This is a genomic window from Paraburkholderia metrosideri (assembly GCF_904848625.1).
In the GTDB taxonomy this organism is placed as follows: domain Bacteria; phylum Pseudomonadota; class Gammaproteobacteria; order Burkholderiales; family Burkholderiaceae; genus Paraburkholderia; species Paraburkholderia metrosideri.
In genome coordinates this window covers 228,688-279,487 of sequence record NZ_CAJHCP010000011.1, presented here as the reverse complement: position 1 = coordinate 279,487, position 50,800 = coordinate 228,688, and the positions used below count along the sequence as shown (strand labels likewise).

Here is a 50,800-nt window from a genome sequence, read left to right as displayed (position 1 = left end):
GCCCGCGGGCCGCTGCCTGAGAAGCGACAGTGCGTTTCTTCTTCATGATTGGCATATCCATGATCTTCATCCTTCATGATATGCCTCGCCCACGAAATTACGGATAGGCCCGCTTGGAGGGGGCAGTGGTGCGATCAACGAACGATCCCTCGCACAGCAAACGGCAGTGACCAGGCAGTCATCCGCTCCCACTCCGCACTGCGTGCGTCGCGGTTGGGTCCGCCTCGGAAACCGGCGGTTCGTTCAGCCGCGGAAATCAGCGGTTCGTTTAATGAGTGGGAGCCACCTGCTTCGGCCCGGCGCCGGCAACGCTAGAGCGCGTATAGGTTAATAACCGATTGAGGGTTCGAATCCGCTTCTTTCCCTCGAATATCCAGAATGCGTGGCCCTAACGAGCCACCTGCCCAGGCCCCTACAGCGGTTGCCGCACAAAAACTCCTGCGAGTTGCGGAACCGACCCGGCCCAGCAAGGCTGGCGGGTCGGTGCCCGACCGCATCGGGGCGCGCAGCGCCGCCGGAAGAATGACTGCCTTGTCACGAACGCGGAGTGTGCGGAAGCACTGATTCCAGATGCACCACTGCCCCCTCCAAGCCAGGGGACCCACTTAAGAGCTGGCGGTGTGAGCCCGCTTTCTTTGCTTACTTTCTTTGCGGCGGCAAAGAAAGTGAGTGCCGCCCCGCACAGGGGCAGTGCTAATAGACCACCGTGAACACAAGGAAAGGCCAACGCCCAAAGAACACACCCAAGGCGGCTCCTAGCCAAAGCATCCAGCCATCAGGCAACTTGTCACCAACGCGGAGTGCGCGGAAGCACTGATTCCAGATGCACCACTACCCCCTCCAAGCCAGGGAACCCACTTAAGAGCCGGCGGTGTGAGCCCGCTTTCTTTGCTTACTTTCTTTGCGGCGGCAAAGAAAGTGAGTGCCGCCCCGCACAGGGGCAACACCAATAGACCACCGTGATCACAAGGAAAGGCCAACACCCAAAGACCACACCCCAAAAAGCACAACCCATCCCCGCTCCCACACCTCAAAAAAACCAAAACCCACCCCACAAACCCCCAAAACCCACAACCCGCCAAAAAATCCCCCAGCGCCACGCGCCGCTTATAATCAACCATTCCTTGCATTCACCAGCCGAATCGACACACATGAGCGAGACCCCGAGCGACACCACCTCCACGCTTGCCAAAAGCTTCGAGCCCCACACCATCGAAGCCCACTGGGGCCCCGAATGGGAAAAGCGCGCGTACGCCGCGCCGTCCTTCGAAGAGAACAAAAAAGACTTCTCGATCCAGCTGCCACCGCCGAACGTCACGGGCACCCTGCACATGGGCCATGCGTTCAACCAGACCATCATGGACGGCCTCACCCGCTATCACCGCATGCTCGGCGAAAACACGCTGTGGGTGCCGGGTACCGACCACGCGGGTATCGCCACGCAAATCGTCGTCGAACGTCAACTGGACGCCAAAGGCGTATCGCGCCATGACCTCGGCCGCGAGAAATTCGTCGAACGTGTGTGGGAATGGAAACAGCAGTCCGGCTCGACCATCACGAATCAGGTGCGCCGTTTGGGCGCGTCGATCGACTGGTCGCGCGAATACTTCACGATGGACGACAAAATGTCGGCCGCCGTGCGCGACGTTTTCGTGCGCCTGTATGAACAGGGCCTGATCTATCGCGGCAAACGCCTCGTCAACTGGGACCCGGTACTGCTCACCGCCGTGTCCGATCTCGAAGTGGTCAGCGAGGAAGAAAACGGCTCGCTGTGGCACATCCAGTACCCGCTCACCGACGGCTCGGGCCACCTGACAGTCGCCACCACGCGTCCCGAAACCATGCTCGGCGACACCGCCGTGATGGTCCACCCGGAAGACGAGCGTTACGCGCATCTGATCGGCAAGACGGTCACGCTGCCGCTGTCGGGCCGCGAAGTGCCGATCATCGCCGACGACTACGTCGACCGCGAGTTCGGTACGGGCGTCGTCAAGGTCACGCCCGCGCACGACTTCAACGACTATCAGGTCGGCCTGCGCCACAAGCTGCCGCAAATCGAAATCCTCACGCTCGACGCGAAGATCAACGACAACGCGCCGGAAAAATATCGCGGCCTCGACCGTTTCGAAGCGCGCAAGCAGGTGGTCGCCGACCTCGAAGCGCTCGGCGCGCTCGAATCGGTCAAGCCGCACAAGCTGATGGTGCCGCGCGGCGACCGCACCGGCGTCGTGATCGAGCCGATGCTGACGGACCAATGGTTCGTCGCGATGAGCAAGCCGGCGCCGGAAGGCACGTTCAACCCGGGCAAATCGATTGCTGAAACCGCGCTCGACGTGGTCCGCAGCGGCGAAATCAAATTCGTGCCGGAAAACTGGTCGACCACCTACTACCAGTGGCTCGAAAACATCCAGGACTGGTGTATCTCACGCCAGCTCTGGTGGGGTCATCAGATTCCGGCCTGGTACGGCGACAACGGCGAAATCTTCGTCGCGAAGACTGAAGAAGACGCACGTGCGAAGGCGCAGGCAGCTGGTTACACGGGCTCGCTGAAACGCGACGAAGACGTGCTCGACACGTGGTTCTCGTCCGCGCTGGTGCCGTTTTCGTCGCTCGGCTGGCCGAACGAAACGCCGGAACTGAAGCACTTCATGCCGTCGTCGGTGCTCGTTACCGGCTTCGACATCATTTTCTTCTGGGTCGCGCGCATGGTCATGATGACCACGCATTTCACCGGCAAAGTGCCGTTCGACACCGTTTATGTGCACGGCCTGGTGCGCGACGCCGAAGGCCAGAAGATGTCGAAGAGCAAGGGCAATACGCTCGACCCAATCGATATCGTCGACGGTATCGACCTCGACACGCTGGTCGCCAAGCGTACCACCGGCCTGATGAACCCGAAGCAGGCTGCGTCGATCGAAAAGAAAACCCGCAAGGAATTCCCGGAGGGTATCCCCGCATTCGGCACCGACGCGCTGCGCTTCACGATGGCCTCAATGGCCACGCTCGGGCGCAACGTCAACTTCGATCTGGCACGCTGCGAAGGCTATCGCAACTTCTGCAACAAGCTGTGGAACGCCACCCGCTTCGTGCTGATGAACTGCGAAGGTCACGATTGCGGTTTCGGCAAGCCGGAACAGTGCGGCGAATGCGGCCCGGACGGACACCTGAATTTCTCGGCGGCAGACCGCTGGATCGTGTCGCGTCTGCAGCGTGTGGAAGCAGAAATCGGTAAGGGTTTTGCCGACTATCGCTTTGACAATGTGGCCAACGCCCTATACAAGTTCGTATGGGACGAATACTGTGACTGGTATCTCGAACTCGCAAAAGTGCAGATCCAGACGGGTCAGCCGAACCAGCAACGCGCTACACGCCGTACGTTGCTGCGCGTGCTCGAGACGGTGCTGCGCCTTGCGCATCCGGTCATTCCTTTCATTACCGAAGCGTTGTGGCAGAAAGTGGCGCCGTTGGCCGGACGTTATCCCGAAGGCAAGGCCGAGGGTGAAGCGTCCATCATGGTGCAGCCGTACCCCCTCGCCGAGCCGTCGAAGATCGACGAAGACGCGGAGCAATGGGCGGCCGACCTGAAGGCGGTGATCGATGCGTGCCGGAATCTGCGTGGCGAAATGAATCTGTCGCCCGCGGTCAAGGTGCCGTTGCTCGCCACCGGCAACGCGGAACGTCTGCGCACTTTCGCTCCGTACGCTCAGGCGCTGGCCCGTTTGTCCGACGTGCAGATCATCGCCGACGAAGCAACGCTCGACGCGCAGGCAGATGGCGCGCCAATTGCTATCGTTGGAAATGACAAGCTCGTGCTGAAGGTCGAAATCGACGTGGCTGTCGAACGCGAGCGGTTGTCGAAGGAGATTGCGCGGTTAAGTAATGAGATCACCAAATGCAATGCCAAATTGCAAAATGAAAGTTTCGTTGCAAAGGCGCCACCGGCAGTCGTTGAGCAGGAACAGAAAAGGCTGACCGAATTCGAGGCGACAGTAGGCAAACTGAAGGCGCAACTTGCGCGCTTGCCGGTCTGAACGACGCTACGTGCCCGCCCTGTTTATCGGGCGGGCAGCACTGAATGCTAAACCAGAGGACTCAGGGTAATCACATGCTAAAAGTTACAAAGGCGGTTTTTCCAGTCGCAGGTCTTGGCACCCGATTCCTCCCTGCTACGAAGGCAAGCCCGAAGGAAATGTTGCCGATCGTCGACAAGCCACTGATCCAGTACGCGGTGGAAGAGGCAATGGCGGCCGGCATCACCGAAATGATCTTCGTCACGGGCCGCAGCAAGCGCGCGATCGAAGACCATTTCGACAAATCGTATGAAATCGAGCACGAACTGGAAGCGCGGGGCAAGGACAAGCTGCTGGAACTGGTTCGCAGCATCAAGCCGAGCCATGTCGACTGCTTCTACGTGCGTCAGCCGGAAGCGCTCGGCCTCGGCCACGCGGTGCTGTGCGCGGAAAAGCTGGTGGGCGACAACCCGTTCGCCGTGATCCTCGCGGACGACTTGCTGTACGGCAAGCCGCCCGTCATGACGCAAATGATCGAGGTGTTCGACCACTATCACAGCTCGGTGATCGGCGTCGAAGAAATCCCGCACTCCGAAACCAAGTCGTACGGGATCGTCGACGGCAAGGAATGGGAAGATTCAATCATCAAGATGTCGGGCATCGTCGAAAAGCCGGAGCCGGACGTGGCGCCGTCTAACCTCGGCGTGGTGGGCCGTTATGTGCTCAAGCCGCGCATCTTCGATCACATCCGTTCGATCAAGCCGGGTGCAGGCGGTGAACTGCAACTGACTGATGCAATCCAGTCGCTGCTCGCCGACGAACAGGTTCTCGCGTACAAGTACCACGGCACGCGTTTCGACTGCGGCAGCAAGCTGGGATATCTGAAGGCGACGGTCGAGTTCGCTCTGCGTCACCCGGAAGTGGCCGCCGATTTCGAAGAATATCTGCGCACCCGCTCGCCGGTGCTGGAAGGCTAAAACGCCTCTCGTTGCAGCCCTCGATTAAAGTGGGCTGGCATAAAAAAATCGCTGTGACCCGCATCTGCGGGCGCAGCGATTTTTCTTTTCAAACGACGCGCGACCCGCTGGCGCACGCGACCTGAAGCTAAACGGAGCGCAACCCGGTCAGTGTCCCGGCGCGCGGCCGGTTACGTAACAATCGGCCCGTGTTCCAGGACCGCCCCCCACACGCGCTCAGCGCCGCTTCATCAGAAACGTGAACACCTTGTCTTGCGCCGAGCTTTCGACGATCTCATTGCCGGTTTGCTTCGCAAACGCCGCGAAATCGCGCTGCGAGCCGGGGTCGGTGGCCAGCACCTTGAGAATCTGGCCGCTTTCCATATCGGCGAGCGCCTTCTTGGCGCGCAAAATGGGCAGCGGGCACATCAGCCCGCGCGCATCGACTTCCTTGTGAATCTGAATTTGCATCGACGATGACCTTCGGGACGAGGCGTCGTGAGCGACGCCGGACAGAGGCCAAATTCTACCGCAGGCGGCGTTTAGCCGCCCGTGGTGCCGCTGTGATGTCGACCGTGATGCTGCCGTTAGCGCCGGCTACAACGTCACCGCATCGCCCGTTTGCAGCGACCGCCGCAACGCGATGCCGATGCGTGTCGCTTCGAGCGCATCGGCAAGCGTGGCGCCAGCTTGCGCGCCCGCCCCAGCCCCGGACGAGGTTGCGCCGCGCTGCACCGCTGCCACGAACGCCCGCGCCTCGTACAGAAACGCCTCTTCGAAGCGGTCGAAAAAATTCGGCGTGCATTCGTTGCGAATACCGTTCGCGTCGTATATTTCCACGCGATTCGCCCGCGGATTGTGACCAATCGCCAGCGCCCCAGCCGTGCCGATCACCTCGCTATGGGTGTCGTTGCCGTGAGCCTGCGTGCGCGATGCATAGAACATCGCCAGCTTGCCGTCTTCGAACTCGCAGATCGCCACGCCATTGTCGACATCGCCGGATTCGCGCAAGCCTTCGTGCAGCGCAATCGCGCCCGCCGCGAACACGCGTTTGGCGCGCGGCTTGCCGAGCAGCCAGCGCGCGACGTCGATATCGTGCACGGTGCAATCGAGAAAAATGCCGCCGGACGTGCCCGCAAAACGCACGAAGAAACCGTCGGTGTCGTTCTTGTCGGTGGTCTGCGAGCGCACGAGGAACGGCCGGCCGATGGTGCCCGCTTCGATCTTGTCGAACGCGTCCTTGTAACTCGGATCGAAGCGTCGCATGAAACCGATCGTTGCCTGTAGATGCGGATAGCGCGCGGCCTCGGCCAGCACGCGCTCGCATTCGGCCAGATCCAGCGACAACGGCTTCTCGCAGAACACATGTTTGCCCGCGCGCAACGCGTCGACGATCTGCTTCGCGTGCAGCGACGACGGCGTGACGAGCCACACCGCGTCCACGTCGGAATCGGCGAGCAGGTCCGCGTAATCGTCGTAAAGACGCGGTGCGGGCAGCGCTTCGCGCGCCCACGCCCGCTCCTCTTCCACCGGACTGCACGCCGCGACCAGCGTCGCGCCAGGCACGCGATACGCCAGATTCTCCGCATGCCGCTTGCCCAGACGCCCAAGGCCGACCACGCCCAGCCGAAGCTTTCCAGAAGCCGAAGCCGCGGCCATCACACCGTCTCGCCGAGTTTGATCGCCCGGCCCTCGCGCCAGGAGCGCGTCGCCGCTTCAGCGAGTTCGAGCGCTTTCAGCCCGTCGGCGACGGTGGTGCGGACCGGCTTGCCGTGGGTGATCGCGTCGAAGAAATGCGCGATTTCAAGCGCATACGCCGCGCGATAGCGCTCGAGGAAAAACGCTTCGGGCACGTCGCTCGACACTTCGGTTTTCGAATACGCGGTGACTTCCGTGGGCCGCACATTCCCCGCCTGCAGCATGCCGGTACTGCCGAGTACTTCGAAACGCTGGTCATAACCGTACGCGGCACGCCGTGCGGTATTGATCTGGCACAGTCGGCCACGCTTCGTGCGGATCGTTACCGCAGTCGAATCGATATCGCCCGCGTCGGCAATTGCCGGGTCGCTCAGACAACTGCCGGTCGCGTGCAGCGTGTCGGCTTCGTCATCGAGAATCCAGCGGAAAATGTCGAAATCGTGAATCAGCATGTCCTTGAAGATGCCGCCCGAATGCTTGATGTACTCGACCGGCGGCGCACCCGGATCGCGGCTCGTCACGACCAGCATTTCCGGCGAGCCGATCTCGCCCCCGTCAATGCGCGCCTTCAACGCGGAGAAGGTCGGATCGAAGCGCCGCTGAAACCCGATCATGCAGACCACCCCCGCGCGCTGCACCGCGTCGGCGCACAGCGTGGCGCGTTCCAGTGTCAAATCGACCGGCTTCTCGCAGAACACATGTTTTTTCTGCGCGGCCGATTTGACGATCAGATCGGCGTGCGTATCCGTGCTCGAACAGATCACGGTAGCGCCGATCGCGGCATCGCCCATCGCGCCGTCGATATCCGCGACTTGCGCGCCGTGCTCGGCTGCCAGCGCCGCCGCCGCTTCGCGGTTCACGTCGATCACATACTTGAGCCGGACACCCTTTTGCCGCGCGAGATTGGCCGCATGAATCCTGCCGATGCGCCCGGCGCCGAATACCGCTACGTCGATCGTCTTTACCGCGTCAGTCATCGTATCCTCCTGTGTCCTGGGATTCTTCAACATTCAATTCGAGCTTGTACGCGAGCGCGATGAACAACGCCTGGCACAAACAGATCGTGCTGGTCAGCGAGCGGAATGCAAACGCGCTGCCCTCTTTCACATACAGTTGCGTGGTCGCGTAACGGGCGAGCGGCGATAGTTGGCTATCCGTAATAACCAGCGTTTTCGCCTGATGGTGATGCGCGACGCGCAGGCAATACTGCGTTTCCTTGCCGTAAGGCGCGAAGCTGATCGCGATCACCACGTCGCCCTTTTTCACGCTGCGAATCTGTTCGCGGTACATGCCGCCAAAACCCGACACCAGATGCACGCGTTTGGGCGTGTGCTGCAATGCGTACACGATGTAACTCGCCACCGGAAACGACCGCCGCACGCCGATCACGTAGATGTTTTCGGCGTGCTGGAGCATCTTGACGGCAGCGTCGAACTGCCTGTCGTCGAGCCCTGCTTCCAGTTCCTCGAGCGCGCCGCGCGACGCGGAGATGAATTCGCGCGCCACCGACCCGCCGGACAACGCACCGGGCTTCTCGTCGATCAGCTTGCGAATCCTCTGCTGATAGCTCGGCGATGAACTTCCCTGCCCCGTGTAAGCCTGTTTGAACACCGCCTGCAAATCGGAGAAACCGGAAAATCCGAAACGTTGTGCAAAGCGCACCACCGCCGACGGATGCACGCCGCAACTCGCCGCGATGTCGCTGGTGCGATCCACCATGACGCTGGAGCGGTTCTGTTCGATATAGGTCGCGACGTTCTTCAACTGACGCGGCAACGCTTCGTAGTTATCTGCGATGCGCTGCATCAATTCGTCGACGCTCGGCAATGCTTCGGTGCTCTCTTCCGCCATGACTCTCTCTCGTTCGCTTTATTGCGGTGCGGCAAGACCACCTGAAAAGGTCCGCAAAGCCCGCTGCACAACCTTCTGACGCTGCCGATTATAGGCAGCCTCCCGGTCAAATGGAACGTATTTTCCATTTTTCTTTGTCATGAAATTTTCATTGCAACACGTTGGAAGATGACCTACTCTTGGTCGTGAGCGATGGTGAATCGGCGACGTATGCCGCGTTGTATGTGGATAGAAAGCCGCCGGCCATACGTTCCCTTTAATAACGACAGACCGAGAAAGGTGGAGACAAATGAGACTTTCCAAGGGCAAGGCTACGCTCAGGGTTCTGGTGGCGGCATTGACGTTGGCGACGGGATTTGGCGCAGCATCGGCCGCCCGCGCGGCCGATGCCCACTTCGTGCTGATCAGCCACGCGCCGGATTCGGACTCGTGGTGGAACACCATCAAGAACGCGATCAAACAGGCCGACGAGGACTTCAACGTCGAGACCGATTACCGCAATCCGCCGAACGGCGACATCGCCGATATGGCGCGTCTGGTCGAACAGGCTGCCGCGCGCAATTACGACGGCGTGATCGTCACCATCGCCGATTTCGACGTGCTGAAGAGTTCGATTAACAAAGTGACCGCGAAGAAGATCCCGCTGGTCACGATCAACTCCGGCACCGAGGAACAGAGCGCGCAACTCGGCGCGATCATGCATGTGGGTCAACCCGAATATGTGGCGGGCAAAGCGGCCGGCGAGAAGGCCAAAGCGGCGGGCGTTAAGTCGTTTCTGTGCGTGAACCACCTGGCCACCAACACGGTGTCGTTCGACCGTTGCCGTGGTTTTGCCGAGGCGATCGGCGTCGACTACAAGAGCTCGACGATCGACTCCGGTCAGGACCCGACCGAGATTCAATCGAAGGTCAGCGCGTATCTGCGCAATCATCCGAACACTGGTGCGATCCTGACGCTTGGACCGACCCCGGCTTCGGCCACGCTGAAAGCGGTTGAACAGATGGGTCTCGCGGGCAAGATCTACTTCTGCACGTTCGACTTCTCCGACGACATCGCCAAAGCCATTCAAAACGGCACCATCCAGTTCGCAATCGATCAGCAGCCGTATTTGCAGGGCTATATTCCGGTCGCCGTACTGGCCATCGTGAAGAAAGAACACACGACGGACCCCGTGAAGATCCGCCAGATTCTCGAAGCGAATCCGAAATTCAAGGCACGTCTCGCGACTTACGGTCTTGCGCCTTCGTATGGGCCGAAGAACATCCGTTCGGGTCCGGGCTTCATCACCAAGGAAAACCTCGACAAGGTTATCAAGTACGCAGGGCAGTATCGCTGATTCCTTTCTCTAGCTAGTTAGTCACGCGCACGGCGGGCCACGCTGCGAGTCAACACGATTCGCAGCGGGACGTCTGCCGCCCGCGCGCTTTTCACCGGCTGTCGTTCCCGCAACGCAACTCCGCTTAGCTACGAACACGGTCCGGCACCAAGGAGACATCATGGGTGTAGCCGGCAAACACTTCCCACCGCACGTCAAAACGAATCCTGCTGCGCAGCGCGATAACGACGCAACGTCGCTGCCGGATGCCGACGAGCGCGTGCGCAAGGAATCCAGGTTCGGTCATTTGTTGAATCGCCCCGAATTCGCCGCGATTTCCGGCGCGGTGCTGGTGTTTCTCGTCTTTGCGTTGAGCGCGGGCGGCTCCGGCATGTTCAATCTCGACGGCGTGATGAACTGGTCGCAGGTGTCGGCGTATCTCGGCATTCTGTCGGTCGGTGCATGTCTGCTGATGATCGCCGGCGAGTTCGATCTTTCCATTGGTTCGATGATCGGCTTCGCCGGGATGATGGTGGCGATTCCGTCGGTCTATTTTCACTGGCCGATCTCGCTCGCCATCCTGTTCGCGTTTGCCGGTTCGATGCTGCTCGGCGCGTTGAACGGTTACCTCGTGATGCGCACGCGCTTGCCGTCGTTCATCGTGACGCTCGCGTTCCTGTTCATTCTGCGCGGCCTCACGCTGGCGCTGTCGATCATGTTCGCGGATCGCACCATCGTCTCCGGGGTCGGCGATCTCGCGCAGCAGGACTGGCTCGCGAACACGCTGTTTCATGGCGTCGCGCTCAGCGGCCTGTTCCTGACGCTCGCGCACCACGGCATCGGCACCCTGCTCGATAACGGCCATGCGCTCGTGCCCGGCATTCCGAAAGTGATTCTGTGGTGGCTCGCCCTCGCGGCAGTGTGCGCTTTCGTGCTCGCTAAGACACGCGCTGGCAACTGGATTCTTGCGGTAGGCGGTGATGCGAACGCGGCGAAGAACGTCGGCGTGCCAGTGCGTCGCGTGAAGATTCTGTTGTTCGTGCTGACCGCCTTCTGCTCGTGCCTGTTCGCGGTGCTGCAGGTGTGCGACATCGGTTCGGCTGCGGCCGACCGTGGTCTGCAAAAAGAATTCGAAGCGATCATTGCCGCGGTGATCGGCGGCACGTTGCTGACGGGCGGCTATGGCTCGGTAATCGGTGCGTGTTTCGGCGCGCTGATCTTCGGTGTCGTGCAGATCGGCATTACATACACCAACGTCAGCTCGGACTGGTTCCGCGTGTTCCTCGGCGTGATGCTGCTGATCGCCGTGCTGTTCAATCACTATGTGCGCCGCCGCGTCGCGCAGTCGTAACGAGGAGACGAACATGTCCGACACGAACTCTGTGAACCCCGTCCAGAATGAGGCCGCCCTCGCCGATGCGTCTGGCGATGACGTGATCCTCGCATTAGAAAACGTCTACAAGTACTTCGGCAAGGTCATCGCGTTAAGCGGCGTGACGTTGCGCCTGAAGCGCGGCGAAGTGCATTGCCTGCTCGGCGATAACGGCGCGGGCAAGTCAACCTTGATCAAGACCCTCGCCGGCGTGCACCAGCCCTCTTCCGGCCAGTATCTGGTGGACGGCCAGCCGGTGTTGTTCGAATCGCCGAAAGACGCGCTCGATCTCGGCATCGCCACCGTCTATCAGGATCTCGCGCTGGTGCCGCTGTTATCCGTCGCTCGCAACTTCTTCATGGGCCGCGAGCCGGAGAAGAAGCTATTCGGCTTCCTCAAAGTGATGGATCTCGAAACCAGCGCGATCACCGCCCGCGACAAGCTCGCCGAAATGGGCATCAACGTGCGCGATCCGCATCAGCCTATTGGCACGATGTCGGGCGGTGAGAAGCAGTGTCTGGCGATTGCGCGCGCGATCCACTTCGGCGCACGTGTGCTGATTCTCGACGAGCCGACTGCGGCGCTCGGCGTCAAGCAAAGCTTCAACGTGCTGAAGCTGATCCACAAGGCACGCGCGAAAGGCATCTCGGTGATCTTCATCACACACAACGTGCACCACGCGTATCCGATCGGCGATTCGTTCACGATTCTCAATCGCGGCAGATCGCTCGGCACCTTCACGAAGGAAACCATCAGCAAGGACGAAGTGCTCGACATGATGGCCGGCGGCGCCGAAATGCAGAAGATGATCGGCGAACTCGAAGGCGCGACGATCTGATCGATTCGCGTGACCTGGCCCGACGCCTGGTGCCGGGGAATCACGCTCAGCTATTCAGGAATATTCATGGATCACTCCAGCACATCCAGCGGGACCGCGTCGGTATCGGCGTCCGCCAGTCGCTTCGCGCCGGGCCGTAGCCGCGATATCGTCTGCCTCGGCCGCCTTGCTGTCGATCTGTACGCGCAGCAGGTCGGCGCACGGCTCGAAGACGTGTCGAGCTTCGCGAAGTATCTCGGCGGGTCGTCGGCGAATATTGCATTCGGTTGCGCACGGCTCGGACTTGCTTCGGCAATGCTCGCGCGCGTCGGCAACGATCATATGGGCCGCTTTCTCACCGAGACGCTAACTAAAGAGGGGTGTGACGTTAGCCACGTCCGTGTCGATCAGGAACGTCTGACTGCTCTGGTCCTACTCGGTCTGAAAGATCGCGATACCTTTCCGCTGATCTTCTACCGCGAAAACTGCGCAGACATGGCCGTGGATGAAGCCGATTTCGACGAAGCGTACATTGCGTCGTCGAAAGCGCTGTTGATTACCGGCACGCACTTCTCGACCGAACAGGTGAACCGCACGAGCCGCCGCGCACTCGACTATGCGCGCCGCAATCAGGTTCGCACCGTGCTCGATATCGACTATCGGCCGGTGTTGTGGGGTCTCACGGGCAAAGCGGATGGCGAGACCCGCTTTGTCGCGAGCGAAGGCGTGACCGCGCATTTGCATAGCATGCTGCCCTGGTTCGATCTGGTCATCGGCACCGAAGAAGAGTTTCGTATTGCGGGCGGCAAGCCGGAATTAGTCGATGCACTCGCTGCCGTGCGCGCCGTCACGCCCGCCACGCTCGTGCTCAAACGCGGGCCGTTGGGCTGCCAGATTATCGACGGCGACGTGCCCGCGTCACTCGATGACATACCGGTACAAGGTGGCGTCGAAGTCGAAGTACTCAACGTACTCGGCGCAGGCGATGCATTTGCGTCAGGCTTTCTGTCCGGCTGGCTGCGCGACCAGTCGCTCGAAGCTTGCGCGCGGACCGCGAATGCGAGTGGTGCACTGGTCGTGTCGCGCCACGGTTGCGCGCCGGCCATGCCGACACCCGCCGAACTCGACTACTTCCTGCGCGAAGCAAAAGCCGATCCGCAGCGTATGCGCCGCCCGGATCGCGACGCCACGCTCGCGCGACTGCATCGCGTTTCACCGGCACGCAAGCAATGGAACGAAGTACTCGGTTTCGCATTCGATCATCGCAACCAGTTCTTCGAACTCGCGCAGCAAACCGGCGCAGATGACGCACGTATCGCGCGTTTGAAGGGGCTGTTTGTCGAAGCCGTTGCGCAGACCGAAAGCGCGTTGAATCTGCAAGACCGTATCGGCGTACTGATCGACGACCGTTATGGCCAGGATGCGTTGAATGCGGCGACGGGCCGTGGCTGGTGGATCGGCCGCCCGGTTGAACTGCCGGGCTCGGTGCCGCTGGTGTTCGATCACGGGCGCTCGATCGGCACGACGTTGATCGCATGGCCGCAAGAGCATATTGCCAAATGCCTCGTGCAATTTCACCCTGACGAACCCATCGAGCAGCGCCTCGAACAGGAAGCGCAATTGCGTACGCTCTACGACGCGACGCAGGCAAGCGGACATGAATTACTGCTGGAAGTCATCCCGCCGAAACATGCTCATTTGCCGCAGGCGCCCGACATCGTTTATCGCGCGTTGAAGCGGTTGTACAACATCGGCATCTATCCCGAGTGGTGGAAGCTCGAACCGATGGAAGCCGCACAGTGGCAAGCGATCGACGCACTGATCGCCGAGCGTGATCCGTATTGCCGGGGCGTGGTGCTACTGGGTTTGTCGGCAGGCGTCGAGCAGTTGAACGACGGCTTTCGCGCGGCGGCGCAGTCGGCGACCTGCCGTGGCTTCACCGTGGGCCGCACGATCTTCCACGAGCCCAGTCATGCGTGGCTCGCCGGTGACATCAACGACGACGAACTGATTGCCCGCGTGCGGCGCACGTTCGAAACGCTGATCGCGTCATGGCGCGCAACCCGTGGCACGAGCGCGCAGGCAGGCGCACCGAGTCATGTTCATCAGGAGCAGGCGGCATGAACCAGCGCGTAATGCATCACGATGCGGCGTCCGCCAACGACGCGAGCGACGCTCATCCCCCCAGCGGCGGCACCGTACGCCTGACCACGGCTCAGGCACTCGTGCGCTATCTCGCCGCGCAGCGTGTCACGACCGAAGATGGCAAGAGCACCGAGTCGCTCTTCGGCGGTGTGTTTGCGATCTTCGGCCACGGCAATGTCGCGGGCATGGGCGAAGCGTTGTATCAGCATCGCGAAGAACTGCCCACGCTGCGCGCTCACAATGAACAGGCGATGGCGCACAGTGCGATCGCGTACGCGAAGGCAAATTTCCGCAGGCGCATGATGGCGGTGACCACGTCTATCGGACCCGGTGCGACGAACCTGCTGACCGCCGCCGCGCTCGCGCATGTGAACCGCTTGCCGGTATTGCTGCTGCCCGGCGATATTTTCGTGTCGCGTGCGCCCGATCCGGTGTTGCAGCAAGTCGAGGACTTCAACGATGGCGGCGTCTCCGCGAATGACGCATTCAAACCGGTGTCGCGCTATTTCGACCGCATCGTGCACCCGGCGCAACTGCTGAGCGCGCTGCCGCGCGCGTTGCGCATCCTCACCGACGCCGCGATGTGCGGGCCCGTCACGCTCGCGCTGCCGCAAGACGTGCAAGCTCAGGCGTACGACTTTCCCGCCGACTTCTTTGCGCCGCGCGTCGTCAGATTTCATGCGCCGGCGCCACGGGTCGACGAAATCGATGCTGCGTTCGCGCGTCTGCGACATGCCAAACGTCCGTTGATCGTCGCGGGCGGCGGTGTGCTCTACGGTCGCGCGACCGAAGCGCTGCATCGCTTCGCGACGGCGCACGGCGTACCGGTTGCCGAGACCCAGGCAGGCAAAGGTGCGCTCGCGTGGAACGATCCGTTGAATGCGGGTGCGTTAGGCGTCACCGGTTCGCCGGCCGCGAATGCGCTCGCGAACGACGCCGATTGCGTGCTGGCAATCGGCACCCGCTTGCAGGACTTCACCACCGGCTCCAATACCTTGTTCACCCAGGCCGATGTGATCGCGATCAATGCGAATGCATTCGACGGTCTCAAACATCGCGCACTCATCGTCGAAGCCGACGCGCGGCTCGCGCTCGATGCGCTCGCCGATCCGCTGCAGGGATGGCATGCAGACCGCACGTGGACCGCCCGTGCGCACAAGCTCGCAGCCGGCTGGCGGGATACGGTGAGCACGCTCACGCACGCGCCGCAACGCGAATCCGTGCTGCCCTATGAAGGCGATGTGATCGGCGCAGTGCAGCGTTCGAGCGCGCGCTCCGCCACGGACGACATCGTCGTGTGCGCAGCGGGCACGTTACCCGCCGAATTGCACAAACTATGGCGCGCGGGAAAACCTGGCGCGTATCACGTCGAATACGGCTATTCGTGCATGGGATACGAGATTGCGGGCGGACTCGGCGCGAAACTCGCGCGGCCTTCGCGCGAAGTGATCGTGATGCTCGGCGACGGCAGCTATCTGATGATGAACAGCGAAATCGCGACCTCGGTGATGCTCGGCGCCAAGCTGATTGTCGTGGTGCTCGACAATCGCGGCTATGCCTGCATCAACCGTTTGCAGCAGGCCTGCGGTGGCGCGCCGTTCAACAATCTGCTCGACGATTGCCGGCAAGGGCCGCTCGGCGCCCCGAAGATCGATTTCGCCGCGCATGCGCGAGCGTTGGGGGCGCAAGCCGAGCATGTCGCGAATATCGCTGAACTCGAAGCTGCGATGCAACGCGCGCGCGCGGCCGATCGCAGCTACGTGATCAGCATCGATACCGACCCCGCCCGCACCACCGACGACGGCGGCTGGTGGTGGGAGGTCGCGGTACCGGAAGTCTCGTCGCGCAATGCGGTGCGCGATGCGCGCGCGAAATACGATGCGCAACTCGCGGCACGCGCCGATCCGGCTGCGCTAAACGATGACGCCACCCCTACCGATCATGAATGAGGACGCTCGCATGACTGCTTTCGACGTACGTATCGGTATCAATCCGCTATCGTGGATGAACGACGACCTGCCCTCGCTAGGCGGTGAAACGCCGCTCGACGTCGCATTGACGGAAGGCCGCAAAATCGGCTATCAGGGCTTCGAACTCGGCAACAAGTTTCCGCGCGAGCCGCAGGCATTGAAAACACTGCTTGCGCAATACGATCTCGCGCTGGTGTCCGGCTGGTATTCAGGACAACTCGCGCGACGCAGCGTGGAAGAGGAAATCGCGGCCGTCGGGCCGCATCTCGAACTGCTCGCGCAGAATGGCGCGACGGCGATGGTGTATGGCGAAGTTGCCGATTCGATCCAGGGCGCACCGCAGCCGCTTTATCAACGGCCGCGCTTTTTTAGCGACGCGCAGTGGGCCGGCTACGCCGCACGTGTCGATGAATTCGCGCGCTATACGCTGAGCCGAGGTGTGCGGCTCGCGTACCATCATCATATGGGCGCCTATGTGGAGACACCCGCCGACGTCGATCAATTGATGGCGCGCACGAGCGATGCCGTCGGCCTGCTGTTCGACGCCGGGCACATTACGTTTGCCGGCGGCGATCCGTTGGTGATGCTCGACAAACATATCGCGCGGGTCTGCCATGTGCATTGCAAGGACGTACGTCCCGCTGTGATGAAACTGGCGCGCAATCGCAACTGGAGTTTTCTCGACGCGGTGATCGCAGGTGCGTTCACGGTGCCTGGCGACGGCGCGGTGAATTTCCCGGCAATCATCGACCGGCTCAAGCGACACGGTTATCGCGGCTGGCTGGTGGTCGAAGCGGAACAGGACCCGATTGTCGCGCCATCGTATGAATATGCGCTAAAAGGCTTCAGGACTTTACGGACACTGGTCGATGCGCCACTCGGCGCAGCCGACACTACGCGGCAGGAGGCAGCATGAGTTTATTGGTCAAGGCGCAGCGCGAAGGCCAGACGATCGCGCGAGTGACACCGCAATCGGCTTGCTGGCGTTATGTGGGATTCGCGGCATACCGGTTGGAGACCAGCGAAGTGGTGCATGTGTTCGAACCGTCGCGCGAGGTGTGCATTGTCGTGCTAACCGGCGCCGTGGATATCGAAACGCCTGACACCAAGTGGACCTCGCTCGGTTCGCGTGACAGCGTCTTCGAGGACGCCGCGCCCTATGCGGTGTATCTTCCGCCGAACGTGCAGGTCACCGTGCGCGCCTGTCGCGATGCGGAGATCGGCGTCGCCAGTGCGCCGGCGAAAGGCGAATATCCTGCGAGGCTGATCGAGCCCGCTTCAATGAAACGCTCGGCCCGCGGCAAAGGCCTGAATACGCGATACGTGTGCGATATTCTTCCGCAAACGGAGCCTGCGGAGTCGCTGCTCGTGGTCGAAGTGAGAACGCCGGGCGGCCACGCTTCGAGTTATCCGCCGCATAAGCACGACACCGACAACGTGCCTCACGAGAGCTCGCTCGAAGAGACTTACTATCATCGGCTCGATCCACCGCAAGGGTTTGCGTTTCAGCGCGTGTACACCGATATGCGCGATATCGACGAATCCATGGCCGTCGAGAACCACGATGTCGTGATGGTGCCGCGCGGCTATCATCCGGTCGTCGTGCCTTATGGGTACGACTCGTACTACCTGAACGTGATGGCCGGTGGACAGCGGGTCTGGCATTTTCACAACGATCCGGCGCACGAATGGATCATTAATAAGGATGGTTGACGGTACGGCCTGCGCGGTGCGTTCAACGCTCGATGTTCGACGTTTGACCTTCGACGTCCGCAAGCACCGCGCAGGAGCCCTCTACTTTCTCGTCGCCAGATCGACATTCAGGCCGCCGTCCGCACCCATTCGCACCGTCCCCTTCGATACGTCGCGGCGATATCCGTACAGATCGAACTTCATCACGCCCGGGTTCGAACTGTCCCTGATATAAGTGCGCGTATTGGTGACCAGCGAGTTGAACATCTTCACGTCGCCGGATTCGATCCATACGAAGCTTTTTCCCGCATTGGCCGGTGGCCGCGCGGTGGCAATCGCGGCATCGCGCTTGAACTTCAACACGAGCCCTTCGTCAGTCACCGTCGCGCCTGCCAGGCGCCCTTGCAATACCGGCGGTGGGAAAACCGTGTACTGGTCGAACACCAGCGCGTTGCCCTTTAGCGCGACACCCTTGCGCGTGAAAGGCGTCAGCGACGCCAACGGAATATCCAACGCGCGCAGCAGACCCGCCTGGGGCACGCCGAGCACCTTGACCGAAGTCGGCTCATACACGAGATGCCGCTCGTCTGCAGCGACGATCGTGCCGCTCATCGTGGTCGGCAGCCAGACGCCGGGGAAGTGATTCCACAGTTTGATTCCCCCGGTCACTTCCAGTTTGCCGTCCACCGGTTTCAACTGCAGGTCGTTCAGTGAGCGCGGCTCGTAATCGAGCAGATAGTCGTTAAATAACGCCGCCATGGCAGGCCACGGTTCCACCACCTCGCCGCCGATGATGTGTATATCGAACTGATCGGGGTCGTCGAAATCGACCGGTTGACCCGGCCGCTTCGGAACCATCTGCGCGTCCAGTGAGCGTACGTGAAAACCTATGCGCCCCGCGACGTAGAAGTCCACGTTCTCGACGTGAATCAACGGCGCTGCCGTTGAAACATGACGTTCATCGGTCAGCGCCGAACCTGGTATTGCGGCGCTCTGCCCGGAAAACGCCGCCCGCGTACCGACCGGAATGGCATGTGCCACCGACGCCGTGCGCATCGTCTGCGGCACGTGTTGCCAGACCAGCCGTGCCTGCGCGAGCGCCGCCTGTTGTTCGCGGATAAAGCTGTCGTTAAAGCGCGCGCTGGCGCTGCCCGTTTGCAACGATGCGTCCTTCGATCCACCGGCACTCGCGCTAGCCAGCGTGGGATACGACGGCAGATGCACATCGAGCGCGCCGGCTTCGTCGAACGTGAAATAGCCGGCCGCCATCTGATCGCGATAGTGGTACAGGTCCAGCACGAACGGCGTGGCGTTATCGATCGGCGTGAGCGCCATGTCGATGTTCATCGGCATCGAGCGCATGAATTTGACGTCGCCGCCCTGCACCAGCATCCCGCGTGCGGGCATCGTTGCAGGCCAGTCGATCTTCGGCACCGTGTGATCGTCGAGTGTGAAGCGCACGCCCGCGGCGCTCGTGTCGATCATCGTGATGGTCATGCGCAACGCGGGCGGCGGCGTGAGTTTCGCCACCTGCATCACGACATCGTCGCCGTCGAGCCGCGCAATCGGTGTGTCCACTTTCAGCAGATCGGCCATTTTCACGTGTGCGGCCTGCATCAGCTTGTCCGCCCCCACGCCTGCCACTTCGACATGATCGGCGTGAAACACGAGTTCGTCGGCATTGCGCATCGACAGTGAACCGGCCAGCACGATCGGCACCCACGTGTCGCGATGCATTTCCCCGGTGATGCGCAACGTGCCGCCGTCCTGCGGCACGACCCGCATGTTGCGCAGCGGCGAGCCCTGATACTGGAACAGATAGCGATCGAAAATCGCCGTGAGTTTCGCGCTGTCGAGTGTGACTTCGCCTCGGTGTACGTTGATCGTCACGCTGGTCGGATCGTCGAATACGACCGGCTGGCCGGGATGCGACGGTGTCAGCGTCGCGGCCATGTCGTGAATCAGGAAGCCGATGTCGCCGGTCACGCGAAAATCGACGTCGCGCGCGAACATCAGCGAACCGTCGATGCCGGAATCGCGCAGCGTCAGCGGACGATCGCGCTTTTCGGTCATGCCGCTAGCGGATGGCACACGTGCGGCGACATTGTGTTCGGCGGCGAGTTGCCGGGCTTTGGCGGCTTCCAGCGCGGGGCGCTGTGACGAAGGGGTGCTAGTCGCCACGTCGCTGTTCGCCACCGCGGCTGTGGCCCCTGACGATGCCGATGCCGATGTCGATGTCGACGAAGCTGCGGTTGCATCCGCCGTGGTCGAACTTGCGTCGGCGCAAGCGGACATCAGCAGCGCGGCCATCAGCAGTGCAGCACCGACACCAGATCGCGACCGCCAGTCATCGCGCGCATACGCCGCATCGTCGTTCGAGCCATGCAAGTGGGACCACGCGTCAAGCCGGTCCACCGCCCTTTCACCGAACCTCGCCCTTCGTTTCATGATGTCTCCTCCTGAAGCCGCGACGCGTCTTGCGCGCGCCAGACACGGCAGGGTTCGTCACGCAGACGAGGGCTTGAAACATCAAGCCACCATTGCGCGCCTTTGCCCTGATTGTGTTGATTTGTCAGCGCGTTGCCGACAAGATTTCTGGAGGGCGCTCACCAAACGATCAAGCGTTTGAATCGTTTGGCCGGGTAGTCGGCAAGCCGCATGTATCGGGCTTGAGCGCGTGGCCGGGAGATGAGATTCAAACGGTAGGGGAAACGCGTTGGCGACGCGGCACGGCGTCTTGCGAGGAACGCGGGCCGCGCTGCGGCTCACCGTCGGCATGCGGCAATGCAATAAAAGCGCGCACGCCCACCACGCTGATCAACCTACGCCGAGCCATTCGTTCAGCACGTCAGTGCGTGCCCGGAACGACGCGAGGTCGCCTTCATACACGATCTCGCCGTGACCCATGACGGCGACGCGACTGGCAATCGCCTGCGCGATCACGAGGCGCTGTTCGATCAGCAGAATCGCGCCGCCGCGCTCACGCAGCACCCGCAGACAGCCGGCGACCTGTTCCATCACCTGACTCGCGAGGCCTTCACCAGGTTCGTCGATCACCAACAGATCGGGATCGCCGAGCAGCGCGCGCGCCAGCGTCAACATCTGCTGCTCGCCGCCCGACAGCACTCCGGCACGGGTGCGCTTGCGCTCGCCGAGTACCGGAAACAGCGCATAGGCGTCGTCGATCGTGAAGCGAGGGATGCGGCCGCGCGTTCGCGGCGCCAGCCCGAGCTGCAGATTTTCGTAGACGCTCAGCGCCGGAAATACATCGCGATGCTCAGGGACGTAGCCAAGCCCAAGACGGGCGATCTCGAAGGTACGCAGACCCGCCAGCGAACGGCCCGCGAAGCGCAGGCTGCCATCGCTGCGCACGAGGCCCATGATCGCGCGCGCCAGCGTCGAGCGGCCGGAGCCGTTACGCCCGACCAGCGCCAGCGCTTCGCCAGCGTCGATATGCAGCGTCAACCCATGCAGCACCTGGCTCGCGCCATACCATGCGTTCAGTTCGCGGATGTCGAGCAACGCGGTCATGTGCTGAACCCTTTGGCGGGTGGCTTGCCTGGTGCACTGGCTGATGGATTGGCGGGTGCTGCGCCAAAGCCATCGCCAAGATACGCGGCGCGCACCGCCGCATCGGCACGAATCGCGGCCGGTGTCCCGGTTGCGATGATGCGCCCTTGCACCAGCACCGAAATGCGATCGGCGATGGAGAACACCGCGTCCATGTCGTGCTCGACCATCAGCAGCGTACGGCCCGCAGTGGCCTCGCGAATCAGCTCGATGGCATGCGCCGCTTCCGCGCGATTCATGCCGGCGGTCGGTTCGTCCAGTAGCAACGTGTGTGCGCCGCCCGCCAGCGCGATGCCGAGGTCGAGCGCGCGTTGCCCGGCATAGCTGAGCGTGCCCGCCAGAACGTCGCGCCGTGCGCTCAGGCCCACCGCGTCGAGCACCTGTTCGGCGCGTGCGTCGACCGGGCGCGATCCGCTGAAGCGCTGCCACCAGCGCAGGCGGTCGCGCTCGGCCAGCATCGCCGCACAGCGCAGGTTGTCGAACACGCTCAAGCGCGCGAATACGCTGGTGCTCTGGAAACTGCGCGCGAGACCGCGACGGGTGATCGCAGCGGGCGGCAGGCGCGTGATTTCAGCACCGAACAGATCGATGCGTCCCGCGTTGGGACGCGCGGCGCCGGCGATCAGATTGAAGATCGTCGACTTGCCCGCGCCGTTCGGTCCGATCAGCGCGTGGCGCTCGCCGGGTTCGATCGACAGAGTGACGCCACGCAGAATCTGCGTGGCGCCGAAGCGCTTTTCGACGCCGTAGAGGGCGAGCGCGGGGATCATGGCGCAGCTCCTCCGGTGGATGCCGCGGAGTCGACGTGGTGAGTGCGATTCGCGAGCTTCGCCCGCGCACGCACGGCGGCATGCGCGCAGAGTGCGCCCAAGGCTGCCAGCGCCGTCAGCGCAACGCCCAGCCAAAGTGGCGAGGTGGCCATGGCCAGCGGCACACCCGTCACGTTCAAACCCGTGCCGTCGTCCGCGCCGAATTGCGCGGCGTAGGCCCATTGCACCGCCAGCACGACGGCCGCGATCCACAGCGAGGTGGCCGCCGCGCCCCATAGATAAGCGGCGCGGCATCTGCGCCAGCCGTGGGTTGCAAGCTGGGCCGTATGACGCTGTATGAAACCGGCCAGTCCATCCGGCGATGCCACCACGACCACCACGAAGAACAGGCCCAGATAGAACAGCCAGGCCCGTGTCACGCTCGCCACCGCGACGCTGAAAAACGTCAGCACGACCGCACCCGCCACCGGCCCGAAAAACGCGCCCGTCCCGCCGATGACTGTCGCGATCAGCACCGAGCCCGAGCGCATCATGCTGACACTTTCCGTCGATACCAGTTCGAGATTGATCAACCCCAGCGTCCCCGCGACGCCCGCAAAAAACGCCGACAACACCACCACGCCATAACGGACGCGCCGCGGATAGCAGCCAATTGCCGCCGCTCGCACCGGGTTGTCGCGCACGGCATTGGCAACGCGCATGAACGGCGTGCGCGATAGACCGAACATCGCCACGCTGGCCAGCAGACACCAGCAAGCGATGAGCGCATAAGCCTCGCGCGCCGGGCCGAAGCTCCAGCTTCCTGACCACCCACCCCTCGCGCGATCGATCGCGACCCCCGCTTCGCCGCCGAACCAGTCGGGCAGCGCCCACGAAGCCGCCACCACGAGTTCGCCCAGGCCGAGCGTGATCATCGCGAAAGCGGTACCGGCGCGCCGCGTCGAGATGAAACCGAACGGCACGCCGCACAGCGCGCCGCCGATTCCACCGATCAACGGTAGCCACACGAGCGGCACGCCGATCCGGTTGAACACCTGCGCGGCGATCAGCGCGCCGAGTCCGGCATACATCGCATGTCCGAACGACAGCAAACCCGTTTCGCCGAGCAGCAGGTTGTACGACAGCGCGAACACGATCATCGTCGCGCTCTGCGCGAGATAGGCGAGCAGCCAGCTTTGCGGCCAGATAAACGGCGGCAGGACGAGGAAGATCGTCAGCGCGAGCCACGGGATGAGCGCACGCGCTCCAGACGCCCCGCGCCCCTTAAACAGGTTCATCGCGCCGCCCAAAGAGACCGCGCGGACGTAACGCCAGCATTCCCACCAGCAGCAGATACGGAATCAGCGGCGCGACTTGCGCGAGCGTCAGCGCGTCCCACTCGGGCGGCGCCGTTGCGCCGGCCGCCGACAGCACGTCGCCCAGCGACACATCGCTCGCCACCGCGAGGGTCTGCACACAGCCGACCAGCAACGACGCGACGAGCGCCCCGCTCAGCGAACCCAGCCCGCCAATCACGACCACCACGAATACGATCGAGCCGAGCGACTCCGCCATTGACGGCTCGATGACGAACAGCGGCGCGCCGATCACGCCGGCGAGCGCGGCGAGCGCCGTGCCCGCCGCGAAGACGCCGGTAAAAACACGCGGCACGTTGTGCCCGAGTGCTTCGACGGCGCTCGCGTGCGTCAGCGCGGCCCGCACGATCAAGCCCGCTTTCGACACCCGCAACACCGCGTACAACACCACCAGCATCGCCAGTGACACCGCCATCATGAACGCCCGGTAGCGGGCAAAAGCCGCACCGTAGAGCGTGAACAGCGGCCCGTCGAGCACCGGCGGGATGCTCGCGGAAAGCGGGTTCAAGCCCCAGCCGAGCTTGACCAGTTCGCCTAACAGATAAGCCGCGCCGAAGGTCAGCAGCAACTCCGGCAAATGGCCGTGCACGCGCACGCGACGTAACAGCCAGCGCTCGAGCGCCGCGCCGATCAGGCCGACGACGAGCGGCGCGATCACCAGCGCACTCCAGAATCCCGCATGCGCGGCAACCGAGAAACCGACGTAAGCGCCGAGCATGTAGAAACTCGCATGCGCGAAATTCAGCACGCCGAGCATGCTGAAAATCAGCGTCAATCCCGCCGACAGCATGAACAGCAGCAGCCCGTAGCTGACACCGTTCAGCAGATTGATGACGAACGACTGCACGCGCTTATTCCGTCCACATGTCGACGGCGAGCGGCTGTAGCGCCGCGCGCAGATTGTCCGGCAGACTCACGGGACGCCGCGTCGCGCGATCGACGTACACGTGCACAAAATGCCCTTGCGCAGCGGGTTGGTCGCTGCCCTCCCTGAATAGCCCGACTTCGTAACGCACGCTCGTCGTGCCGAGCCGCACCACCCGCAAGCCCGCTTCGATCCGGTCGGGAAAGACGAGCGGTGCGAAGTAGTTGCAATGCGTCTCGACGACGAGCCCGATCGTCGCCCCGTGCTCGAAATCCAGCACGCCCGCGCGGACCAGATACTCGTTCACCACGGTGTCGAAATAGCTGTAGTAGATGACGTTGTTCACGTGACCGTAGACATCGTTGTCCATCCAGCGGGTCGTGATGGGCAGGAAATGCGGATACGCGCTGCGCTCGGCGGGGGCGGGTTTGCTCATCGTGGCAGGGTGTGAGGTTAGGTTGAGATTGAGGTTGCCGTGCGCGGACATCGTGACCGGGTGCAGCGCTTTGCCGATGGTCCGGCTGCCGTACTCGCCGTAACAATGCCCGGCATGCGTGCTTCGCTGCGACACGGTCGGCAGACGGAAAAATTCGCCGTGGCGCGCTCCATTCCGAGGACGGCGAAGGCAACAGCGTATCGACGCATTTGCTGATCGCCGATGCGCCTACTGCCCGGGCCTCTCGACGAATTCAAACGGCAAGCCGCGCCGCCGCATCCATTCCCCAAGCGCCTGACCGGTGCCCGCGCGCCATGGACGCAAGCTGGCCGGCTCGACCAGCCGGTATTCGAGCAATTCCGGCGACAGCGCAATCGTGCCGTTCGCTTTCACGTGATACGCGATGATCAGTTCGTTCTTGCGGATAAATTCGTACACGCCGATCAACTCGACCGATTCCGCGTGCAGTGACGTTTCCTCGCGCACCTCGCGAGCGATGCCCTCTTCCGGCGTCTCGCCATTTTCGAGGAAGCCGGTAATCAGCGCGAACATGCCTTCAGGCCACGCGGCGTTACGCGCCAGCAGAATCTTGCCCTCGTATTCGACGATCGCTGCCACCACCGGCAGCGGATTGTCCCAGTGGACATAACCGCAGGCGGGATCGGGACAACTCTGGCGAATCCGTCCGCCTTCGTGTTCGGGGTCGGCGCGTTGGGTCAGCGGCGTAGCGCAACGGGGACAAAATCGGTAGTCGGTCATGGGGTGAGGATGTCTCTTTTATCTTGTGTGGGAAGGGGCATCTGCGGGTCGGGATCGAGTTGAGCGAGGAAGGCAGCGGAGCCTTGCGGGGTTGGGGCTCGGGATGTCGGCGAGCGTCCTGCCGGTCACCGCGTCCTGCGCGCTATTCGCTATTGCCTTTGCGTTCAACCGTTAGGTCATCGCGCGCATTGCTCGTTGCTGTCCCGTTACAGCCGTATCACGCCGCGCACAACTCGCGCACGTCGGCTGCAAAACGCTCGACTGTCGCCGGCTGCGTGTCCCATGCGCACATCAGCCGGCAACCGCCTGCACCAATGAACTCGTAAAACTTCCAGCCCCGCGCGCGCATCGCGCTGGCCGCTGGCGCGGGCAACTGCGCAAAGACCGCGTTCGACTCGCGCGGAAACATGATGCTGACGCCGGGAATTTCCTGCAACCGCGTTTGCAACAATTCGGCCATGGCGTTCGCATGACGCGCGTTGCGCAGCCACACGTCGTTATCGAGCAGACCCAGCCACGGTGCGGAAATGAAGCGCATTTTCGACGCCAGTTGACCGGCCTGCTTCAGACGGTACGCGAAATCGTCCGCGAGTGAGCGGTCGAAAAACACCACGGCTTCGCCGACTGGCAAACCGTTCTTGGTGCCGCCGAAGCACAGCACGTCAACGCCCGCGCGCCACGTGATTTCGGACGGATGCACGTCTAGCGCGGCAACCGCATTCGCGAAACGCGCGCCGTCCATATGCACTTTCAGATGACGTCGCCTGGCAATCGCCGCGATCGCCCGCACTTCCTCGACGCTGTAGACCGTGCCGACTTCCGTCGATTGCGTCAGCGTGACGACTTTGGGTTTCGGGTAATGGATATCGGCGCGGCGCGTGACGACGGCTTCGATCGCGTCCGGCGTGAGTTTGCCGCCGATGCCAGGCGCGGTCAGCAGTTTCGAACCGCCGGAGAAGAATTCGGGGCCGCCGCATTCGTCGGTTTCGATATGGGCGAGTTCGTGGCAGATGACCGAGTGATACGACTGACACAGCGACGCGAGCGCCAGCGAGTTCGCCGCCGTGCCGTTGAATACGAAGAACACTTCGCAGTCGGTCTGAAACAGATCGCGCAGACGGTCGCACACCTGATTGGTCCACGAGTCGTCGCCATAGGCTGGCTCGTGGCCGCTGTTATTGGCGGCGATCAGCGCCTGGAGCGCTTCGGGGCAGATGCCGGCGTAGTTGTCGGACGCGAAGTGTTGCATGGCGGGCGGCGCGTTGGACGATGGACGCGCTGTGGTGACGGGAAGCGGCTATTTTAGTGCGGCTGCGGGGGATTTGGGTTGGGGGCTTTGGGTTAAGGGCTTTGGGTTGAGGGCTTTGGGTTGGGGGCTTTGGGTTGGGGGCGTCGGGTTGAGGCTTCGGGTTGGGGGCTTCGGGTTGGGGGCTTCGGGTTGGGGGCGTCGGGTTGGGGGCGTCGGGTTGAGGCTTCGGGTGCAGGCTTCGGGTGCAGGCTTCGGGTGCAGGCTTCGGGTGGAGGCTTCCGCTTGAGGCTTCGGGTTAAGGCTTCGGGTTGAGGCCTTCGGGTTCAGGCTTCCGCTTGAGGCTTCGCCGGGGACCGCCCTATATTGACGGTCCCAGCGAAGCCTTTATCGACCGAGCCGCCCTTTAGCCCAAGCTCGCGGCACCGTCCGCCAAGGGCGGTTAGTTGCAGCCGCAATCGGGCATCCGGCTACGTCCTCGACCGCGCGGCGCCATGGCCACCACGACCAAACCCGCTGCCCCCAGCACCAGCGCTCCCGCCGCAAGCCACAATGCCGGCGAAAACGACCCGGTATGTTCAGCGATCGGCGCAGCGACGAGTGGCCCCACAATCTGACCCACGCCATAGGCTGCCGTCGCGAAACCCATCAACCCAGCGGCATTGTCGCCACGCAGACGCCGTGCCTCGCGCATGGCGAACAGCGTGATCGCGGTAAAAGGCAAACCGATCAGGACGCTGCCGATCGAAAACCCGCCCGCCGTCGGCCAGATAATCCCGGATGCGATGCCACACGCTTGCAGCACGTAGCAGCCAGCGAGCAGCGTCCGGTTGTCCCAATGTCCTGGCAGCCGCGCCGCCAGCAATGCGCCGACTATCAGCGCCGCGCCGAACATCGGCCAGAACAGGTCGGGCCACGCCGAGCCCGGCAGCGCGTGGCGCGCGATGACCGGCAGGAACGTCGCGGTAATGATGTAGCCGAAGCCCGGAATGCCGTAGAGCAGGACGAGCCAGAACGCGTCGACGCGCTGGGCAGCGGGATTCTGTGCTTGAACGTGGATCCGCGCGTCGGCGTCGCCGGTCGTAGAGGCGTGGGCCGCCGACTGCGCGTTCGAGCGCACGCTGTCACCGGACTCACTCCCGGCACGCACGCCGACCGGCGCCGCGGAATGTCCGACGCCCACACGACGGGCCGGTCGCCCCGGGTCAGCGGCAGGCAAGTCCCTGAAGATCGGCCAGACTACGGCCGACAGAACCAGCGCTATCAGCCCAAAGCCGATCCACCCCATCGTCGCACCATATCCGCCCGCGACGCTCACCAGCAACCCGGTTCCCACGATGCCCACCCCTGGCCCCGTATAAATCACACCGCCCCACCCATGCGCGCCAAGTTCGGCGAGCCGCCGCAACCCCCACTGCGACGCAAACACGAAGGTCCACGCACTGGCCGCGCCGGCGACGAAACGCACGGCCGCCCACACCCAGAACTGGTTCGTGACGCCCATTGCCAGCGTCAACAAAACCGTCGCGACCAGCCCGGCGCGCACCATCCGCGCCGGGTCGATCCGCAACGCAGCACATCCGACCGCGCCGACAAAATAGCCCGCGTAATTGAACGACGCCAGCCAGCCGCCGTGCTGGATGTCGAGTTGCGGCTGGCCGAGGGCCGCACCGTGGAGCATCAGCGGTAACAGCGGCGTGAAAGCGAAACGCCCGATACCAAGGGCAACGGCAAGCGTCACCATGCAGGCAAGCGCTGCGCGGCGAGCGTGACGGTCAACGGCGGCATCGGGCGCGTGGGAGGCGAGATCGTTCATGAGCATGTCGATTTAGGGCTGTAACGCGGCCCGTTGACCTGGTTAATGTGGACTCAACCCATATTAGCTTGACCGAACGATCACGAAAAATGAATAATTAGGATATCAACCATCGCCAGGAGAGAACCATGGATCTGGCCGCCCTGACTATCTTTCGCGCTGTCGTGCGGGAAAACGGCGTGACGCGCGCTGCCGCCAAGCTCAATCGCGTGCAATCGAATGTCACGACGCGCATCAAGCAGCTTGAAGAGCAACTCGGCACGGACCTGTTCATCCGTGATGGCCGGCGGCTCGTGCTAACGCCGGCCGGCGAAACGCTGCTGCCTTACGCCGAACGTCTGCTTGCGCTCGCCGACGAGGCGCGTCACGCGGTGCGCGAAGATCGCCCGAGCGGGCGCCTGCGGTTGGGCACGATGGAAAGCGTCGCAGCCACACGCCTGCCCAGCCTGCTTGCGCGCTATCACCAGCAGTGGCCAGCCGTCGCGCTGGAGCTCGAGACCGGCACGACCGGCAAACTGATCGAGCGGGTGCGCGAGTTCGAGGTGGATGCCGCTTTGCTGGCTACGCCGCTCGATCCGGCGTCGCTCGGCGACCTGTTTGAGACGGTGCCGGTATTTCGGGAAGAATTGGTGATGCTCACGCCACGCGGCCACCGGCCAATTCGAGAAGTGCGCGACGTTGCGCTCACCACGCTGATCGCGTTCGAACAGGGTTGCGCTTACCGCGCGTATATCGAGAAGTGGTATCTGGAGCACGGCGTGCGGCCGGCGCGGGTGCTGGAGCTTGGCTCGTATCACGCGATCGTCGCATGCGTGGCGGCGGGCGCCGGGGTCGCGGTGGCACCGCGCTCGGTGCTCAATTTGCAAACCGATGCCAACAACATCACGGTCCACGAGTTGCCCGATATCGGAGTGATCGAGACGTTGCTCGTCTGGCGACGCGGGCATTTTTCTTCCGCGCTCAATGCGTTGAAGAAAACGCTGATGGCACCGGACGACGCGGGGAATTCGTCCAACGGAGAAGTTGCTGCAGGTGTGGACGCGACTGTGAATGCGAACGTTGCCTGACTGAGCGCGCCGAAATGGAAAACGCGGTCTGGCCATGCCCGCGATTCTCGTCCCGTCACGAGCTCAATTCGACATCGCAATAAACTAAGGCCACGTGCTACGCCAAGACTTCAGGCGCAGCACGTGGCCTCATCAGACTTGCTCAGACCCGGGTGGGTCTGAGCAGCCTTGAATCAAGCGCTGATCAAGCGCGAATCAAAGCTGGGCTTCGACCCAGGCCTTAACGCCTGCCAGTGCAGCAGGCAGATTGGCCGGCTCGGTGCCGCCAGCCTGAGCCATATCCGGCCGGCCGCCGCCCTTGCCGCCCACTTGTTGCGCGACAAAGTTGACCAGTTCACCGGCCTTGACCTTCTTGCTCGCGTCAGCAGTCACACCGGCGATCAGGCTAACCTTGCCGCCTTCGACCGCCGCCAGCACGATGGCCGCGCTCTTCAGCTTGTCCTTCAGCTTGTCGACCGTTTCACGCAGCGTCTTGACGTCCGCACCTTCCAGCGTCGCCGCCAGCACGTGCACGCCAGCGACTTCAACCGCATGACCAGCCAGCTCGTCGCCTTGACTCGAAGCCATCTTCGACTTCAACGCGCTCAGTTCCTTTTCCAGCGACTTCACCTGATCCTGCACCTGGCTAATGCGCTGCGTCAGCTCCGACGGTTGCGCCTTCAGTACAGCCGCCGCCGCATTGATACGTGCGTCGAGGTCCTGCACGAAGCGCACGGCGTTGTCGCCGGTAATCGCTTCCACGCGACGAATGCCCGCGGCCACGCCGCCTTCCATCACGATCTTGAACAGACCGATGTCGCCGGTGCGATGCACGTGCGTACCGCCGCACAATTCACGCGAGAAGCCGAGGTCGAGCACGCGCACTTCGTCGCCGTACTTTTCACCGAACAGCGCCATCGCGCCGCCCTTCACCGCTTCGTCGAACGGCATCACGCGCACGATGCCCGGCGCGTTCGCCAGCACTTCTGCATTGACGATTTCTTCGACGCGACGGATCTGTTCGTCCGTCATCGGCGAGTTGTGCGCGAAGTCGAAACGGGTCTTGTCAGCGTCGACCAGCGAGCCCTTCTGCTGCACGTGGGTGCCGAGCACTTCGCGCAGCGCCTTATGCATCAGGTGCGTGGCCGAGTGATTGCGTTGCGTGCGAGCGCGGCGCACCGCGTCGATTTCCGCCTTGACCACGTCGCCGACCTTTAGCGTGCCCTGCTCGAGCGTGCCGTGATGACCGACAACGTCGGCCTGCACCTTCAGCGTATCGGACACTGCGAAGCGCACGCTCGCATTAGCCAGCACACCCTGGTCGCCGACCTGGCCGCCCGATTCCGCGTAGAACGGCGTGTGGTCGAGCACGACGACAGCCTGCTGGCCGTCACGCACTTCCTGCACCGATGCGCCGTCCACATACAGCGCGATCACTTTCGCGTCGTCGAACACGACTTCTTCGTAGCCGTGGAACGTGGTCTTCGCGCCCGAGTATTCGAGGCCTTGCGCCATCTTGAACTTGCCTGCGGCGCGAGCCTGCTCGCGCTGACGGGCCATTGCTTCGTCGAACGCGGCTTCGTCGACCGTCACTTCGCGCTCACGGCAAACGTCTGCCGTCAGATCCAGCGGGAAGCCGTACGTGTCGTGCAGTTTGAATGCGAGTTCGCCGTCGAGCGTCTTGCCGCCCTTCGCTTCGAGATCGGCCAGCGCGGCTTCGAGAATCGACATGCCGTGCTCGATGGTCTCGAAGAAGCGCTCTTCTTCCTGACGCAGCACGTCGGTGACGCGTTGCTCGGCGTCTTTCAGTTCCGGGTACGCGTCGCCCATTTGCGCGACGAGGTCGGGCACCATGCGGTGGAAGAACGAACCCTTCTTGCCCAGCTTGTAACCATGACGGATCGCGCGGCGCACGATACGGCGCAGCACGTAGCCGCGGCCTTCGTTGCCCGGAATCACGCCGTCGACGATCAGGAACGAGCATGCGCGGATGTGATCGGCGATCACCTTCAGCGAGTTGTTGGTCAGATCGCTGACGCCGGTTTCACGGCCCGCAGCCTTGATGAGTGCCTGGAACAGGTCGATCTCGTAGTTGCTGTGCACGTGCTGCAGCACGGCTGCGATACGCTCCAGACCCATGCCGGTGTCGACGCACTGCTTGGGCAGCGGCGTCATGTTGCCTTGGGCGTCGCGGCTGAACTGCATGAACACGAGATTCCAGATCTCGATGTAGCGGTCGCCGTCTTCTTCAGGCGACCCCGGAGGACCACCCCACACGTCCGGGCCGTGGTCGTAGAAGATTTCGGAGCACGGGCCGCACGGGCCGACATCGGCCATCTGCCAGAAGTTGTCCGACGCGTAGCGCGCGCCCTTGTTGTCGCCGATGCGGATGATGCGCTCGACCGGCACGCCCACTTCCTTCGCCCAGATGTCGTGCGCTTCGTCGTCTTCGTGGTAGACGGTGACCCACAGCTTGTCTTTCGGCAGCTGGTACACGCCCGTCAGCAACTCCCACGCGTAGTGGATCGCGTCGCGCTTGAAGTAGTCGCCGAACGAGAAGTTGCCCAGCATTTCGAAGAACGTGTGGTGACGCGCGGTGTAGCCGACGTTTTCCAGGTCGTTGTGCTTGCCGCCCGCGCGCACGCTGCGCTGCGCGGTGGTAGCACGCGAATACGGACGCGATTCCGCGCCGAGGAACACATCTTTGAACTGCACCATTCCCGAATTGGTGAAGAGCAGCGTCGGGTCGTTGCCGGGCACAAGGCTCGACGAGCGAACGATCGTATGGCCCTTCGATTCGAAGAACTTGAGGAATTTCTCGCGGATTTCGGCGGCTTTCATAGCGTGCGGGGGACGGTCCTGGCTGTTACCGGCGGCATCTTGGGATGCGCCAACTGTTTGTTTCTTAAACGACTGATTATACGGGATCGGCGGGCGTGCGCGGCAGCGCCCCAAAGTGTTCGCCGTTCGGCCAGGTTTGACCGGGGTCGCTTCTCACGTGCGTTGCGCCGGTCACTTAGAAAGACCCGGTCAAACTCGGACAGGCTAAGCCAGATCCGAGCGTGCAACCGCGACATTGCACTGCGCCTGAACGTCCTATGACGTTCGGCTGACTGCGCCCGCTCGCGGTAATCGCTTAAGATTGCCTCCATCGACGGCGCCCTGCGCGCCGCCTGGACTACACAGGAAGGAGACATTCACCAACATGGGCGCTCTCAGTCATATCCGCGTGCTGGATCTCACACGCGTGCTCGCAGGACCGTGGTGCGCGCAGACACTTGCCGATTTCGGCGCCGACGTGATCAAGATCGAACGTCCCGAAGTGGGCGACGATACCCGTCACTGGGGCCCTCCGTATCTCAAGACGCCGGAAGGCGCGGACACGCGCGAGGCCGCGTACTACCTCGCGGCAAATCGCAACAAACGCTCGGTTACCGTGGATATCGCATCGCCCGAAGGTCAGCGGATCATCCGCGAACTGGCGGCGCAGAGCGACGTGGTGCTGGAAAACTACAAAGTCGGCCAGTTGAAGAAGTACGGGCTCGACTACGCGTCGTTGAAAGAGGTGAAGCCCGACCTGATCTACTGCTCGGTCACGGGTTTCGGGCAGACCGGCCCCTATGCGCAGCGCGCCGGCTATGACTTCATCGTGCAAGGCATTGGCGGGTTCATGAGCATTACCGGCGAGCGCGACGGCCAGCCGGGCGGCGGTCCGCAGAAGGCTGGCGTTGCGATTGCCGACCTGATGACCGGTATGTATTCGACCATCGCCGTGCTAACCGCGCTCACGCACCGCGACCGCACGGGCGAGGGGCAATACATCGACATGGCGCTGCTCGACGTGCAGGTGGCCATGCTGGCCAACATGAATTCGAACTACCTCGCGAGCGGCCAGCCGCCAGTGCGCTGGGGCAATGCGCATCCGAACATCGTGCCCTACCAGACATTCCAGACGAGCGACGGCTGGATCATCGTCGCGGTCGGTAATGACGGACAGTTCCGCAAATTTGTCGAAGTGGGCGGCCAGCCTGAACTGGCGGACGACGAGCGTTTCTCGACCAATCCGTCGCGCGTGCGTCACCGCGACATCCTGGTGCCGATTCTCGCCGACATGGTTCGCCGCCAGGGCAAGCAGCAGTGGATCGCGGCGCTCGAAGCGGCGGGCGTACCGTGCGGGCCGATCAACGATCTCGGCGAAGTGTTCGAGAACGAGCAGGTCATCGCGCGCGGGCTGAGGGTCGACCTGCCGCATCCGTCGGGCGGTACGGTCAAGCTGGTACGCAATCCGATCAATATGACCGGGACGCCGCCTGAAGCAGTCAGTCACCCGCCTATGCTGGGCGAGCACACCGACAGTATTCTGCGCGACGTGCTGGGCTACGACGACGAGCGGATCACTGCATTGCGGGGGCAAGCGGTGATTTGAGGGCAACGTGAGGGGTGGGTTGACCGGGCGCGCTGTGATAGCGGACAACCCACCGCGTACCGGCCACGCCAACGCAATCTCAACGAGGCACGCTCAGCGAGCTTAGCCAGCCCCGCCCTTCGCTCCAGTCACCCAGACCGCTATCCGCATTGATATGGCCTCGCGCGCCGATGCCGATCCACTGGCTGCCCCAGGCGTTTGCGCATGTCTGCGAAAACCGAACGCCGCCATAGGGATCGTCGCTACTCGCCACGACAATGCCCGGAAACGGCAACCGCATCAGCGGCACCGGCGCGAAACCGCTGGCAGCTTGCGGGAAATGGACTTCGGCGGGATCGGGCACGGCGACCAGCAACGCGCCAGCCACCTTGGCGAGTTGCGCCGTGCTCGCGTACTGCGTGGCCCAGAAAGCCGTCGTCAGGCAACCGAGGCTATGAGCGGCGAATGCCACCGGCGTATCGGCCGCGGCCACTGCGGCATCGAGCGTGCGGCACCACGCGTCGCGCACGGGATGATCCCAGTCCGGCATCTGCACACGTGTGAATGCAGGATCGAGCGATTCCCAACGGGTTTGCCAATGACCCGCCCCGGAATTCTGATAGCCCGGCAGTACAAGCACCCTCGTTCTTTGACCGCTCATCGCGTTTCCCGTCGCTAGTTGTTCTGGAGCCGTTCGTCTGGCGGAGATTACCCGCTGTCAATTGCCGCTCATCGCATGCAACCCGCCGCACGTTGGACGCAGCACGTTGCCCGCAGCAGACCACGTGTGCGGGCCCACCGGCGCGGCCGCTCACGTCACCGCACTACCCGCGCCACGCCCACTCCGCGCGGATCCGAGATCGGCTGCGGCGTCGTTCCGTCGATGCGGATCATCTGCACATCGCCATTAAACGACTGCGCTTCGACCGTGTAGCCCTTCGCCTTCAGCTGATCGGCCAACTCCGCCGTCACTGGATGATACGGCTCGAAGTAAATCGTCTTCTGCGGCAGCAACTGATGGTGGAAACGCATCGCCGCAACAGCATCGGCGGGCGACATGTTGAAGTCGTACAGATTGGTCATCACCTGAAAAATCGACGTCAGAATGCGCGAGCCACCCGGTGTGCCGATCACCAGCGCCACCTTGTTGTCCTTCAGCATCAGCGTCGGCGTCATCGACGAAAGCGGGCGGCGTCCCGCTGCCACCGTATTGAGATCGTCGCTGTTCGCGCCAGCCGCTTTATCGCTGCCCGGTTTCGTGACGAAATCATCCATCGCGTCGTTTAGCAGAAAGCCGGCGCTATCGACCACCACGCCCGAGCCGAAATCGCCGTTCAGCGTGTAAGTGTTCGACACCGCATTGCCCCACTTGTCGACCACCGAAAAATGCGTGGTTTGCGCCTTTTCCGGCAGAGCGTCGCCGAGGCCCGGCTTCACCGGCGCGGCGCCCGGCACTTCGTCAGGCTTCACTTCGTCGGCGCGTTGTGCGAGATAGGCGTCGCTGGTGAGCTTGTCGACTGGAATCCTGTACGAATCGGGGTCCCCAATGTATTGCTGCCGGTCCGCAAACACGCGGTCTTCGATCTGCGCGATCAGGTGAATATACGGCGCCGAATTCAATTCGAGGCCATCGAAAGCCTGCTTCAGGTCGGCCCGCATCTTCAGCATCTGGATCAGTCCGACGCCGCCCGAACTCGGCGGCGGTGCGGTGATCACCTGATAACCGTTCCAGTCGGCGGAGAGCGGCTGGCGCCACACGGCTTTGTACTGAATCAGATCCTGCTTTGTCACGAGGCCGTGGCCGTACATTTCCTGCGCGATCAGATCCGCGGTACGGCCTTCGTAGAACTCGCGGCCACCCTCGCTGGCAATGCGCGACAGCGTCTGTGCGAGTTCCGGCTGACGGAAAGTCACCCCGGTCTTGAGATTCGAGAAGTACGCGTCGAAATTGGTCTTGCCGGCAAAATTCTTCGCGGCTGCGTCACGGCGCTGCTGCAGCCAGGATTCGATCGGAAAGCCATCGGTGGCGTAATGGATTGCGGGCGCGAGCACCTGCTTCCATTTCAGCTTGCCGAAGCGCTGCTGCGCCTGCCACATCCCGTCGACGGTCCCCGGCACGCCCACCGCGCGATGACCGACCACGCTCATGCCCGGCAGCAGGTTGCCCTTGTCGTCGACGTACATGTCACGAGTGGCCTGTTGCGGCGCACTCTCGCGGTAGTCGAGAAAGTACGGCTTGCCGTCCATGAACACGGTCATGAAACCGCCCCCGCCGAGGTTCCCCGCATCCGGCCGCGTCACGGCCAACGTAAACGCGATCGCCACGGCGGCATCCACCGCATTGCCGCCAGCGGCGAAAATCTGCTGCGCCGTGTCGGCGCTATAGCGATCCGGAGCGGCCACCGCCGATGCGTCGAACACGGCCTTGGGCGCCGGCGTTTTCGCCCACGCAGAAGTTGGCGTGACAACGCTGCCGGCGAACGCGACGAACAGCGTTGAAGCCATCGCGATCCGGGCCAGAGAAAGAGAAATGAAAGACGCGCGACGCGCGCCACAGGTCGGTAAAGACATCCGAGAAACTCCGGCAACTAAGGGCGCCATGGTGCACGAGGGGCTGCAATTCGTGCAAGGCGGCAATGAGCGGTAAGGGCGGTGCGGCCTGCGCTGCGTGGACGGCTGCGACGAGTGCACGCGCTGCGGGTTGGGTCTCGGGCAGCACCGCCCCGGAAAAGGTCGGGCGACGGGGCGTTCGGGCCGCAGAGAAATAGCCTCGGGTGACGTGCCCGTCACGCGAGTTAAGAAAACGATCGGTCAAAGACGTTCAGGCCTGTCCGAATCAACACGGAAAGAACGCCATGCGCATCAGGCGACAGGCCATTGCGATCCGGTTCCGGCTCGCTCCTGTCGGGCCTCGTGCGAACCACGAGTCATCGACCTGGAGCACATCACGCTCACCGCGACATACATCAGGCGGCGCCCGGAACCCGGGAATCTGAAAGCCGAACGCAGGCAACATTCTGACGCTTCGCAAGCCGGCGTGCGCCGCGGACGAGCCCGTGCCGCTGGCATCCTAAATCGCCCGGGCAAGCGTCAACAAAACGTTTTACGTCCTGTTACAGCACATGATCAACCGTAAGCCAACCCCGAAATCGCCCCGAAAACCGCCCGAGCGTTGGCTCTACGCCGCACTCGCCTGCCGCGTCCGAACACGTCAGGTAGAATTGTCGGATAAGTGGACGCATTGCGCGCCCCCGACAGACTTTCACCATCTCGCATGAATACCGAACGCAACGACGCGCCAGCGGCATCCAATTTCATCCGCAACATCATTGACGACGACAACCGCACCGGCAAGTGGGGCCAGCGCGTCGAAACGCGCTTTCCGCCCGAGCCGAACGGCTATCTGCACATCGGCCATGCGAAGAGTATCTGCCTGAACTTCGGCGTGGCGCGCAGCTACGGCGGCGTATGCCATCTGCGTTTCGACGACACCAATCCGGAAAAGGAAAGCGTCGAATACGTCGATTCGATCATCGAATCGGTACGCTGGCTCGGCTTCGAGTGGACAAAAGACGGCAACGAACAGCTCTACTTCGCGAGCGACTACTACGACAAGCTGTACGAGTTCGCTGAACTGCTGATCCAGCGCGGCAAGGCGTACGTCGACAGCCAGTCGGCCGAAGAAATGCGCGCGAACCGTGGTTCGGCCACGGAAGTCGGCACGCCGTCGCGCTTCCGCGAGCGTTCGGTGGAAGAAAACCTCGACCTGTTCCGTCGCATGAAGGCGGGCGAGTTCAAGGAAGGCGAGCACGTGCTGCGTGCGAAGATCGACATGTCGGCGCCGAACTTCAATATGCGCGACCCGGTGATCTACCGGATCCGCTTCGCACACCACTACCGTACCGGCGACACATGGTGCGTGTATCCGATGTACGACTACACGCACTGCATCTCGGACGCGCTGGAAAACATCACGCATTCGTTGTGCACGCTGGAGTTCGAAGATCACCGTCCGCTGTACGACTGGATTCTGAACGAGCTGGCTGAAGCAGGCATTTTCACGCGTCCGCTGCCGCAGCAAATCGAGTTTTCGCGCCTGAACCTGACCTACGCGATCACCAGCAAGCGCAAGCTGCTGCAACTGGTGAGCGAAGGCCATGTCGACGGCTGGGACGATCCTCGGCTGCCGACTATCGTCGGCGTGCGTCGCCGCGGCTTCACGCCAGAATCGATCCAGTTGTTCTGCGAGCGTATCGGCATCACCAAGGTCGATTCGTGGATCGACATGAGCGTGTTCGAAGGCGCGCTGCGCGACGATCTCGATGCGAAGGCGCCGCGTACCGCCGCCGTGCTCGACCCGGTCAAGCTGATCATCGACAACTTCCCGGAAGGTGTGACCGAACCGTGCAGCGCGCCGGTTCACCCGCATCATCCGGAACGCGGCGTGCGCGAGTTTCCGATTTCGCGCGAACTGTGGATCGAGCGCGACGACTACAACGAAACGCCGCCGAAGGGCTACTTCCGTCTGTTCCCGGGCAACAAGGTGCGTCTGCGTTACGGCTACGTGATCGAATGCATCGGTGCGGATAAGGACGAGAACGGCAACGTCGTCGCGGTTCACTGCAACTATTTCCCGGACAGCAAATCGGGCACTGAAGGCGCGAACAACTACAAGGTCAAGGGCAACATTCACTGGGTCAGCGTGGCGGCTGCGTGCCCGGCTGAAGTGCGCATTTACGACCGGCTGTTCAAGGAAGCACAACCGGACGCCGGTGGCCGCGACTTCCTCGAAGCGCTGAATCCGGACTCGAAGCGCGTGGTCAACGCGTATCTGGAACAAGGCGCACAAGACGCGTTGCCGGAACAGCGCTACCAGTTCGAGCGTCATGGCTATTTTGTCGCCGACCGCGTCGATTCGAAGCCGGGCAAGCCTGTGTTCAATCGCATCGTCAGCTTGCGCGACAGTTGGGGCAAGCCGGCGTAAGCTGGAGCGGTTATAGCTCGTCACGCATCTGAAGTGGATGACGGCGTGCATCTCTTGTGGGATTCACGCCGTTTGCCTACACGATGTTCTATCGACAGTGACAGCGCAGCCACGCGACGCGCGAGTCCGGGAGGACCAATGAAAGTTGCAGCCCGCCGCTGGGCGAGTACACGAGGCGTGACTCACGGTCCAGCGCGAGAACATCGCACGCTTGCCGACACCGCCCTCCGCGCTGCCTGCACCATTGCCCCCCTCCACAGCACTGGCTTCGCGCATCGCACGCGTTGCGCGCTCATCGCGCTGGTTGCATCCGGCACCTTGCTTGCCGGCACTGCGCACGCGGACGAACTCACCGGCACGCTAAAAAAGATTCACGACGACGGCGTGGTCGTACTCGGGGTACGCGAGGCGTCGATCCCCTTCTCGTATTTCGACGGCAAGAGCACGGTCGGCTATTCGCAGACGATCGCGCTGCAGATCGTCGACGAAATCAAGAAAACGCTCGGCATGCCGCAACTGAAGGTGCACGAAGTGACCGTGACGTCGTCGAACCGCACGCCGATGCTGCTGAACAACCAGATCGATCTGGAATGCGGCTCGACCACGCATACGGTTGAGCGCGAAAACGTCGCCGCGTTCTCAAACAGTTTCTTCCAATATGCCGTGCGCATGATCACGCGCAAGAGCGCAGGCATCACGGATTTTCCGGATCTGGCGGGCAAGGCGGTCGTGACGACCGCGGGCACGTCCGACGAACGCTTGTTGCGCCGCCTGAATACCGACAAGCATCTGAACATGCGCATCACCAGCGCGCGCGATCATATGGAAGCGTTCAATGCGCTCAAGGATGATCGCGCGGTGGCGTTCGTGATGGACGAGCCGATCGTGTACGGCTTCAGGGCGACGGATCCGCGCCCTGCGGATTTTGTCGTGACAGGCACGCCGCTGGGTTCCGAGGTGTACGCGTGCATGTTCCGCAAGGGCGATGAGCCTTTCCGCACTCTGGTGAATGGGGTGATTACGCGCTCGCAGACTTCCGGAGATGCGGAACGTCTGTACCAGCAGTGGTTCACGCAACCCATTCCGCCGCACGATATCAATCTGAATTTCCCGCTTTCGGAGCAGAATAGGGCCCTGTTTGCGCACCCGAACGATCGCGCACTCGATTGAATCTGTGCCATCCATCGGCACCGTGCGATCTACCGGGCCAACGCGCCAACCGTTATAGCGAGCGGTGCAGTTCAACCAGCGACAACGTTTCCTGAAAGAGCCGCGTGAGGCTGCGACTCGCGTATTTTGGAATGTCTTCCGTGGTCGCCCAACGGTAAGCATCCATTTCGGGAATCATCGTCCCGTCGGAGCGGCGCGGAAACAGCGACGTGCAGGTACACACAGAGAGGTCGAGTTCGTCAGCGATGGCGCGCGCCGCGAACAGATGCAAATCCTTGTCGCGCCGGTAGACAAACAGCCCGAGATCCTTCAGACGCTCAGGCTCAATGGCAAGGCCGGTTTCTTCGAGCATCTCGCGCAGCGCCGTGACATGCGGCGCCTCGCCCTCTTCGCCATGTCCTTTCGGGATGTCCCAGTGCGAAGTTTCAGTGGCATGCGCGAGCAGCAGCCGGCCGTCCGGGTCGAGTAGAACGATCCCGCAGGACACTACCCGCGCGCTCATTCGAGCCCCGCCCCGCCTACACGCAACCCGCGCGCGGCGTCGAGCCGCGCTGCCGGGCGGCCCGGACTCGCCGCCATCACACTTCGCATGCTTAGTGTTTCTTCTGCAACTGCCAGGCGCCGCTGCCTTCCTTGCAGAATTGCGGCCGCAGGTTCATTGATTGCCCTTTCGCGTTCAGCACGACGGCGAGGTCGCGGCAGGTGCGCGTGCCATCGTGCGCGGTGCTGGCGACGTTGATCGTCGCGTCGATTTTCACGCTGTTGCCGGTGCCTTCGTTGACCCAGGTGCTGGTTTCGCCGTCCTTCTGCACGTTCAACGCGTGGATGACCGCCTGCTTGATCGACTCGTTATCGCGCGGCTTCATGTAGCTGATCGGTGTGTCGTTCAGAAATCCGAGGTTCGCCGCTTGCGCGCCGCCAATCGCACCGGCGAACAGCAGGCTGCCGGCAGTCAGGTGAAACAGCACACGGGTTCGCATCGACATGAAGTGTTCTCCTCGAAAGTGTTCTGGGCGGTCATCAGTCCGCTCGACGCAGCGTCTGATCTGGACCTCAAAAGCATAGCACGCGCCTTCGAAAGGGCCGCCCGGGATGGCTGGTACTGGGTCAAAGCCATTACAGCATGGATGCCAGACGGTATGTCGGACGCCAACGAGAGTGTAAAACGAGTCTCTTACTTTTTTAGGATGAGTCTCATATCGCCTCGCGAATCACTTCCTTAAGATGAATTGTGTTGCGCGTCAGCGTCACTCATGTCCTCTTCCCCGTACAACTCGCCATGAACACGTTTCTTCTTCTGCAAATTGTCACCGTCGCTGTCGCGCTGGTCTGCATAGCGCTCGTGCCGGTGGTTATCCGCCACGATCCTGGTCTCGCTCGGCGCGTCGTCCGGATCGATGCCATTCGGCTCCCGCGCTGGCCCAATCTGCTGACGCGTGCCGGCGCAGGCTGTCTGCTGGCATCTTTCGCATTGCTGGTTCTCGCCTGTTATCACATCCTCGCCGACGCACCCACCTAACCAAGATCGGCGTCTGTCTGATAAAAAAACCGCCCCAACAGCGGACGGCCCAATCCCCCACTCCAGTCCCCTCGCGTCATCACCTTTGCTAACGCACGGCTACGGCAGGAATCGCCGCTTCAGCCGACATATTGACCGGTCCAGCGGGCACCTTGTATCCATCCGTGAGCGTCTGCAGAAACGCCACCACGTCCTTGATCTCCGCTTCATCGAGTGCCGGCTTTTCACCCGGCTTGCGATCGAACGGCGCCTCCGTATTCAGATTCGCCCAGTAACGCTGCGGCAGATCGTCGAACTTCTGCACCTTGCCCTTCACGGCCGGATAAAACTTCTCCGGGTTCGTGTCGCGCTCAGCGTAAAAGCGCACCACCTGGTCGAGCGAATGATAAATGCCGTTGTGGAAGAAGCTCTTCTTCAACGCGATATTGCGTAGCGTCGGCGTGCGGAAGATGCCGCAAAACTCGTCCCGTTTGCCCAGGTCGGTCCGCTCAGGACCGCAAGCGCCGAGGTCATAGAAACGCGGATCGCGGTTCACCGTCAACGCACGATTGCGCGGCACACCGATCGCGATCAGACCGAAATCGCTGAACTGCGGCGGCGCTCCGTCTTTGGTGCGCTGGCTGATGTGGCAACTCGCGCAATTACCCTTTTGTTCGTCGTTGAAGAGTTGCAGGCCGTGAAGTTCCGCTTGCGTCAATTGCGCTTTGCCCGCGAGGAATGCGTCGTACTTGCTGGTGTACGGGTAGAACACTTCCGGCGTCTGCTCGAAGGTTTCGAGCGATTGCAGCACGGCCTTGAAGGTGGCGTCTTCGCTATCGAAAATGTGCTCGCCGAATGCCGCGCGGAACGCATCGGCATAGGGAGCAGCCTTGACCGCAGCCGTCACCCTGGCCGGTGTGCTACCCATCTCAAACGACGACAGCAGCGGAATGCGCGCCTGATCGCTGCCACGGTCGACCCGGCCGTCCCACGTCAAGCCGCCGGTGGGTCCGGCATCCACACTTTCGTCGCCTTCGTCGTCCGATTCGTGATAGTGCTCAGCGAACGCCGGCACTGACTGCAGATACTTCAGCGTCGGCGCCGCGCGCATGCCGGTGCGGTGCATGTCCGCGCCGCCCAATTGCACCGACAACGCATTCGACGGAGAGAACGCATGGTCCGGGCTGTGGCATGACGCGCAAGCGAGCCGTCCCGATCCGGACAGCGACGGGTCGAAAAAGAGCTGTTTGCCAAGCGCCGTCATTTGACGCACGGACTCATATACCTGCGCGCGGGATTGGCCCGCGTCCTGCGCGACCAGCTTTATCGCCACGGCGGATGCCGCCCCACGCGCATCGGATCGCTCTGCGCCCGCATTTGCCGCCCGGGCCGCACTCGCTCCCGCGTCCGCGTCCGCGTCCGCGTTCGCGCTCACCTCTGGCTTGCTGGCGTCGCATGCAGCGAGTGCGCCCGTCAAAACCGTCACCGCCAGCGCAAGCACCGCGCCACGCTTGATGTTCATGCTGCTCTGTGCAGGTCCTACGCCTGATTGCGCCGCCCGCTCGACCAGCATTTTCCGAATTCCTGTCAGACCAATCCGCATAGAGATGAGGTGATTTCGCGCCGTTGAAGTCAGCGAGCGTATTTCATCTACATGTCGCTTAAATGACATTCCGCCTACGCATAAGACAAATCAAAAGACATTCGCAATTATTTACATCTTTCTGTCAAATACCTTCAGCAAACTTTCGCTCGCGGTCGTTCCCGTAAGGAATGTACCCACCTGTCCCCAACGCGAGAGAGAGAAACCACATCAAATGAACAAGAAACTGATCTGCGCGACGCCCATCGCGATCGCAGCAGCGTTAAGCCTGTATGCATGCGGTGGCAGTGAAATCGGCGATCCGGATATCACGGCGATCAAGAATGTCGTCGTGATCTATGCGGAAAACCGCAGCTTCGACAATCTGTATGGCAACTTCCCCGGAGCGAACGGTCTGCAGAACGTGAGCGCCGCCAACTCCACCCAGGTGGATCGCGACGGCTCGCCGCTCGCGACGCTGCCGCAAGTGTGGAACGGTCTGACGCAAACCGGCGTGACGCCGGCCGTCACACAGGCGATGACGGCGAATCTGCCCAACAGCCCGTTCGCTATCGACGATCCGAACGGTTTCAACACGCCGATCACCGCGACGACGCGCGATCTGTATCACCGGTTCTACGAGAACCAGATGCAGATCAACGGCGGCAAGAACGACAAGTTCGCCGCGTGGGCCGATTCGGGCGGCCTCGTGATGGGCCACTATTCGCTCGACGCCGACAAGCTGCCGCTGTGGAAGATTGCCCAGCAATACACGCTCGCCGACAACTTCTTCATGGGCGCGTTCGGCGGCTCGTTCCTGAATCACCAGTGGCTGATCTGCGCGTGCACGCCGGTTTATCCGAATGCGGACAAGAGTCCGGCAGCTACGTCGATCTCGTCCGTGGAAAGCGACGGCGTGACGTTGCGGGTTGCGTCGAACTCGCCGGCCTCGGCGTTGACGGGCATCCCCAAATTCGTGCTGTCGGGCAACCTGACGCCTGACTTCTACGCGGTCAACACGATGCAACCGCCGTATCAGCCGAGCGGCAACAAGGCGGCCAGCGGCGGCGACGCGAATCTGGCCGACCCGACGGCAGCCACGACGCTGCCGCCGCAGACGCAAAAGCATATCGGCGACCTGCTGAACGACGCGAAGGTGTCGTGGGCGTGGTACGGCGGTGCGTGGGGCGCGGCGGTGTCGGCGGTACAGGACGGCACGTCGAACGTCGTCTACGGCGCGAACCTGACGGCACCGAATTTCCAGCCGCACCACCAGCCGTTCAACTACTTCGCCGACCTGGCGCCAGGCACGACGAACCGCACGCAGCACCTGCTCGATGGCGGCCTGGCCGGTTCCGAGTTCATCAAGGCGATCGATGCAGGCACGCTGCCGCAGGTGTCGTTCTACAAGCCGCAGGGCAACCTGAACGAGCACGCGGGCTACACCGATGTCGGGCAAGGCGATCAGCACATTGCCGATCTGATCTCGCATCTGCAGAAGAGCCCGCAGTGGAAGAACATGCTCGTCGTCGTGACCTATGACGAAAACGGCGGTTTCTGGGATCACGTCGCGCCGCCGAAGGCCGACCGTTGGGGCCCGGGCACGCGGATTCCGGCGCTGATCATCTCGCCGTTCGCGAAGAAGGGTTATGTCGACCACACGCAATACGACACGACGTCGATCCTGCGCTTCATCACCCGCCGCTTCGCGCTGCCGATGCTGCCGGGCATCGCGGCCCGTGACGCGGCACTCGTGAGCAACGGTAGCAAGCCGCTCGGCGATCTGACGGCTGCGCTGACGATCAAGCAGTAAGTGCGCGGCGATTAATTAGCGACAGGAGTGAGTAGCAGCGCGTCGCATGAGCGTGGTTTTGGCGGGCAGCTTCGGCTGCCCGTTTCTGTTTATGTTGTGTGGATTGCCGATGTCGCGCGGTTCATTTCCCGGTCGCCGCCTGTTTCGGCCACCCATCCTGCCTGTGACACAACGCGTTTTCGTGACCAGCGTATGCTTCGACCCAAGGCGCAGCCTTTCCCGTCGATGCCGGTACGACATCCTTCACAGCGCATCCTCCACAACCTGCAGCAGCTTCGCTCACTCAATCAGGAGTTCGACAGCATGAATGGAAAAACCATCAAGGTTCCGGGTCCCGATCATCCCATTACAGTGGAGCCGGCTAACGCGCGCGTGGTCGTGACCGTCGCCGGTCAGGTGATCGCCGATACACGCAACGCGCTGGTGCTACGCGAGGCGTCGTACCCAGCCGTGTATTACGTCCCGCGAAACGATGTGGAGATGACGTTGCTGGAGCGCACCGATCACACGACGTACTGCCCATATAAAGGCGACTGCGCGTACTACAGCGTGCCGATTGGCGGCGAACGGACGGTCAATTCGGTGTGGACTTACGAGTCGCCTTATGCACCGGTGAAGGAGATCGCACAGCATCTCGCGTTCTATCCGGATCGGGTCGATTCTATCGATGTGCAGAGCGGTGGCTGATAAATAGACGGGCGCGTAGCGAAGTGTTTGCAATGACGCTTCGCTGCATGGCTGCATGCATGGCGACACGACGCCACGCCACTCATGAAAAAGGGCTACACGAAATCGGCGCGTAACCCTTCGATTCACTGGTACGGCAGGAGGGACTCGAACCTCCCGCACTCGGCTAGCGGTTTTCCAGTCATCGGCTTCACGATGGGTTGCTGGCGCCAGCGCGCGACGGCAGTCCACGTGCAATGCGGCGGCAAAAACGGCTGGCGTCAATATCCCTCGCGAGAAATCCCAGCCGACGGCACAGCGGCGCTCACAAGAGATAGCCGACTGACGATAGTCCCTGAATCAAGACGAATACCTTCCGTCAGTCGTTACATCGTCCGAGCGTTCGAAGTTGAACATACGCGTCGCGGCGAAACCTTAATTGAGGCAATCGGGCCGCTGCCGGATTCGCAACCATTGGTGCGCCCGCCATATAGCGATGTTCGCGCCGCCGACGCGCCGGGTGGCGTGCGAGTGGGAGGAACGGATTCGACTTACGCAGAACGAGATTTAGCACGCGTAACGGGCCGCGCAATGGAGCCAGCCATCACGACTCGCATCTGGCTGCTGCCCCGGACGAATCAGGCGTCCACGTGACGGCGAACGGCGTAGCGGAATTCGCGAAGGAAGACTACGAACGGAACGGGTCGAATACGAAAAAGATACCTCGTAGTGGCCCTTCACGCGTGCGCGCGCAAGGTGCAGCACGCATCGCCCGGACAAGGGTATTCGCACGCTCTGCAAACAGGCGGAAATGCTTCGTTTCCGAGTAGAGCTTCAACGCGCGGCGTTCCACCACAGAGCCAAGCCTTTGCTGAGTCCTATTGTGTAATTGCAATGACGCAAATCAAAAAGTACGAGATATCCATGAACAAGCTCATCTTTAAGCGCGTGGCTGTTTGCGCTTCCCTTCTCTTGTCGTTTAATGCCGCATTCGCACAGGTCGGCAGTATGACCTACGGAAACCAGAGGTCTTACAGCAATGGCGTAACCGCGCAGACGTACGGCAACCAAACCCTTTACTCAAACGGCCTAACGGCGCAGACATACGGCAATCAAACCATGTACTCAAATGGTGTAACGGCACAGAGATACGGCAATCAAACCATGTACTCAAATGGAGTCAGCGCGCAGACTTATGGCAATCAAACGCATTATTCGAACGGTGTAACGTGCCAGCGATTCGGCAATATGGAGACATGCAACTGAGTTAGCTGGCTCCCACGCTTCCCATGAGGAGGCCATGCGTCGCGACGCAAAGGGCGCGCTACACTTGCCCGATTTGCCTACCCAGTGCCTACACGGGCCTCTGAAAGCAAAAAGCCCGGCTATCAAAACCGGGCTAAACGCTTGAATTGACTGGTACGGCAGGAGGGACTCGAACCCCCCACCCTCGGCTTAGAAGGCCGATGCTCTATCCAGCTGAGCTACTGCCGTAATGAAAAGAGGCGATGCAGCCACACCAACACGCATTACCCGCAATGAGAACCCGCATCTTGATCGATGTACAGCCTGTGCTCGCGGAAAGCTCAGGCCCATTCACACCGAAATTCTAACTGACCGAAGCGGGGACCGGAAATCCGGTATCCGCCGTACGAGTTGAATGCACTCGCAACACACTCGCAAAGCCACGGCGCCACAAACAAACCGGCCCGGCAGCTTGAGCCGGGCCCGGATTATAACCGATCGCTCCCCCTACGCCACCCCGCCGCCGCGACAGCGGACATCAAGCGCGACCGGAAGCCAGCACGCGATCAGGCCGGTTGCGAATGCAGCATGAACCAGCCGAGGAACACCACCCCTGCGATCACACAGTACACGCCGAACGACGCGAGGCGTCCACGGCCCTCGAAATAGCGCATCAGGAAACGCACGCTGAGATACGCGGCGATAGCGGTCAGCACGCCGCCGAGCAATGCGTCCGCAAGTTGGCCTGGCGCGTGAAAGAGCTTCGGCAATTCGAGCACGCCCGCCGCGAAAATGATCGGCGTGCCGAGCAGGAACGAAAATTCGGCGGCTTTCTCCGTCGTGAGGCCGGCTGCATTGCCCGCAATCATCGTCAGACCGCTGCGCGAGAAACCCGGAATCAACGCGCCGATCTGCGCGAGGCCGACAAAAAACGCCTGACGGAACGTCAGCTTTTCCGGCGCTTGATGCGCACGCGAGCGTTGCAGGCGATCGCCGAACCACAGCAGCACGCCGTTGACGATCAACGCAATCGCGACGATCCGCAAATCGTGGAAAAGCCGCTCGAGCGGTTTTTCCAGCACCAGACCCACCAGCCCCGCCGGAATCGTGCCGATGATCAGCGCCCACATCATGTGCGCATCGTCATTGCGACGTCCGCCGAACGACGCGAAGAAGCCACGCACCAGTGCACACCAGCGCGCGCGGAAGTACCAGAGCAGCGCGAACGCGGTACCCAGGTGCAATGCGACGAGAAACGGCAGCAACTGCGGCGCGTGTTTGTCGATATGCATGCCGAACAGTGCGGGCACGAGTAGCGTATGGCCGAGGCTGCTCACCGGAAACAATTCGGTGACGCCTTGCAGCACGCTTAGAAAGATCAGAAACGACAGGTTCACGCGGCGTCCTTGTAAGAAAAATGTCGGGGAACGGCACGCCGCGAGAAATGAGTCGGCGCACGAAAAAGCGCACCGATTATGCCTGGCTGCAATGTTAGCGCCAAGCGTTTGGACCACATTCGGAGGAAATATTGGTGCGCCGCGTCACATCGCGTCACAACTGGACACTGTTGTTACGTCGCAGCAAGAAACGGGCGGCAGGGATGGCGCCGTTGGGAGCTTGGTTAGAGACGGCACCGGTGAAAGACGCGGCTTACACTCGCGATAACCCGCGCCTGCACATCACTTCGCAGCTCGGGAATGTCCGGCGTCGAGACCGTCGACGCGATGCAGCTTGCTGAAATCAGCGATCAAGCTTGTGGAAGAAGTACACCGTGCTTACCGCGAACATGCCGAACAACGCCACACCCATTGCCATTGCGAGATCCATAACCCCTCCTGATCCGAGCTCGCCCGATAGTCGGAGTTACCGGGCAGTCAGGGCGATTATCGGCAAGGATGGCGCTTGTGCGACACCCGCAATTTCCCGGGAAGGGTTTCCCCGTAGCGCAAAGCAGCGCAAAATCCTTCTCTCGCAGGCCATCGCGACGCAGTATGAACGTCCGCGCAGCAGGCTGTCGCTGACATCGCGCCTGCTTTGAACCGTGCCTTGATCCACCTTCAACTCTTACTCATCTTCCCCATCGACCATGCCTCTTTCCCCGCAGCAGGACATTCTCGAGATTGCCCAGGACGCCTCCGTGCTCCGCTTTTCGCCGCAAGCTGGCGGCCGTCTGCTGTCCTGGACGATCGACGGCGAAGAGGTCATCCACTGGCCCGAGCACGCCGACTGGAGCGAGCCGTCGAAAATCCGCGGCGGTAATCCGCTGCTGTTTCCGTTCCTCGGCCGCCATCGCGTGGACGGCAAGATCGGTTATTGGCGCGATGCTCAAGGCACCGTTCGCGCCCTGCCAATGCACGGCTTCGCCCGCGATCTGCCGTTCGAAGCCCACGCCGACGTGCATGGCGCGGGCTTGCGCATGGTCCTGACAGATAGCGACGCGACCCGCGCAGGCTATCCGTTCGGCTTCCGCTTCGAAGCCGCGTACACGCTTGTCGATGCCCGCACGCTGGACGTGACGCTGACCACGACCAATACCGGCGACACGCGTCTGCCCTACTACGCCGGCCATCACTTTTACTTCACGTTGCCGCACACGCAGCGCGCCGAAACGACGCTGGAATTGCCGCCGACCGAGCGCTGCTATCAGCAGGAAGATGGCTCGATCAGCGCGGCGGAGCCGGGCGAGCCCAGTTACACGCTCGACGAAGCGCGGATTCACGACCGCTTCCATTGCCTCAAAGGCGCCCCGGATCAGCCGGTGCGGATCGTTGCGCCGGGCATCGACCGGATCATCACCATCGACTTGCAACGGCCGGGTTCGGTGCCCTGGTACTCGGTGACGACATGGACCGAAAAGCCGGAGTCAGATTTCTATTGCGTCGAGCCGTGGCTCGGATTGCCCGATGCAATTCATAACGGCAAGGGATTGCGCTGGCTCGAAGCGGGCCAGACGGAAGCGGCGACGCTGCGGATCACCGTCGAAAAGACCACGCGATAAACGAATCGCAGCGGGGGGCGCGCGGGGTTCCGCCTCCCCTTTTTCTATGCTGCAACGCAAAACCGTTAGAATCGGACGCTTTGCATCCACCTGCCGCGTGATCGGGATCGGCGCGCGGCAGCGCTTTGCGAGGTCCAATGCTGGGAACAACAAAAATGATCAAACGACTCGCCTGCGCGTCGTTGTTGGCGCTGGTCGCTGCGTGCGGCTCCGCGCCAGTGGGGCCAGGCTTTTATCGGGTCGAACGGGGCGATACGCTGTCGCAGATCGCGCGGAGTAACCGGCAGTCGGTGCAAAGCATCGTCCGCTGGAACAACCTGACCAATCCGGACAGCATCGAAGTCGGCCAGGTGCTGCGCGTCGTGCCGCCGCCAGGCGCGGCGTCGACGAGCGGCGCGCTGCGTAGTAACGGCGGTGGCGGCGGTAGTGGCGGCGGTAGTGGCGGCGGGAACGCCAGCGCTTCGGCTACGCCACGTCCGGCGCCCGCCGACAGCGCGCCATCCGCGGCGCCAGCACCGGCGATTTCGCTGATCTGGCCGGTCGATGGCACCGTGATCCGGCGCTTCGACGGCAACAATTCGAAGGGCATCGATATCACGGCGGCACCGGGTACACCGGTCGTCGCCGCAGCGACGGGCACGGTCGTTTATGCGGGCAACGGCTTGCGCGGTTACGGCAATCTGCTGATCCTCAAACACAACGGCGAGTACCTGACCGCCTACGCGCACAATCGCGCATTGATGGTCAAGG

At 62.3% G+C, this 50,800-nt stretch carries 40 protein-coding genes and 1 tRNA gene (1 of these 41 cut by a window edge); 19 read left to right on the top strand and 22 right to left on the bottom strand.

All coding sequences use genetic code 11. The annotated features are described in order from the left end of the window. Nucleotides 1-1,151: 1,151 nt before the first annotated feature. Together LMG28727_RS24930 and galU are read left to right on the top strand one after the other, a co-directional pair. The gene (locus LMG28727_RS24930) at nucleotides 1,152-4,031 is read left to right on the top strand and encodes a valine--tRNA ligase (RefSeq protein ID WP_201644968.1); all 2,880 of its coding nucleotides are present in this window, start codon (nucleotides 1,152-1,154) and stop codon (nucleotides 4,029-4,031) included. 74 nt (nucleotides 4,032-4,105) lie between these two features. After that, nucleotides 4,106-4,987: a UTP--glucose-1-phosphate uridylyltransferase GalU gene (galU, locus tag LMG28727_RS24925; RefSeq protein ID WP_201644967.1), complete on the top strand. Its 882-nt coding sequence runs from the start codon at nucleotides 4,106-4,108 to the stop codon at nucleotides 4,985-4,987. 216 nt (nucleotides 4,988-5,203) lie between these two features. Here galU and LMG28727_RS24920 read toward each other — a convergent pair whose 3' ends face one another. The 5 genes from LMG28727_RS24920 to LMG28727_RS34590 all read right to left on the bottom strand — a co-directional run bounded on the left by LMG28727_RS24920 (nucleotide 5,204) and on the right by LMG28727_RS34590 (nucleotide 8,656). Beyond that, nucleotides 5,204-5,431 (bottom strand): sulfurtransferase TusA family protein, encoded by a 228-nt coding sequence (locus LMG28727_RS24920; RefSeq protein ID WP_041746333.1) that lies wholly within the window; start codon nucleotides 5,429-5,431, stop codon nucleotides 5,204-5,206. A 132-nt stretch (nucleotides 5,432-5,563) separates the two neighbouring features. Further along, nucleotides 5,564-6,625, bottom strand: a complete 1,062-nt coding sequence (locus LMG28727_RS24915; protein ID WP_201644966.1) for a Gfo/Idh/MocA family oxidoreductase — start codon at nucleotides 6,623-6,625, stop codon at nucleotides 5,564-5,566. After that, nucleotides 6,625-7,641 (bottom strand): inositol 2-dehydrogenase, encoded by a 1,017-nt coding sequence (iolG, locus tag LMG28727_RS24910; RefSeq protein WP_201644965.1) that lies wholly within the window; start codon nucleotides 7,639-7,641, stop codon nucleotides 6,625-6,627. Before iolG ends, LMG28727_RS24915 begins: the two co-directional genes overlap by 1 nt. After that, the gene (locus LMG28727_RS24905; protein ID WP_201644964.1) at nucleotides 7,634-8,515 is read right to left on the bottom strand and encodes a MurR/RpiR family transcriptional regulator; all 882 of its coding nucleotides are present in this window, start codon (nucleotides 8,513-8,515) and stop codon (nucleotides 7,634-7,636) included. The genes iolG and LMG28727_RS24905 overlap by 8 nt, the downstream gene beginning before the upstream one ends. A gap of 18 nt (nucleotides 8,516-8,533) precedes the next feature. After that, entirely contained in the window at nucleotides 8,534-8,656 is a 123-nt protein-coding gene (locus LMG28727_RS34590) for a hypothetical protein (protein WP_268960542.1), read from the bottom strand. 148 nt (nucleotides 8,657-8,804) lie between these two features. Here LMG28727_RS34590 and LMG28727_RS24900 point away from each other — a divergent pair, with 148 nt between their 5' ends. From LMG28727_RS24900 to iolB, 7 genes are all read left to right on the top strand, one after another. Next, nucleotides 8,805-9,851, top strand: coding sequence for a sugar ABC transporter substrate-binding protein (locus tag LMG28727_RS24900; protein WP_201644963.1), 1,047 nt, complete (start codon nucleotides 8,805-8,807; stop codon nucleotides 9,849-9,851). Between the two features lie 160 nt (nucleotides 9,852-10,011). Continuing rightward, on the top strand, nucleotides 10,012-11,181 hold the full coding sequence (locus LMG28727_RS24895; protein ID WP_201644962.1) for an ABC transporter permease: 1,170 nt from the start codon (nucleotides 10,012-10,014) through the stop codon (nucleotides 11,179-11,181). 13 nt (nucleotides 11,182-11,194) lie between these two features. Further along, complete coding sequence (locus LMG28727_RS24890; protein WP_201644961.1) at nucleotides 11,195-12,040, top strand: ATP-binding cassette domain-containing protein; 846 nt, start codon at nucleotides 11,195-11,197, stop codon at nucleotides 12,038-12,040. Nucleotides 12,041-12,106: 66 nt separating this feature from the next. Next, nucleotides 12,107-14,143 (top strand): bifunctional 5-dehydro-2-deoxygluconokinase/5-dehydro-2-deoxyphosphogluconate aldolase, encoded by a 2,037-nt coding sequence (locus LMG28727_RS24885; protein ID WP_201644960.1) that lies wholly within the window; start codon nucleotides 12,107-12,109, stop codon nucleotides 14,141-14,143. After that, on the top strand, nucleotides 14,140-16,113 hold the full coding sequence (gene iolD / locus LMG28727_RS24880; RefSeq protein WP_201644959.1) for a 3D-(3,5/4)-trihydroxycyclohexane-1,2-dione acylhydrolase (decyclizing): 1,974 nt from the start codon (nucleotides 14,140-14,142) through the stop codon (nucleotides 16,111-16,113). Before LMG28727_RS24885 ends, iolD begins: the two co-directional genes overlap by 4 nt. A 10-nt stretch (nucleotides 16,114-16,123) precedes the next feature. Beyond that, on the top strand, nucleotides 16,124-17,050 hold the full coding sequence (iolE, locus tag LMG28727_RS24875; protein WP_201644958.1) for a myo-inosose-2 dehydratase: 927 nt from the start codon (nucleotides 16,124-16,126) through the stop codon (nucleotides 17,048-17,050). Continuing rightward, the gene (iolB, locus tag LMG28727_RS24870) at nucleotides 17,047-17,847 is read left to right on the top strand and encodes a 5-deoxy-glucuronate isomerase (RefSeq protein ID WP_201644957.1); all 801 of its coding nucleotides are present in this window, start codon (nucleotides 17,047-17,049) and stop codon (nucleotides 17,845-17,847) included. The genes iolE and iolB overlap by 4 nt, the downstream gene beginning before the upstream one ends. An 81-nt stretch (nucleotides 17,848-17,928) precedes the next feature. Here the strand turns inward: iolB and LMG28727_RS24865 are convergent, their stop codons facing one another. The 9 genes from LMG28727_RS24865 to LMG28727_RS24825 all read right to left on the bottom strand — a co-directional run bounded on the left by LMG28727_RS24865 (nucleotide 17,929) and on the right by LMG28727_RS24825 (nucleotide 28,643). Then, a complete protein-coding gene (locus LMG28727_RS24865) occupies nucleotides 17,929-20,136 on the bottom strand; it encodes a hypothetical protein (RefSeq protein ID WP_201644978.1) in 2,208 nt (735 codons plus the stop codon). 507 nt (nucleotides 20,137-20,643) lie between these two features. Next, nucleotides 20,644-21,357: an ABC transporter ATP-binding protein gene (locus LMG28727_RS24860; protein WP_201644956.1), complete on the bottom strand. Its 714-nt coding sequence runs from the start codon at nucleotides 21,355-21,357 to the stop codon at nucleotides 20,644-20,646. Further along, nucleotides 21,354-22,166, bottom strand: a complete 813-nt coding sequence (locus LMG28727_RS24855; protein WP_201644955.1) for an ABC transporter ATP-binding protein — start codon at nucleotides 22,164-22,166, stop codon at nucleotides 21,354-21,356. The genes LMG28727_RS24860 and LMG28727_RS24855 overlap by 4 nt, the downstream gene beginning before the upstream one ends. After that, nucleotides 22,163-23,443 (bottom strand): branched-chain amino acid ABC transporter permease, encoded by a 1,281-nt coding sequence (locus LMG28727_RS24850; RefSeq protein ID WP_201644954.1) that lies wholly within the window; start codon nucleotides 23,441-23,443, stop codon nucleotides 22,163-22,165. Before LMG28727_RS24850 ends, LMG28727_RS24855 begins: the two co-directional genes overlap by 4 nt. Beyond that, a complete protein-coding gene (locus LMG28727_RS24845; RefSeq protein WP_201644953.1) occupies nucleotides 23,430-24,368 on the bottom strand; it encodes a branched-chain amino acid ABC transporter permease in 939 nt (312 codons plus the stop codon). Before LMG28727_RS24845 ends, LMG28727_RS24850 begins: the two co-directional genes overlap by 14 nt. A gap of 4 nt (nucleotides 24,369-24,372) precedes the next feature. Next, nucleotides 24,373-24,822, bottom strand: a complete 450-nt coding sequence (locus LMG28727_RS24840) for an acyl-CoA thioesterase (protein ID WP_201644952.1) — start codon at nucleotides 24,820-24,822, stop codon at nucleotides 24,373-24,375. A gap of 228 nt (nucleotides 24,823-25,050) precedes the next feature. Continuing rightward, nucleotides 25,051-25,581: an NUDIX domain-containing protein gene (locus LMG28727_RS24835; RefSeq protein ID WP_201644951.1), complete on the bottom strand. Its 531-nt coding sequence runs from the start codon at nucleotides 25,579-25,581 to the stop codon at nucleotides 25,051-25,053. A gap of 217 nt (nucleotides 25,582-25,798) precedes the next feature. Further along, entirely contained in the window at nucleotides 25,799-26,830 is a 1,032-nt protein-coding gene (locus LMG28727_RS24830; RefSeq protein WP_201644950.1) for a threonine aldolase family protein, read from the bottom strand. A 439-nt stretch (nucleotides 26,831-27,269) separates the two neighbouring features. Further along, a complete protein-coding gene (locus LMG28727_RS24825; RefSeq protein ID WP_201644949.1) occupies nucleotides 27,270-28,643 on the bottom strand; it encodes a YbfB/YjiJ family MFS transporter in 1,374 nt (457 codons plus the stop codon). A 128-nt stretch (nucleotides 28,644-28,771) separates the two neighbouring features. Between LMG28727_RS24825 and LMG28727_RS24820 the strand changes: the two genes are divergently transcribed. Further along, the gene (locus LMG28727_RS24820; RefSeq protein WP_201644948.1) at nucleotides 28,772-29,710 is read left to right on the top strand and encodes a LysR substrate-binding domain-containing protein; all 939 of its coding nucleotides are present in this window, start codon (nucleotides 28,772-28,774) and stop codon (nucleotides 29,708-29,710) included. A 195-nt stretch (nucleotides 29,711-29,905) separates the two neighbouring features. Here the strand turns inward: LMG28727_RS24820 and alaS are convergent, their stop codons facing one another. Beyond that, the gene (alaS, locus tag LMG28727_RS24815) at nucleotides 29,906-32,530 is read right to left on the bottom strand and encodes an alanine--tRNA ligase (protein WP_201644947.1); all 2,625 of its coding nucleotides are present in this window, start codon (nucleotides 32,528-32,530) and stop codon (nucleotides 29,906-29,908) included. A 364-nt stretch (nucleotides 32,531-32,894) separates the two neighbouring features. On the opposite strand from alaS, the gene LMG28727_RS24810 reads away from it, so the two are divergent. Then, complete coding sequence (locus tag LMG28727_RS24810) at nucleotides 32,895-34,115, top strand: CaiB/BaiF CoA transferase family protein (RefSeq protein WP_201644946.1); 1,221 nt, start codon at nucleotides 32,895-32,897, stop codon at nucleotides 34,113-34,115. Between the two features lie 79 nt (nucleotides 34,116-34,194). Here LMG28727_RS24810 and LMG28727_RS24805 read toward each other — a convergent pair whose 3' ends face one another. Together LMG28727_RS24805 and ggt are read right to left on the bottom strand one after the other, a co-directional pair. Next, on the bottom strand, nucleotides 34,195-34,755 hold the full coding sequence (locus LMG28727_RS24805; protein ID WP_201644945.1) for an RBBP9/YdeN family alpha/beta hydrolase: 561 nt from the start codon (nucleotides 34,753-34,755) through the stop codon (nucleotides 34,195-34,197). Nucleotides 34,756-34,910: 155 nt separating this feature from the next. Then, nucleotides 34,911-36,665, bottom strand: coding sequence for a gamma-glutamyltransferase (gene ggt, locus LMG28727_RS24800; protein WP_201644944.1), 1,755 nt, complete (start codon nucleotides 36,663-36,665; stop codon nucleotides 34,911-34,913). Between the two features lie 703 nt (nucleotides 36,666-37,368). Between ggt and LMG28727_RS24795 the strand changes: the two genes are divergently transcribed. Both LMG28727_RS24795 and LMG28727_RS24790 read left to right on the top strand, forming a co-directional pair. Next, entirely contained in the window at nucleotides 37,369-39,078 is a 1,710-nt protein-coding gene (locus LMG28727_RS24795; RefSeq protein ID WP_201644943.1) for a glutamine--tRNA ligase/YqeY domain fusion protein, read from the top strand. Nucleotides 39,079-39,216: 138 nt separating this feature from the next. Further along, nucleotides 39,217-40,248 (top strand): transporter substrate-binding domain-containing protein, encoded by a 1,032-nt coding sequence (locus LMG28727_RS24790; protein ID WP_236592319.1) that lies wholly within the window; start codon nucleotides 39,217-39,219, stop codon nucleotides 40,246-40,248. Nucleotides 40,249-40,300: 52 nt separating this feature from the next. On the opposite strand, the gene LMG28727_RS24785 is transcribed toward LMG28727_RS24790, so the two are convergent. Continuing rightward, complete coding sequence (locus LMG28727_RS24785) at nucleotides 40,301-40,750, bottom strand: NUDIX hydrolase (RefSeq protein WP_201644942.1); 450 nt, start codon at nucleotides 40,748-40,750, stop codon at nucleotides 40,301-40,303. A gap of 91 nt (nucleotides 40,751-40,841) precedes the next feature. Then, the gene (locus LMG28727_RS24780; protein WP_201644941.1) at nucleotides 40,842-41,234 is read right to left on the bottom strand and encodes an RT0821/Lpp0805 family surface protein; all 393 of its coding nucleotides are present in this window, start codon (nucleotides 41,232-41,234) and stop codon (nucleotides 40,842-40,844) included. 293 nt (nucleotides 41,235-41,527) lie between these two features. Between LMG28727_RS24780 and LMG28727_RS24775 the strand changes: the two genes are divergently transcribed. Beyond that, nucleotides 41,528-41,767, top strand: a complete 240-nt coding sequence (locus LMG28727_RS24775; RefSeq protein ID WP_201644940.1) for a hypothetical protein — start codon at nucleotides 41,528-41,530, stop codon at nucleotides 41,765-41,767. Nucleotides 41,768-41,855: 88 nt separating this feature from the next. Here LMG28727_RS24775 and LMG28727_RS24770 read toward each other — a convergent pair whose 3' ends face one another. Continuing rightward, nucleotides 41,856-43,268: a cytochrome-c peroxidase gene (locus tag LMG28727_RS24770; protein ID WP_201644939.1), complete on the bottom strand. Its 1,413-nt coding sequence runs from the start codon at nucleotides 43,266-43,268 to the stop codon at nucleotides 41,856-41,858. A 295-nt stretch (nucleotides 43,269-43,563) separates the two neighbouring features. On the opposite strand from LMG28727_RS24770, the gene LMG28727_RS24765 reads away from it, so the two are divergent. From LMG28727_RS24765 to LMG28727_RS24755, 3 genes are all read left to right on the top strand, one after another. Then, a complete protein-coding gene (locus LMG28727_RS24765) occupies nucleotides 43,564-45,141 on the top strand; it encodes an acid phosphatase (RefSeq protein ID WP_201644938.1) in 1,578 nt (525 codons plus the stop codon). Between the two features lie 303 nt (nucleotides 45,142-45,444). Beyond that, entirely contained in the window at nucleotides 45,445-45,828 is a 384-nt protein-coding gene (locus tag LMG28727_RS24760) for a DUF427 domain-containing protein (protein ID WP_201644937.1), read from the top strand. Between the two features lie 903 nt (nucleotides 45,829-46,731). Beyond that, on the top strand, nucleotides 46,732-47,073 hold the full coding sequence (locus LMG28727_RS24755) for a hypothetical protein (RefSeq protein WP_201644936.1): 342 nt from the start codon (nucleotides 46,732-46,734) through the stop codon (nucleotides 47,071-47,073). 151 nt (nucleotides 47,074-47,224) lie between these two features. Here the strand turns inward: LMG28727_RS24755 and LMG28727_RS24750 are convergent. Together LMG28727_RS24750 and LMG28727_RS24745 are read right to left on the bottom strand one after the other, a co-directional pair. Next, nucleotides 47,225-47,301: transfer RNA gene (locus tag LMG28727_RS24750), tRNA-Arg, on the bottom strand. Nucleotides 47,302-47,618: 317 nt separating this feature from the next. Then, nucleotides 47,619-48,449 (bottom strand): undecaprenyl-diphosphate phosphatase, encoded by an 831-nt coding sequence (locus tag LMG28727_RS24745; protein WP_201644935.1) that lies wholly within the window; start codon nucleotides 48,447-48,449, stop codon nucleotides 47,619-47,621. 689 nt (nucleotides 48,450-49,138) lie between these two features. Here LMG28727_RS24745 and LMG28727_RS24740 point away from each other — a divergent pair. After that, the gene (locus tag LMG28727_RS24740; protein WP_201644934.1) at nucleotides 49,139-50,050 is read left to right on the top strand and encodes an aldose epimerase family protein; all 912 of its coding nucleotides are present in this window, start codon (nucleotides 49,139-49,141) and stop codon (nucleotides 50,048-50,050) included. A 137-nt stretch (nucleotides 50,051-50,187) separates the two neighbouring features. Beyond that, a protein-coding gene (locus tag LMG28727_RS24735; RefSeq protein ID WP_201644933.1) for a peptidoglycan DD-metalloendopeptidase family protein crosses the window boundary here: on the top strand, nucleotides 50,188-50,800 show its 5' portion. 134 nt of this gene lie beyond the right edge of the window; the window shows 613 of its 747 coding nt (coding positions 1-613); it begins with the start codon at nucleotides 50,188-50,190; the stop codon falls past the right edge of the window.

Coding starts and splice junctions, on each gene's coding strand:
- LMG28727_RS24820 (WP_201644948.1), top strand. CDS start 28,772: ATGGATCTGGCCGCCCTGACTATCTTTCGCGCTGTCGTGCGGGAAAAC.
- LMG28727_RS24755 (WP_201644936.1), top strand. CDS start 46,732: ATGAACAAGCTCATCTTTAAGCGCGTGGCTGTTTGCGCTTCCCTTCTC.
- LMG28727_RS24775 (WP_201644940.1), top strand. CDS start 41,528: ATGAACACGTTTCTTCTTCTGCAAATTGTCACCGTCGCTGTCGCGCTG.
- LMG28727_RS24900 (WP_201644963.1), top strand. CDS start 8,805: ATGAGACTTTCCAAGGGCAAGGCTACGCTCAGGGTTCTGGTGGCGGCA.
- alaS (WP_201644947.1), bottom strand. CDS start 32,530: ATGAAAGCCGCCGAAATCCGCGAGAAATTCCTCAAGTTCTTCGAATCG.
- LMG28727_RS24795 (WP_201644943.1), top strand. CDS start 37,369: ATGAATACCGAACGCAACGACGCGCCAGCGGCATCCAATTTCATCCGC.
- LMG28727_RS24825 (WP_201644949.1), bottom strand. CDS start 28,643: ATGAACGATCTCGCCTCCCACGCGCCCGATGCCGCCGTTGACCGTCAC.
- galU (WP_201644967.1), top strand. CDS start 4,106: ATGCTAAAAGTTACAAAGGCGGTTTTTCCAGTCGCAGGTCTTGGCACC.
- iolE (WP_201644958.1), top strand. CDS start 16,124: ATGACTGCTTTCGACGTACGTATCGGTATCAATCCGCTATCGTGGATG.
- LMG28727_RS24840 (WP_201644952.1), bottom strand. CDS start 24,822: ATGAGCAAACCCGCCCCCGCCGAGCGCAGCGCGTATCCGCATTTCCTG.
- LMG28727_RS24885 (WP_201644960.1), top strand. CDS start 12,107: ATGGATCACTCCAGCACATCCAGCGGGACCGCGTCGGTATCGGCGTCC.
- LMG28727_RS24930 (WP_201644968.1), top strand. CDS start 1,152: ATGAGCGAGACCCCGAGCGACACCACCTCCACGCTTGCCAAAAGCTTC.
- LMG28727_RS24895 (WP_201644962.1), top strand. CDS start 10,012: ATGGGTGTAGCCGGCAAACACTTCCCACCGCACGTCAAAACGAATCCT.
- LMG28727_RS24770 (WP_201644939.1), bottom strand. CDS start 43,268: ATGAACATCAAGCGTGGCGCGGTGCTTGCGCTGGCGGTGACGGTTTTG.
- iolG (WP_201644965.1), bottom strand. CDS start 7,641: ATGACTGACGCGGTAAAGACGATCGACGTAGCGGTATTCGGCGCCGGG.
- LMG28727_RS24810 (WP_201644946.1), top strand. CDS start 32,895: ATGGGCGCTCTCAGTCATATCCGCGTGCTGGATCTCACACGCGTGCTC.
- LMG28727_RS24830 (WP_201644950.1), bottom strand. CDS start 26,830: ATGCAACACTTCGCGTCCGACAACTACGCCGGCATCTGCCCCGAAGCG.
- LMG28727_RS24850 (WP_201644954.1), bottom strand. CDS start 23,443: ATGAACCTGTTTAAGGGGCGCGGGGCGTCTGGAGCGCGTGCGCTCATC.
- LMG28727_RS24785 (WP_201644942.1), bottom strand. CDS start 40,750: ATGAGCGCGCGGGTAGTGTCCTGCGGGATCGTTCTACTCGACCCGGAC.
- LMG28727_RS24905 (WP_201644964.1), bottom strand. CDS start 8,515: ATGGCGGAAGAGAGCACCGAAGCATTGCCGAGCGTCGACGAATTGATG.
- LMG28727_RS24765 (WP_201644938.1), top strand. CDS start 43,564: ATGAACAAGAAACTGATCTGCGCGACGCCCATCGCGATCGCAGCAGCG.
- LMG28727_RS24860 (WP_201644956.1), bottom strand. CDS start 21,357: ATGACCGCGTTGCTCGACATCCGCGAACTGAACGCATGGTATGGCGCG.
- LMG28727_RS24835 (WP_201644951.1), bottom strand. CDS start 25,581: ATGACCGACTACCGATTTTGTCCCCGTTGCGCTACGCCGCTGACCCAA.
- LMG28727_RS24890 (WP_201644961.1), top strand. CDS start 11,195: ATGTCCGACACGAACTCTGTGAACCCCGTCCAGAATGAGGCCGCCCTC.
- LMG28727_RS24790 (WP_236592319.1), top strand. CDS start 39,217: ATGAAAGTTGCAGCCCGCCGCTGGGCGAGTACACGAGGCGTGACTCAC.
- LMG28727_RS24915 (WP_201644966.1), bottom strand. CDS start 6,625: ATGGCCGCGGCTTCGGCTTCTGGAAAGCTTCGGCTGGGCGTGGTCGGC.
- ggt (WP_201644944.1), bottom strand. CDS start 36,665: ATGTCTTTACCGACCTGTGGCGCGCGTCGCGCGTCTTTCATTTCTCTT.
- LMG28727_RS24805 (WP_201644945.1), bottom strand. CDS start 34,755: ATGAGCGGTCAAAGAACGAGGGTGCTTGTACTGCCGGGCTATCAGAAT.
- LMG28727_RS24855 (WP_201644955.1), bottom strand. CDS start 22,166: ATGATCCCCGCGCTCGCCCTCTACGGCGTCGAAAAGCGCTTCGGCGCC.
- iolB (WP_201644957.1), top strand. CDS start 17,047: ATGAGTTTATTGGTCAAGGCGCAGCGCGAAGGCCAGACGATCGCGCGA.
- LMG28727_RS24760 (WP_201644937.1), top strand. CDS start 45,445: ATGAATGGAAAAACCATCAAGGTTCCGGGTCCCGATCATCCCATTACA.
- iolD (WP_201644959.1), top strand. CDS start 14,140: ATGAACCAGCGCGTAATGCATCACGATGCGGCGTCCGCCAACGACGCG.
- LMG28727_RS24780 (WP_201644941.1), bottom strand. CDS start 41,234: ATGTCGATGCGAACCCGTGTGCTGTTTCACCTGACTGCCGGCAGCCTG.
- LMG28727_RS24865 (WP_201644978.1), bottom strand. CDS start 20,136: ATGGCCGCGCTGCTGATGTCCGCTTGCGCCGACGCAAGTTCGACCACG.
- LMG28727_RS24740 (WP_201644934.1), top strand. CDS start 49,139: ATGCCTCTTTCCCCGCAGCAGGACATTCTCGAGATTGCCCAGGACGCC.
- LMG28727_RS34590 (WP_268960542.1), bottom strand. CDS start 8,656: ATGACAAAGAAAAATGGAAAATACGTTCCATTTGACCGGGAGGCTGCC.